The organism is Pseudonocardia sp. 2-7 (genome assembly GCF_056341085.1).
Genome location: NZ_CP094508.1, coordinates 56,954 through 114,624, shown reverse-complemented (window position 1 = coordinate 114,624; position 57,671 = coordinate 56,954). Strand labels below are relative to the sequence as shown.

At 69.4% G+C, this 57,671-nt stretch carries 51 protein-coding genes, 2 pseudogenes and 2 other annotated features (1 of these 55 cut by a window edge); of the genes and pseudogenes, 17 read left to right on the top strand and 36 right to left on the bottom strand.

Annotation, left to right across the window (positions count from 1 at the left end; genetic code table 11):
- Positions 1 to 120: 120 nt before the first annotated feature.
- From MTO91_RS27375 to MTO91_RS27335, 9 genes are read right to left on the bottom strand one after another with little or no spacing between them, the layout of a single operon-like run.
- Entirely contained in the window at positions 121 to 750 is a 630-nt protein-coding gene (locus MTO91_RS27375) for a TlpA family protein disulfide reductase (protein WP_100877246.1), read from the bottom strand.
- The gene (locus MTO91_RS27370) at positions 747 to 1,535 is read right to left on the bottom strand and encodes a tetratricopeptide repeat protein (RefSeq protein ID WP_100877245.1); all 789 of its coding nucleotides are present in this window, start codon (positions 1,533 to 1,535) and stop codon (positions 747 to 749) included. The genes MTO91_RS27375 and MTO91_RS27370 overlap by 4 nt, the downstream gene beginning before the upstream one ends.
- Complete coding sequence (locus tag MTO91_RS27365) at positions 1,532 to 1,996, bottom strand: cytochrome c-type biogenesis protein (RefSeq protein ID WP_100877244.1); 465 nt, start codon at positions 1,994 to 1,996, stop codon at positions 1,532 to 1,534. Before MTO91_RS27365 ends, MTO91_RS27370 begins: the two co-directional genes overlap by 4 nt.
- Positions 1,997 to 2,021: 25 nt before the next feature.
- On the bottom strand, positions 2,022 to 4,010 hold the full coding sequence (locus MTO91_RS27360) for a heme lyase CcmF/NrfE family subunit (RefSeq protein ID WP_100877243.1): 1,989 nt from the start codon (positions 4,008 to 4,010) through the stop codon (positions 2,022 to 2,024).
- Positions 4,007 to 4,453, bottom strand: a complete 447-nt coding sequence (locus tag MTO91_RS27355; RefSeq protein WP_178376921.1) for a cytochrome c maturation protein CcmE — start codon at positions 4,451 to 4,453, stop codon at positions 4,007 to 4,009. The genes MTO91_RS27360 and MTO91_RS27355 overlap by 4 nt, the downstream gene beginning before the upstream one ends.
- Entirely contained in the window at positions 4,450 to 4,572 is a 123-nt protein-coding gene (locus tag MTO91_RS27350; protein WP_264183724.1) for a hypothetical protein, read from the bottom strand. The genes MTO91_RS27355 and MTO91_RS27350 overlap by 4 nt, the downstream gene beginning before the upstream one ends.
- On the bottom strand, positions 4,569 to 5,333 hold the full coding sequence (gene ccsA / locus MTO91_RS27345) for a cytochrome c biogenesis protein CcsA (protein ID WP_100877241.1): 765 nt from the start codon (positions 5,331 to 5,333) through the stop codon (positions 4,569 to 4,571). The genes MTO91_RS27350 and ccsA overlap by 4 nt, the downstream gene beginning before the upstream one ends.
- Positions 5,330 to 6,007, bottom strand: a complete 678-nt coding sequence (locus tag MTO91_RS27340) for a heme exporter protein CcmB (protein ID WP_100877240.1) — start codon at positions 6,005 to 6,007, stop codon at positions 5,330 to 5,332. The genes ccsA and MTO91_RS27340 overlap by 4 nt, the downstream gene beginning before the upstream one ends.
- On the bottom strand, positions 6,004 to 6,621 hold the full coding sequence (locus MTO91_RS27335; protein ID WP_100877239.1) for an ATP-binding cassette domain-containing protein: 618 nt from the start codon (positions 6,619 to 6,621) through the stop codon (positions 6,004 to 6,006). The genes MTO91_RS27340 and MTO91_RS27335 overlap by 4 nt, the downstream gene beginning before the upstream one ends.
- Positions 6,622 to 6,750: 129 nt before the next feature.
- On the opposite strand from MTO91_RS27335, the gene MTO91_RS27330 reads away from it, so the two are divergent.
- Positions 6,751 to 7,461, top strand: coding sequence for a cytochrome c biogenesis CcdA family protein (locus MTO91_RS27330; protein WP_100877238.1), 711 nt, complete (start codon positions 6,751 to 6,753; stop codon positions 7,459 to 7,461).
- A gap of 20 nt (positions 7,462 to 7,481) precedes the next feature.
- Here MTO91_RS27330 and MTO91_RS27325 read toward each other — a convergent pair whose 3' ends face one another.
- Positions 7,482 to 8,261, bottom strand: coding sequence for a M23 family metallopeptidase (locus MTO91_RS27325; RefSeq protein WP_100877237.1), 780 nt, complete (start codon positions 8,259 to 8,261; stop codon positions 7,482 to 7,484).
- A gap of 615 nt (positions 8,262 to 8,876) precedes the next feature.
- On the opposite strand from MTO91_RS27325, the gene MTO91_RS27320 reads away from it, so the two are divergent.
- Positions 8,877 to 9,446, top strand: coding sequence for a L,D-transpeptidase (locus MTO91_RS27320; protein WP_100877375.1), 570 nt, complete (start codon positions 8,877 to 8,879; stop codon positions 9,444 to 9,446).
- 50 nt (positions 9,447 to 9,496) lie between these two features.
- On the opposite strand, the gene MTO91_RS27315 is transcribed toward MTO91_RS27320, so the two are convergent.
- Both MTO91_RS27315 and MTO91_RS27310 read right to left on the bottom strand, forming a co-directional pair.
- Entirely contained in the window at positions 9,497 to 10,909 is a 1,413-nt protein-coding gene (locus tag MTO91_RS27315; protein WP_281010849.1) for an MFS transporter, read from the bottom strand.
- Positions 10,909 to 11,958 carry a PLP-dependent cysteine synthase family protein gene (locus MTO91_RS27310; protein ID WP_226369776.1) on the bottom strand — a complete coding sequence of 350 codons (1,050 nt, stop codon included), beginning with the start codon at positions 11,956 to 11,958 and terminating at the stop codon, positions 10,909 to 10,911. Before MTO91_RS27310 ends, MTO91_RS27315 begins: the two co-directional genes overlap by 1 nt.
- 1,072 nt (positions 11,959 to 13,030) lie before the next feature.
- Here MTO91_RS27310 and MTO91_RS27305 point away from each other — a divergent pair.
- Together MTO91_RS27305 and MTO91_RS27300 are read left to right on the top strand one after the other, a co-directional pair.
- Positions 13,031 to 13,488 (top strand): annotated as a pseudogene (locus MTO91_RS27305) (transposase); the annotation flags it as partial.
- Positions 13,330 to 13,464: a sequence feature (AL1L pseudoknot), on the top strand. It overlaps the preceding pseudogene by 135 nt.
- 82 nt (positions 13,489 to 13,570) lie before the next feature.
- A protein-coding gene (locus MTO91_RS27300; protein WP_281010932.1) for an IS3 family transposase occupies positions 13,571 to 14,838 on the top strand; the annotation gives its coding sequence in 2 pieces (ribosomal slippage) (positions 13,571 to 13,838 and positions 13,838 to 14,838; 1,269 coding nt in all).
- Positions 13,825 to 13,956, top strand: a sequence feature (AL1L pseudoknot). (Overlaps the previous gene by 132 nt.)
- Before the next feature lie 129 nt (positions 14,839 to 14,967).
- Here MTO91_RS27300 and MTO91_RS27295 read toward each other — a convergent pair.
- From MTO91_RS27295 to MTO91_RS27270, 6 genes are all read right to left on the bottom strand, one after another.
- A complete protein-coding gene (locus MTO91_RS27295) occupies positions 14,968 to 15,642 on the bottom strand; it encodes a hypothetical protein (RefSeq protein ID WP_281010808.1) in 675 nt (224 codons plus the stop codon).
- 154 nt (positions 15,643 to 15,796) lie between these two features.
- The gene (locus tag MTO91_RS27290) at positions 15,797 to 17,116 is read right to left on the bottom strand and encodes a lipopolysaccharide biosynthesis protein (protein WP_281010809.1); all 1,320 of its coding nucleotides are present in this window, start codon (positions 17,114 to 17,116) and stop codon (positions 15,797 to 15,799) included.
- A gap of 239 nt (positions 17,117 to 17,355) precedes the next feature.
- The gene (locus MTO91_RS27285) at positions 17,356 to 18,060 is read right to left on the bottom strand and encodes a DUF4352 domain-containing protein (RefSeq protein WP_281010810.1); all 705 of its coding nucleotides are present in this window, start codon (positions 18,058 to 18,060) and stop codon (positions 17,356 to 17,358) included.
- Positions 18,061 to 18,390: 330 nt separating this feature from the next.
- Positions 18,391 to 18,834 (bottom strand): hypothetical protein, encoded by a 444-nt coding sequence (locus MTO91_RS27280; RefSeq protein WP_281010811.1) that lies wholly within the window; start codon positions 18,832 to 18,834, stop codon positions 18,391 to 18,393.
- Between the two features lie 150 nt (positions 18,835 to 18,984).
- Complete coding sequence (locus MTO91_RS27275) at positions 18,985 to 19,500, bottom strand: hypothetical protein (RefSeq protein ID WP_281010812.1); 516 nt, start codon at positions 19,498 to 19,500, stop codon at positions 18,985 to 18,987.
- Between the two features lie 36 nt (positions 19,501 to 19,536).
- Complete coding sequence (locus MTO91_RS27270) at positions 19,537 to 19,932, bottom strand: 2-phosphosulfolactate phosphatase (protein WP_281010813.1); 396 nt, start codon at positions 19,930 to 19,932, stop codon at positions 19,537 to 19,539.
- 63 nt (positions 19,933 to 19,995) lie between these two features.
- On the opposite strand from MTO91_RS27270, the gene MTO91_RS27265 reads away from it, so the two are divergent.
- Positions 19,996 to 20,893 (top strand): IS5 family transposase gene (locus MTO91_RS27265; protein ID WP_476655060.1). Its coding sequence is split into 2 segments (ribosomal slippage): positions 19,996 to 20,391 and positions 20,393 to 20,893, totalling 897 coding nucleotides; the frame shifts between segments, so codons are not numbered across the junction.
- Between the two features lie 682 nt (positions 20,894 to 21,575).
- Here the strand turns inward: MTO91_RS27265 and MTO91_RS27260 are convergent.
- Genes MTO91_RS27260 through MTO91_RS27250 form a run of 3 tightly spaced genes read right to left on the bottom strand, consistent with a single transcriptional unit; the run spans position 21,576 to position 23,081 of the window.
- Positions 21,576 to 22,250: a TlpA family protein disulfide reductase gene (locus tag MTO91_RS27260; protein ID WP_179763268.1), complete on the bottom strand. Its 675-nt coding sequence runs from the start codon at positions 22,248 to 22,250 to the stop codon at positions 21,576 to 21,578.
- Between the two features lies 1 nt (position 22,251).
- Complete coding sequence (locus tag MTO91_RS27255; RefSeq protein ID WP_253066769.1) at positions 22,252 to 22,710, bottom strand: TlpA family protein disulfide reductase; 459 nt, start codon at positions 22,708 to 22,710, stop codon at positions 22,252 to 22,254.
- Complete coding sequence (locus MTO91_RS27250) at positions 22,707 to 23,081, bottom strand: hypothetical protein (protein ID WP_476655058.1); 375 nt, start codon at positions 23,079 to 23,081, stop codon at positions 22,707 to 22,709. The genes MTO91_RS27255 and MTO91_RS27250 overlap by 4 nt, the downstream gene beginning before the upstream one ends.
- 369 nt (positions 23,082 to 23,450) lie before the next feature.
- On the opposite strand from MTO91_RS27250, the gene MTO91_RS27245 reads away from it, so the two are divergent.
- Entirely contained in the window at positions 23,451 to 25,754 is a 2,304-nt protein-coding gene (locus MTO91_RS27245; protein WP_179763292.1) for a penicillin-binding protein, read from the top strand.
- Here the strand turns inward: MTO91_RS27245 and MTO91_RS27240 are convergent, their stop codons facing one another.
- The 6 genes from MTO91_RS27240 to MTO91_RS27215 form a co-directional block, all read right to left on the bottom strand.
- Positions 25,755 to 27,107, bottom strand: a complete 1,353-nt coding sequence (locus MTO91_RS27240; RefSeq protein WP_476655056.1) for a sensor histidine kinase — start codon at positions 27,105 to 27,107, stop codon at positions 25,755 to 25,757.
- Positions 27,071 to 27,817, bottom strand: a complete 747-nt coding sequence (locus MTO91_RS27235; protein WP_179763265.1) for a response regulator transcription factor — start codon at positions 27,815 to 27,817, stop codon at positions 27,071 to 27,073. Before MTO91_RS27235 ends, MTO91_RS27240 begins: the two co-directional genes overlap by 37 nt.
- Positions 27,802 to 29,382: a murein biosynthesis integral membrane protein MurJ gene (gene murJ / locus MTO91_RS27230; RefSeq protein WP_179763264.1), complete on the bottom strand. Its 1,581-nt coding sequence runs from the start codon at positions 29,380 to 29,382 to the stop codon at positions 27,802 to 27,804. Before murJ ends, MTO91_RS27235 begins: the two co-directional genes overlap by 16 nt.
- A 47-nt stretch (positions 29,383 to 29,429) precedes the next feature.
- The gene (locus tag MTO91_RS27225) at positions 29,430 to 30,437 is read right to left on the bottom strand and encodes a hypothetical protein (protein ID WP_179763263.1); all 1,008 of its coding nucleotides are present in this window, start codon (positions 30,435 to 30,437) and stop codon (positions 29,430 to 29,432) included.
- The gene (locus tag MTO91_RS27220) at positions 30,434 to 31,105 is read right to left on the bottom strand and encodes a GNAT family N-acetyltransferase (protein ID WP_179763262.1); all 672 of its coding nucleotides are present in this window, start codon (positions 31,103 to 31,105) and stop codon (positions 30,434 to 30,436) included. Before MTO91_RS27220 ends, MTO91_RS27225 begins: the two co-directional genes overlap by 4 nt.
- 197 nt (positions 31,106 to 31,302) lie before the next feature.
- Positions 31,303 to 31,836 carry a hypothetical protein gene (locus MTO91_RS27215; RefSeq protein WP_179763261.1) on the bottom strand — a complete coding sequence of 178 codons (534 nt, stop codon included), beginning with the start codon at positions 31,834 to 31,836 and terminating at the stop codon, positions 31,303 to 31,305.
- A gap of 736 nt (positions 31,837 to 32,572) precedes the next feature.
- Here MTO91_RS27215 and MTO91_RS27210 point away from each other — a divergent pair.
- From MTO91_RS27210 to MTO91_RS27195, 4 genes are all read left to right on the top strand, one after another.
- Positions 32,573 to 32,902, top strand: a complete 330-nt coding sequence (locus MTO91_RS27210; protein ID WP_253066766.1) for a Rossmann-fold NAD(P)-binding domain-containing protein — start codon at positions 32,573 to 32,575, stop codon at positions 32,900 to 32,902.
- A gap of 1,227 nt (positions 32,903 to 34,129) precedes the next feature.
- Positions 34,130 to 35,233, top strand: coding sequence for a PLP-dependent cysteine synthase family protein (locus MTO91_RS27205; RefSeq protein WP_281010816.1), 1,104 nt, complete (start codon positions 34,130 to 34,132; stop codon positions 35,231 to 35,233).
- The gene (locus tag MTO91_RS27200) at positions 35,233 to 36,696 is read left to right on the top strand and encodes an MDR family MFS transporter (RefSeq protein WP_281010817.1); all 1,464 of its coding nucleotides are present in this window, start codon (positions 35,233 to 35,235) and stop codon (positions 36,694 to 36,696) included. Before MTO91_RS27205 ends, MTO91_RS27200 begins: the two co-directional genes overlap by 1 nt.
- Positions 36,697 to 36,763: 67 nt before the next feature.
- Positions 36,764 to 37,873, top strand: coding sequence for a VldE C-terminal domain-containing protein (locus MTO91_RS27195; RefSeq protein ID WP_281010818.1), 1,110 nt, complete (start codon positions 36,764 to 36,766; stop codon positions 37,871 to 37,873).
- A gap of 12 nt (positions 37,874 to 37,885) precedes the next feature.
- Here MTO91_RS27195 and MTO91_RS27190 read toward each other — a convergent pair whose 3' ends face one another.
- The 4 genes from MTO91_RS27190 to MTO91_RS27175 all read right to left on the bottom strand — a co-directional run bounded on the left by MTO91_RS27190 (position 37,886) and on the right by MTO91_RS27175 (position 42,253).
- Positions 37,886 to 38,815 (bottom strand): F510_1955 family glycosylhydrolase, encoded by a 930-nt coding sequence (locus MTO91_RS27190; RefSeq protein WP_281010819.1) that lies wholly within the window; start codon positions 38,813 to 38,815, stop codon positions 37,886 to 37,888.
- Between the two features lie 11 nt (positions 38,816 to 38,826).
- On the bottom strand, positions 38,827 to 40,302 hold the full coding sequence (lnt, locus tag MTO91_RS27185; protein WP_256493486.1) for an apolipoprotein N-acyltransferase: 1,476 nt from the start codon (positions 40,300 to 40,302) through the stop codon (positions 38,827 to 38,829).
- Positions 40,303 to 40,430: 128 nt separating this feature from the next.
- Positions 40,431 to 40,901 carry a rhodanese-like domain-containing protein gene (locus tag MTO91_RS27180; RefSeq protein ID WP_179763254.1) on the bottom strand — a complete coding sequence of 157 codons (471 nt, stop codon included), beginning with the start codon at positions 40,899 to 40,901 and terminating at the stop codon, positions 40,431 to 40,433.
- Positions 40,902 to 41,668: 767 nt separating this feature from the next.
- Entirely contained in the window at positions 41,669 to 42,253 is a 585-nt protein-coding gene (locus tag MTO91_RS27175; RefSeq protein WP_179763291.1) for a TetR/AcrR family transcriptional regulator, read from the bottom strand.
- A gap of 97 nt (positions 42,254 to 42,350) precedes the next feature.
- On the opposite strand from MTO91_RS27175, the gene MTO91_RS27170 reads away from it, so the two are divergent.
- Positions 42,351 to 43,763: an MFS transporter gene (locus MTO91_RS27170; RefSeq protein WP_281010820.1), complete on the top strand. Its 1,413-nt coding sequence runs from the start codon at positions 42,351 to 42,353 to the stop codon at positions 43,761 to 43,763.
- Positions 43,764 to 43,773: 10 nt separating this feature from the next.
- Here the strand turns inward: MTO91_RS27170 and MTO91_RS27165 are convergent, their stop codons facing one another.
- From MTO91_RS27165 to MTO91_RS27150, 4 genes and pseudogenes are all read right to left on the bottom strand, one after another.
- Positions 43,774 to 45,174 carry a sensor histidine kinase gene (locus MTO91_RS27165; RefSeq protein WP_179763252.1) on the bottom strand — a complete coding sequence of 467 codons (1,401 nt, stop codon included), beginning with the start codon at positions 45,172 to 45,174 and terminating at the stop codon, positions 43,774 to 43,776.
- A 145-nt stretch (positions 45,175 to 45,319) separates the two neighbouring features.
- Entirely contained in the window at positions 45,320 to 46,333 is a 1,014-nt protein-coding gene (locus MTO91_RS27160) for a TauD/TfdA family dioxygenase (protein WP_476655052.1), read from the bottom strand.
- The gene (locus MTO91_RS27155) at positions 46,330 to 50,841 is read right to left on the bottom strand and encodes a Pls/PosA family non-ribosomal peptide synthetase (RefSeq protein ID WP_253066758.1); all 4,512 of its coding nucleotides are present in this window, start codon (positions 50,839 to 50,841) and stop codon (positions 46,330 to 46,332) included. The genes MTO91_RS27160 and MTO91_RS27155 overlap by 4 nt, the downstream gene beginning before the upstream one ends.
- Positions 50,842 to 51,763: 922 nt before the next feature.
- Positions 51,764 to 51,997 (bottom strand): annotated as a pseudogene (locus MTO91_RS27150) (heavy metal translocating P-type ATPase); the annotation flags it as partial.
- A 491-nt stretch (positions 51,998 to 52,488) separates the two neighbouring features.
- Between MTO91_RS27150 and MTO91_RS27145 the strand changes: the two are divergent.
- From MTO91_RS27145 to MTO91_RS27120, 6 genes are all read left to right on the top strand, one after another.
- A complete protein-coding gene (locus MTO91_RS27145; protein WP_179763288.1) occupies positions 52,489 to 53,061 on the top strand; it encodes a TlpA family protein disulfide reductase in 573 nt (190 codons plus the stop codon).
- A 39-nt stretch (positions 53,062 to 53,100) separates the two neighbouring features.
- Positions 53,101 to 54,012, top strand: coding sequence for a cytochrome c biogenesis CcdA family protein (locus MTO91_RS27140; protein ID WP_246354006.1), 912 nt, complete (start codon positions 53,101 to 53,103; stop codon positions 54,010 to 54,012).
- 2 nt (positions 54,013 to 54,014) lie between these two features.
- Positions 54,015 to 55,661, top strand: a complete 1,647-nt coding sequence (gene resB / locus MTO91_RS27135; RefSeq protein WP_179763251.1) for a cytochrome c biogenesis protein ResB — start codon at positions 54,015 to 54,017, stop codon at positions 55,659 to 55,661.
- A gap of 1 nt (position 55,662) precedes the next feature.
- Complete coding sequence (ccsB, locus tag MTO91_RS27130) at positions 55,663 to 56,652, top strand: c-type cytochrome biogenesis protein CcsB (protein WP_179763250.1); 990 nt, start codon at positions 55,663 to 55,665, stop codon at positions 56,650 to 56,652.
- Between the two features lie 369 nt (positions 56,653 to 57,021).
- The gene (locus MTO91_RS27125) at positions 57,022 to 57,264 is read left to right on the top strand and encodes an SHOCT domain-containing protein (protein WP_179763249.1); all 243 of its coding nucleotides are present in this window, start codon (positions 57,022 to 57,024) and stop codon (positions 57,262 to 57,264) included.
- A 24-nt stretch (positions 57,265 to 57,288) separates the two neighbouring features.
- Positions 57,289 to 57,636, top strand: a complete 348-nt coding sequence (locus tag MTO91_RS27120; protein ID WP_357440709.1) for a multicopper oxidase domain-containing protein — start codon at positions 57,289 to 57,291, stop codon at positions 57,634 to 57,636.
- A gap of 16 nt (positions 57,637 to 57,652) precedes the next feature.
- Here MTO91_RS27120 and MTO91_RS27115 read toward each other — a convergent pair whose 3' ends face one another.
- On the bottom strand, positions 57,653 to 57,671 hold the 3' portion of the coding sequence (locus tag MTO91_RS27115) for a transposase family protein (protein ID WP_202417631.1). 758 nt of this gene lie beyond the right edge of the window; only the last 19 of its 777 coding nucleotides appear in the window; its start codon lies beyond the right edge, outside the window; it ends in the stop codon at positions 57,653 to 57,655.

Below are 57,671 nucleotides of genomic sequence, written 5' to 3'. Positions count from 1 at the left end.
CCTCGGAGCCCGGCAGACATCCCATCGCCAGGGGTAGGAGGAGGGCGAGCAGCAGGACGCTCCACGGCAACCGCCTGCGACCGGGACCGTCCGGTACTCGTCCGGTAATGGGTGGCGCCGTCATCCGGGGGACCTGTACGGCGCGCCCGGTGCGGGCTGGACGGACCCGGGTGTCCCGGGTTCGGGGCGTCGACCGGCGAGCACGGCCTCGAGAACCCCGTCCAGCTGCCCTGTCGTCACCGGTCCGGTGATCTTCGCTGCGATCACGCCGTCGGGATCGAGGACGAAGGTCTCCGGGACTCCGAAGAGCCCGAAGTCCAAAGCGGCGCGCGATCCCGGGTCGCTGACGTAGAGATAGTTCGGGCCGCCGCGGCCGAGTTCGTCGAGGAACGCCCGGGCCGAGTCCGGCGAGTCCTGGTAGTCGACGCCGAGGAAGGTCACCCCACGGTCCCGGTAGTCACGGGCCGCTTCCACGAGGACCGGATGCTCGCCACGGCACGCCACGCACCACGAGGCCCAGAAGTTGACGACGACCACGTCACCGCGGAGGTCGGCCAGCGAGACCGTGCCGCCGGCGTCCAGTTGCGGCAGGGCCGCTGCCGGGGCCGGGCGGCCGATCAGCGGGCTGTCGACGACCGTCGATCCTCCGACAAGGCGCCAACCGAACACGGCACCGACCCCGATCGCCACGACGACCACGGCGACCGCCGCTGCGCGGACCCCACTCCATCGACGACTGCGCGTCGTCATCGCCCACCTCCTCCGTCGGTCAGTGCGCGGCGGCGCAGGTCCTCCACCTGGCCCCGGATGTCCGGGGTGAGGTCCGGCCGGGCCAGCAGACCCTCGAGGACGCCGACGCCACCGGCCACGTCGCCGAGACCGTCGATAAGCACGTTCGCCCGGACCCAGGCCGCGTCAGGGGAGCCGGGGCTTAGTGCGAGTGCCCGGTCGGCGTTCTCGAGGGCCGGTCCGGTCTGCCCGATCGTCAGCAGCAGCCAGGCCAGCCGCGTGCGGACCTGCGGGTCGTCGGGCCGGAGGCGGACCGCCTCGACGTAATGGCGCATCGCGGCACCGTGGTCGCCTGCCGCTACGTAGCGGTCCGCCAGGGCCAACCGCATCCCGATCACCCCGGGGTTCTCGGCGACCACCTGCTCCAGCTGTTCGTCGTCGACGGCGGCAGGGTCGACCGCCGGGGCATCACCGGGTGCCTCGGCCATCGGTTCGATCCCGGTGACCGCTCCACCCTCGGGGCGCTCCACGATCGACGCCGGGAGCACAATGATCCCGGCGACCAGCGCCACCGTGGCTGCCAGCACGTAGGCGAGCGTCCACGGGCGGGGTGCTCGACCTGCCGGGCTCCGGGGGCCGGGCGATCCGGTGTCGTCCGGCGAGGCCATCGCCTCGGCGGCGACGGAGACATAATGCCGGCGCATCCGCCGGGCTCGTTCCTCGTCGATCTCGCCTTGGGCGACCTGCGCCTCGAGTTCCAGGATGTCCGCCAGCGCCTGGTCGGCGATCTCGTCACCCCGGCTCACGGCTCGAGCTCCCGCCGGGCCTGCGACTCGCGGCTCCGGTCGAGCGCCTGGTCGACCCGTGCCTGTTCCGCCTCGGACGGTTCCGGCTCGTCGCGGCCGGCGCACCGGGACCGGCGGGTCAGCAGCAGCGCCGCACCTGCGACCGTCGCCGCGGCGGGCAGCAGCCACAGGAGCAGCGTGCTGCCCGACGCCGGCGGGTCGATCACCGCCCAGTCACCGTACCGGGCACGGAAGTAGGCCTCGATCTCGTCGTCCGACCGCCCCGCCGCCACCTGGTCCTCGATCACCTGCCGCATCGCGACAGCGGTGTCCGACGGCGACTCGGCGACCGACACGCTCGTGCAGACCGGGCAGCGCAGCCGCTCGGCCAGTTCCTGCACCCGGTCCTGCCCCGCCGCGGGGGCCATGGCGAGCACCAGTGCGACGGCGACGGTCAGCAGAAGAGTCGCCCCGCCGATCACGACGGAGACCGCCCTCTGGCCCGGGCTAGGCATCGGTGCTCACCGGTTCCCCAGACCGCGACTGGCCGGGATCGACCGCGGCCCGCGCGGTCCGGCGCGGCCGACCCAACGCCCAGAACCCGCCGGCCGCGACCATGCCCCCGCCGACCCACATCCAGACCATCAGCGGGTAGCGGAACAGGTTGAGCGTGACGCGCTCGGGCTCCAGGTCCCCGAGGGCGACGTAGACGTCCTGAGCCGGGGTCGTCCATACATCGGGGTTACCGACCGCCTGTGGCCTGCCGGGGAAGGAGTTCAACAACGGTGTCATCTCCCGGTTGACGCGCTCCCCGTCGGTGACGGTGAGGTGTGCGTCGGTGACCAGCCGGTCGGGCAGCTCGTGCTCGTCGACGTAGTCGAAGGTCAGCGTGTACCCGGCGAACTCGACGAAGTCCCCGCGGTCGACGGTGACGGTGCTCCGCTCGGCCAGACCGGACGAGGTGGCGACCACCACGACGAAGAGAGCGACACCGAGGTGGGCCAGCTGCCCGCCCCAGTACCCGCGCTGCCCGCAGATGAGGCGCCACAGACCGGCGGGAGTCCGTGCGGGGGCGGTCACCAGGGCTTGGCGCACGGTGCTCGACGCGATCCCGGTAGCCAGGGCCACGACGGCCACGACCCCCGGTGAGCTCACCCCGGCAAGGGCCGTCGTCGTCGAGGCACAGGCCGCGAGCAGCAACGGCACGCGCAGGCGTCTCCAGATCACCGCCGGCGACGCATGGCGGTACGGGGTGACCGGTCCGGCCCACATCGCGAGGAGCAGGGCGAAACCGAGCGGGACCGCCATCCGGTCGAAGAACGGCCGTCCGACCGACACCTGCTCGTCGGTGATCGCCTCGAGGACGACCGGGTAGAGGGTTCCGAGCAGCACGACGAACGCGAACAGACTCAGAAGCAAGTTGTTCAGCAGGAACATGCCCTCCCGGCTGGCCAGCGACTCGGGACCGCCCCGGGATGCGATGCGCTCGGCACGCAGTGCGATGAGCACGAACCCGGTCACCACCACGACGACGAAGAACACCAGCAGCGGTGGGCCCACGTCGGACTGGCTGAAGCTGTGTACCGACTGGACGACCGCGCTGCGGGTGAGGAACGTGCCCAGGACGGTGAGGGCGAATGCCGCCAGCACCAGGACGAAGTTCCAGGACTGCAACATCCCCCGCCGGACCTGTACCACGGCCGAGTGCAGGAAGGCGGTGGCGACCAGCCACGGAACCAGTGCGGCGTTCTCCACGGGGTCCCAGGCCCAGTAGCCGCCCCACCCCAGGACCTCGTAGGACCACCAGGCGCCCACCACGAGACCCGCCGTGAGGAAGCTCCAGGCCGTCAGGTTCGCGCGGCGGGTGCGGCGCAGCCACTCCACTCCCGCAACGCTGCCGAGCAGCGCCGACATTGCGAACGCGAACGGCACTGTGAGGCCGACGTAGCCCACGTACAGCAAGGGCGGGTGGACGGCCATGAGCACGTGGTCGGCGAGGATCGGGTTCGGCCCGGGCCCGTCTGCGGGTACCTCGGCAAGAATCTCGAATGGATTGCCCGCCAGCACGACCAGGCCGAAGAAGAAGGCGCCGACTGAACCCAGCACGCCGAGCGCCCCGGTGCCGAGCCGGTCATCGGTGTCGCGTACTCCGTGCATCACCGCTGCGGTGAATCCGGACAGGACGAGCACCCACAGGACGAGGCTGCCCTCGAGCGCTGCCCAGGCCCCGGTGATGCTGAAGAACGTCGAGGTGGCACGGGAGTGGTTCTCGGCGACGTAGGCGACGGCGAAGTTGTCGGTCAGCAGGGCGACCTGGAGCGCCGCCATCGCTAGCACCGAGCCACCGAGCATGAAACCCGCCCCGACCAGCAGCTGCCTGCGACGCACAGCACCGGGCCGGTGCTGGGCGAGGAAGCCGAGGACCGCCAGCACTACCGACCCTGCGAGGCCGAGCATGAGGCCGGTCCACCCGGCGGAGGGCACCGCCGTCGTCATGCCGAACCCTCGTCGTCGGGCGGCTGGTAGTTCTCGTCGTGCTTCACCTTCATCGAGTCCGAGACGAAGGTGTCCCCCCGCCACTGCCCTTCGAGCACGACCCCGACGCCGGCGCCGAACAGCTGGGCCGGGGCGCCACTGAACTCCACGGGCACCCGGACACCGTCTGGCCCGGCCGAGGACGTCACCTCGAACTGCACCCGGCCTGGTTCGCCGACGACAGTGCCATCCACGACGAGGCCGCCGAGCTGGAACCGGGTGCCCTCAGCCTGGCTCGCGCGCTGGGCCACCGCCTCGGCGGGCTCGAGGTAGTAGACGAGGTTGCCGTTGAGATTGCCGAACAGCAGCAGGCCGACGAGAACGGCCAGGATACCGGTCGCAGAAGCGCCGAGCAGGCGATAGCGCCGCACGACACGGCGCTCACGGATGTGTGAGGTCGTCATCGCCTCTCCTCCGTTCTCTCGCCGATCCGGGCAGCGGCCCGTAGGAGCACCCCGAGATAGGTGACGGTCGCCGTCACGGTCACGCCGTAGCCGAGCACCACCCAGGCCCACTGCGTCATCGCTCGGTCTCCCCTCCGGGTGCGGTCACGGCATCGCCGGCGACCGGCCGGTCCCCCGCGCTCTCAGCAGCGTCTGCGGCGTCCTCGGCGGCGATGATCCGCATCCGGGTCCGGACGACCAGCACGTAGAGGGCGGTAAAGGCCAGGACGGATAACAGCAGCGCTGCCAGCATGCCGCCGCCGATCGCCGGTGCGGCGGGACGCAGCAACGAGGGCGGCTGGTGCAGCGTCCTCCACCACAGCACCGAGAAGTGCACGAGCGGGACCATGGCGAAGGCGACGACGCCGAACACCGCCGACCGGCAGGCCCGAGCGACCGGGTCGTCGATCGCGCGCCGCAGGGCGAGGTACCCGAGGTAGACGAAGAACAGCAACGCCGTCGTCACGAGCCGGGCGTCCCACGTCCACCACACGCCCCAGGTAGGTCGACCCCAGATCGAGCCCAGAGCGATGGCGAGACCGGTGAAGAACACCCCGGCCTCGGCGCTCGATGCCGCCAGCCGATCCCAGACGGCGGTGCGCCGCCGCAACCAGACCAGGCCGGCGACGAGGGTCACGCCGTAGGCGAGAAACGCCGTCCACGCCGCAGGGACATGCACGTACATCAGCCGTACGAGCTCACCCTGCAACCGGTCGGCCGGCGAGAACAACGCTGCGGCCGCCGCGATGACGACGGCGGTCGCGACCGCGAGCGGTAACCGACGGCCGAAGACGGTCCACGGTGTTACCGCAGTCGTTCGGGTCAGGTCGGGTTCGATCATGTCTGATCCTCCAGGTGCCGGACGCACCACGCGGCCGACAACGCGATGGCGAGATCGACGGCCAGCACGAGGACGAGCCACGGCCACGCCGGGCGCTCGTAGCGGGTGGCGTCGATGACTCCGACGGCGCCGAGCAGCAACGGAACCGTGATCGGAGTGACGAGCAGGGGACCGAGCGTGGTGCGCCCTGCGAGCCCTTCGGAGACGAGATCGGCGAACGCACCGAGCGTGCCCAGGCCCGCAGCGACGAGGACGACCATCGGCAGCAACCACGGCCACCCGCCCAGATCCGGCGCGTAGAGCACTATCGCCACCGGAGCGATGACCAGCTGGAACGCCAGCAGAAGCGCCGTGTTCCCGAGGGCGCGACCGGCCAGACGGACCCGGGGGGTCACCCCGGACAGAAGCAGGAGCGCTCTGTGGGCGGGGCTGTCGACAGCGCCGCCCCGCATGGTCACGAGAACTCCGAAGAGCAGCACGATCAGCCAGAACAGGGCCGGTCCGACAGCGGTCAGCAGGGCGGTCTCGGCACCCACACCTAACGGCACCAGGAAGAGCGCGACCGCACCGAACGGTGCCACGACCCCGAAGACCTCACCGGTACGACGGTCGACGGACAGATCCTTGCGGGCGAGCACGACCGCCTGCGCCAGCGGAGACACCGACGGAGTCATCGGGCTACCACCGTCTCGACCCGGCCGGAGCGCAGACCGACCGTCCGGTCACAGAGGTCGGAGACCCTTCCGGCCTCGTGCGAGACGAGGACCCCAGCTCCCCACCGGGAACGCACCTCTGCGAGAACCCGGCCCACCAACGGTGCGGCGTCGTAATCGAGCCCGGTGTGCACCTCGTCCAGGAGCAGCAGGTCGGGCTCGGTGAGCATCACCCGGGCGAGCTCCGCGCGCCTGCGCATTCCCTGCGAGCAGGCGATCGCCGGCCGCCCGGCCGCCCGGGCGAGACCAACGTCGGCGAGCACCTCGGGCACCCGGCGACGCGGGCGGCCGGTGAGGCGAGCGACCAGCCGCAGGTTCTCCTCGAGGGTGAGCCGGTCGTAGAGCGCCGCCGAGTGTCCGACGAGCGCGACGCGCAACCTCGCCGTGCGAGCGCTGGTGGCGTCGATCTGCCGGCCGAACAGCTCGACCGTCCCGGCGGTAGGGCGGATGAGGGTGGCGAGCACGGAAAGCAGCGTCGACTTCCCCGAACCGTTGGCGCCCATCAGGCCGATGACCTCGCCAGACTCGAGACACAGGTCCAGATCGCGCAGGACCGGGGCCTGGTGCAGGTCCACCCGTACTCCTGCGAGACGGGCCACCGGCGGCGCATCGTTCACGGCGACTCCCAAACTTCTACTGTCTGTAGAAGATGACATACTTCGCGTAACGGGTCCACAACGGCCCTGGTCGATCTCGGAGGTGTCGTGGAACTCCTGGCCATGACGGCGCTCGCGCTCGTCGCCGGGGCCGTGTCGTTCAGCTCCCCGTGCGTCCTGCCGCTGCTGCCCGGCTACGTCTCCTTCGTCAGCCGCTCCGGCAGTCAGGACAGGGGACGATCGCACTGGGGACCTGCGCTGTTCGTGGCCGGGTTCGGCGCGGTCTTCGTCGCCATGGGTCTCACGGCCTCGGCGGTCGGGCTCCTGCTGCGGCAGAACCTCGACATCCTCACCCGGGGCGCCGGAGTGGTCGTCGTCGTCCTCGGGCTCGGAATGACCGGGGTCCTCCGAATTCCGCTGATCGCCCGCGAGTTCCGGCCCGGCCTGCGCCGGGCGACCTCTGGCGCGATCGGTTCGTTCGGTCTGGGTGCGGCGTTCGCGCTCGGCTGGACCCCGTGCGTCGGTCCGGTGCTCGCGACGATCCTCACCGTTGCCGCGACCTCGGGCCGGCTCATGACCGGTGTCGTGCTTCTCGCCGCGTACGCGCTCGGACTCGGGCTTCCCTTCCTGCTGCTGGCACGGGCTCTCCTGCGCGGCCGCGACCGATTCGCCTGGCTGCGCCGCAACGCCCACCGTCTGGAGGTCGCCGGCGGCGTGATGCTGGTGGTCACCGGCGTGCTGATGCTCAGCGGGGTGTGGTCGGCCGTGATGGCCGATGCTGTCTCCAGCTATGCGCGGTGGGGCTGGCCTCCGATCTGAGGCATTCCCGGCTTGCGTCGTCATCCGGTCAGCTCCAGACCGCGAGCTCTCAGCCATCCGACAGGGTCGACCTTCTCGCCCGACACCGAGCCCTGCCGGATTTCCAGGTGCAGGTGCGGCCCCGTCGACTGACCGCGATTGCCCACCTCGGCGATCCGGTCCCCGGCCGCCACGCGCTCCCCTGCCGCGACGAACGCCTGGTTGATGTGGCCATACACCGATCGGCTGCCGTCGGGGTGGCGGACGACCACCCACAGTCCGAATCCGTTCGCCGGACCGGACTTCTCCACGACACCGTCGGCGACGGCGAAGATCGGGGTCCCGATGCGGTTGGCGATGTCCAGGCCGTAGTGGGTGGAGCCCCAGCGCGGACCGGCCGTCGAGGTGATCCGGCCCCGGACGGGTTGCACGGTGACCTCACCGCTGGCCGCGGTCACGGCGGCCGGGGCGCCCTCGGCCCGGGCGGCCGAGAGCTGGTCGGCTCGACGGGCGGACTCCTCTCCGATCCGGGTGCCCTTCGCCAGGGCGGCGAGGTCGTCCGGGTCGGCGGCGTCCGGGAGCTCGGACGCCGCGACAGGCGCGACGACCGCGGGACGGTCGGGAGCTGGGATCGAGGCCGGTTCGAGCGACAGCGCCGCGACCGGACGGACCTCGTCGTCGACCAGTTGGAGATCGAGTTCGTCGTAGGTGGCCTGAGCACCGGTGACTAGGGCTCCGGCTGCGAGTGCGGCGACGGCCCCGGCACCGGCGGGCGGCGGAGCAGGGAGGCAGGAGGACAGGGACGTACTGGACGTCGACATACGGGTATCCCAAATCTGACAAGGGGCTGCGGGCGTGGGAGCGCGCAACGGTGTCTAGATCCGGAAGACCTGGAGATCAGCTGTCGAGACGCGTGCGGGAGCCGGCGGGGTGTCGTCCGGCACCGCCGGGCGGACCACTGCTGCGGGAACGGTTCGGACGCAGAGAACAGTGAGGTCGACGGTCGACGCACTCGTCCCGTCGTCGGCGAGGCGGACCGGGCTCGCGGCGGCGTGCTCGATGTCCTGCAGCGGAGCACCGTGGCATCCGTGCGAGCGTTCCTGACCGACAGGGGCCGGGGGCTCCCCCGCCGTCGCGCCTCCCGCACATAGGACACCGACCGTGAGCACGGTGAGTACGGCGACCGCGATGGCGCTTGTCCATCGAGCAATCCGCCGCACGTGCACTCCCTCCGTCATCGACGAGGCTAGCGGTGCAGGGTCGGCCACTCTCCACCACCCAGCCACGGGCCTCCGAGACTCCCCGGGGTCACCCACCGGCAGATCCGACTCCGAAGCGTGACAACCTCGGTCACTCTTGAACGTCTCTCGTTACGGATGATGCCGAGTCTCGTTACCCCGAGCGCGGTGACGGCGACCCACGAACAGGAGCACCAGATGGGGAATCCGACGACCCGACGACCACGCCGCAAGCGGATCGTCGTCGCCGCGATCGTCGCCGCAACCGGGATCGGCCTCGGTGGAACCGCGCTCGCCGACGTCGAGCAGGGCGACATCGCAACCCAGGCCCACGCGGAGGCCGTCGCCCCGGGCACCCCTTGCTCGGTCTCGGCACGGGCGTGTGTCGATCTCGACACGCAACGCGCCTGGCTCCTGCGCGACGGCAAGGTGACCCGTGGTCCGGTTCCGATCGCGTCCGGCGGAGCCGGCCAGGAGACACCTCTGGGACACTCGTTTCGGGTCTACCGCAAGAATAAGGACCACGTCAGCGGTGAGTTCACCGGCCCTGACGGCAACCCTGCGCCGATGCCGTGGTCGGTCTTCTTCGCCGACGGCGGCGTCGCCTTCCACGGCGGTGACCGGGCGAGTGCGTCGGCGGGATGCGTCAAGCTCGACACCGGGCAGGCCGAGGCGTTCTTCAACGATCTCGTCGAGGGCGACAAGGTTCAGGTCGTACGCGCTTCGGACGAGCAGACAGCGCGCGGAGGCGGTGCAGCAGCGAGCTGAGGACCGCGTCCGCTGGTGTGGCGCTGCAGCGGGCGCCACACCAGCGGAGGTCAGCGGGTTCGGCTTCTCGATGCCGATGCCGATGCCGATGCCGATGCCATGGGCAACGGTTGCGTCGGAGCGGTGTCGGCTGCGGCGAACCGATTGATCGCCTCAAAGCTCACCGTGGGCGCGTCTGTCTCCGTCGGGCGTGGCGTCTTCTCTGGTGTCACGGTCAGAAGACCGCGCCGGTGAAGAGCCATAAGTGCTACCGCACAGACGACTCCGGTCGCGACGAGCACCGCCCACGGGACTGCAGCTGCTCCAGCCGAACGGGCCAAGTCCATAGCCCACCCGGTCCCGGCATTGCCCAGCAGGATCCCGATCCCGCACACGGTGTTGTAGAACCCGTAGTGAGTGGCAACGAGACGGTTGCCCGACAGCCCGACGATCGTATCCATCTCAAAGGGCAGAACGATGGCTGTGCCGACCGCGAGCATCGCAGCTGTGGATAGCAGCGCGATGATCCCCACGACGACTGTCGTACCGTCGTCAAGTGCTGGTAGGCAGTCGGCGACGAGCATCGGCACGAACGCTGCTCCGAGCACGAACAGGCCTCTGCTCAGCGACGCGGCTGCCCCCCAGCGGTCCCGGCACCACGCGGTGACCCGCATCTGTGCCGCGATCGTGACCCCGCCTGATACGACGTAGACGGCAGTTACCAGCATCGTCGCGGAGTCACCGCCGCCAAGCAACGACCGCGTATAGAGCGGGAGAGCGAGGTAGATCTGGTACGACAGCACGTAGGTACCGATCATCGCGACGGCGAACGGCACGAAACCCCTGGTGGTAGCCACGTCACGCCACTGGGCCAGTACCGAACGCCCATCCTCACGGGAGTTCCCGCCGCTACCCTGACGACCAGGCAATGCCCGAATCTGCAGCACTGTCAGCACGGCGAAGACAGCTGCGGCGACCAGGCAGGTCGCTGTGAAGTTGATCCCGGTCAACAGCATTCCAGCCACCGGCCCGATAAGGATCCCCGCCTGGTAAAAGACGCTGAATAAGGCGAACGCCTCGACCCGTCGCTCTCCGGCGTCGTGGGCGATGTAGGCGCGGACTGCCGGGTTGAACAGAGCACCGGCGAACCCGGTCATCGCCGAGGCGATCACCAACGCGGGCACGGCGTCGACGAGCCCGATCAGTACGAATCCGACGGTCCTCAAGGCGCACCCGGCGACGATCATCGGCTTGTATCCGAACCGGTCGGCCAGGCTACCTCCTACCAGGAACATCCCTTGTTGAGAGAAGTTCCGGACTCCGAGGACGACGCCGACCATCAGTACTGACAGCCCGAGCCCGGCCGACAGGTGGTCGGCCAGGTACGGGATGAGCATGTAGAAGCCGAGGTTGATGGTGAGTTGGTTGAGAAGTAGCAGCCGCGTCGGACGCTCGAACGAACGGTATCGGGCCCATACCCGCATCAGCTCGCCTCAGGTGCGATGACGTCGACACAACGCGTCCAGCGCCGGACCTCCGAGCGGTCAGTGCGGTCGATCTGGTCCGGATCGCCTAGTGGCGGCGGTCCGACCTCGATGTTGTGGTTCCGACAGAAGTCGTCGTTGTACACCGTGTCGAAGTACCGCTGCGGGCCGTCGGGGAAGACCGCAGTGATCCGCGTACCAGGTGGGCGGGTACGGGCCAACCAGCCAGCGACGACGCCGACGGCACCGACACTCCAGCCGCCACTGGCGTAGCTCGCGCTCGCCATCGCTCTGCACGCAGATACCGCTTCGTCCGGTGCTACCCAGTGCACTTCGGAGAAGGTGCTGTGATCGACGTTGCGCGGGTGGATACTCGAGCCGAGCCCACGCATCAGACGAGGCCGAGCCGGCTGTCCGAAGATGGTCGACCCGATCGTGTCGACGCCGACTACCTCTAGGTCGGGCTGGTGACGTCGCAGCGCGCGCGAGATCCCGGCCGAGTGGCCGCCGGTGCCTACGGAACAGACCAATACGTCGATGCGGCCGAGCTGATGCCACAGCTCAGCGGCGAGTGGCGCGTAGGCGGCGACATTGTCCGGGTTGTTGTACTGATCAGGGCACCACGAGCCGGGGTGCTCGGCGAGCACCTGGGCGACCCGGTCCCGGCGGGCCTGCTGCCACCCACCAATCAACGCGGGGGCGTCGACAGTCTCGATTTCTGCGCCGTAGGCGCGCAGCAACCGATACATCAAAGGTTCCATACCGGGATCTGAGACCAGGGTGACTGGGTGCCCGAAGGCGATCCCAGCCAGCGCGAGACCGAGCCCGAGGGTTCCGCTGGTCGATTCGACGATGCGTCCGCCCGGGAGCAGGTCGCCGCGTTCGCGGGCGCGGCGAACCATATGTACCGCTGGACGGTCTTTGATCCCACCGGGGTTGGCTCCTTCGAGCTTGGCCCAGAAACCCCGCCCGCCCTCGGCGAATGGTGAGTCGATCCAGACGACAGGAGTGTTCCCGACGACGTGGATGAGCCGGGTCTCCTCAGACATGGGCAGGCCAGCATAGGCAAGCGTGGACATACGAATTCAGACCTCGTTCAGGCAGCGCGGCACTATGCCGTGCGGGAACGTACAGACGGGCGTGAACGACAACGGGAGCTGTGTCCCGCCAGCATCTACGTGCGACATATCTGTGCGAGAGCGAGATGCGATCGACCACTGCGGGGGCGTGCTGGTCGAGTATCGACTGGCACAACTTTCGGTACCTGCCGCACAGCGGCGGCTTCGAAAGTAAATAGAATAGTTGGAAGGCCATCGCCCAAGTCGCCCCAGCGGTCCGGGCGCGTCGCGGTGCTCGCGGCGTCGTGGTCGCCGGCTTCGTGGCACGACGGTCCGTGACTGTGGGGCGGAGCCACCACCGCAACCGAGGAGGCCACAGGCCCGCCATCGACATGCGAAGCACCAGCGGCGGCAAGGACGACGATGACCAAACCCAGTAACAGACCGGAGCACACAGCAATACGGCGGGGCCACACCAGGCCGGGATGCTCTAGACGGTCGCTCACAGCGATCGAACGGTATCAGCCTGTTACACATCGAGAACGAGCGCCTGCGATGGTCCACGGACTCGACGGGCGGCGGCCAGAACGGCCGCTGACGGCGCCGATCGCGGGCGCTACACGATCGAGGCCCACAGCCGTGTTGCAGTGCCCGGTTGAGTCGCTCCGGGTCGGATTGAGACCCCGCGACGGGATTCCGACCAGCTGTTGGTTGTCCTGGTGGGCAATGTGGAACGCCTGTTCGCACTCGTGCGGTCGCGGTGAAGCGCCTCGGGCGCGGTGGAGGCTGTGGGGTGCACCGGGTCCCGCGGAGTTGCGTGGCTGGAGTCTCTAAGCCACGACGATCTTGGTCTGAGCCTCGAACTCTTCCGGCGAGCGCCAGCCCAGAGCGCTGTGTCGGCGGCGCCGGTTGTGCAGATCTCGAGGTACTCGAAGATCTGTCGGCCAGTTTGATGCGGGTTTTCCACCGCGGCTCATGCAGACCGCCGATCCCCGTGCTCCATAAGTAGTGAGCCGCCCTGGGTGCTGTAGAGACTCTTGACCTTGGAAACGAGGATGGAGTCATGCCGTCAGAACGCACTGCGGGCAAGCCCACGACGCGGCGGTACTCGCAGGAGGAGAAGGCCGCGGCGGTGCGGATGGTCCGCACCCTGCGCACCGAGCTGGGCCACGATCACGGTGTGGTGAAGCGGGTGGCCGATCAGCTCGGCTACGGCGCAGAGTCGGTGCGGTTGTGGGTGCGCCAAGCCGACGTCGACGACGGCCACCAGCCCGGTGTCACCACCGACGAGGCAGCCCGGGTACGCGAGCTCGAGCAAGAGGTCCGCGAACTGCGCCGGGCCAATGAGGTGCTCAAGCGGGCTGCGAGTTTCTTCGGGGCGGAGCTCGACCGCCAGTACCGCAGGTAGTGGCATTCGTCGACGCCCACCGCGACGACGTCGTGGAGGGGCGCCGGCTCGGGGTCGAGCTCATCTGCCGTGTGCTGCAGGTGGCCCCGAGCAGCTACTACGCCGCCAAGACCTGAAGCGCCCCGGATGTGGTGGAGGCTCTGATCCCACGGGAAGGTGGAGATCGTGCCGGCACCGAGGAAGTTCAGCGACGAGATGCGCGAGCGCGCCCAGCGCATGGTCCGTGAAGCACGCCGGCAAGAGCCGGGGCTCTCGGTCAACGCGGCGTGCAAGCGGATCGGCCCGCAGTTGGGGATCCTCCCCGACACGTTGCGCGGCTGGTGCAAACAGGCCGACATCGACGACGGTCTGGCCGCGGGTGTGACCACTGCAGAGTCCGAGGAGCTCAAGCGGCTGCGGCGGGAGAACGCCGAGCTGCGGCGGGCGAACGAGATCCTCAAGACCGCGTCGGCGTTTTTCGCGGCGGCGGAGCTCGACCGCCATATCCGCTGATCGTGGCCTACATCGATCAGCACAAGCGCCGCTTCGGGGTCGAGCCGATCTGTGCTGCCCTGCGCGCGCAGGGCATCGCGGTCGCCCCGAGCGGCTACTACGCGCACAAGAAGCGGGGTCCGTCGCGGCGGGCGCTGCACGACGCGGCGCTGGCCGAGACGATCGAGGCCACCTTCTTCGACCGGGACAAGGGCCGCGGGCTCTACGGGGCCCGCAAGATGTGGCACCAGTTGCGCCGCGACGGCGTCACCGGCCAAGGCGGCGAGCCGGTCGCGCGCTGCACCGTGGAACGACTGATGCGCGAGCTCGGGCTGCGCGGCGTGCGCCGCGGTCAGCCCACGATCACCACCCGGCCCGACCAGCACGCCGGGCGGGCCCCGGACCTGGTCGACAGGGACTTCACCGCGGCGCGGCCCAACCAGCTCTGGGTCGTGGACCTGACCTACGTGCCGACATGGTCGGGGACGGTGTTCACCGCGTTCGTCTCCGACGTGTACTCCCGGCGGATCGTCGGGTGGCGCTGCGCCGCGCGGATGCCCACCGAGCTCCCGCTCGACGCCCTGGAGATGGCGCTGTGGACCCGTGAGCATGCAGGTCAGACCGCTGATGGTCGACTTGAGGGGTTGATCCACCACTCCGACGCCGGAAGTCAGTACACCGCGATCCGCTACGGCGACCGGCTCGCCGAGGCCGGCGCGGTGGCCTCGATCGGCTCGATCGGTGACTCGTATGACAACGCGATGGCCGAGTCGCTGATCGGGCTCTACAAGTCCGAGTGCGTGCGCCGCGACGGGCCGCTGCGCACCGTCGAGGACCTCGAGCTTGTCACCGCCTCCTGGGTGCACTGGTTCAACACCAACCGGCTGCACTCCATGATCGGCAACATCCCGCCGGTCGAGTACGAACAGAACTACTACGCTCACGACACCGCCCGAGAAGATCCAATCTCGGGAGAACCCAGCCTCCACTGAAGCCGGGGCGCTTCACGGCGACCATGCGCACCGCCCGCTCACGCAACTCCGGCGGATACGGCGGCTGGGAACGACGTGTCATGACTCCATCTCCTCAGAAGATCAAGTCTCCCGACACGCCGGGGCGGTTCAGTCAGGTTGGCAAAGGCTCAATGCCAGGCTCCACGTCAGCACATGTGCATCGCAGGAAAGAACGTTCCACGACTGCCTCAGGCCGGCCTGGCGGAACTCATCGCCAGGAAAGATGACTGGCGCAGCTGACTCGATGAATGTCGCAACTTGCAGGTCTGTGTTCGAGCTTCGGGCCGCCCGCACGGCCTCCTCGCGGGATTTGACCCACTTGATCTGCTCGCGCGATCGCTCCTGATCTTCTGGCGACAGCTGAAGCTGCCTGGCTTGCCGAAGGGTCAGCTCGTGGTATTTTCGCAGTTGAACGTAGGTTTCGGTGATCACGATGAGCCCGCGTTCGCGCCTAGTCGCCGGATCTTCGGGGGCTAGGACCCAGACGGCCTGGGTTGCACCGACGATGGCGGCGCGCGCCGCGCTGTACTGGCTCATAGCGTAAATGTTCTTGCACTTCAAGCCGTCGCAGATTAAGCGTAGATGTTCTCCCGCAGAGATTAAGCTGATGCGCACGGTTTCGCTGATCGGTTGATGCGGGAAAGCCGCATCGTCTACGGCGAGCTCGCTGTCGGGTTGAGGCCGCTCTACCTTCTGGGCCCGCAGCCGCCAACGATCGAGGTCAGTTGAAGCCTCGTCGAAGGTCTCGAGATTCGCTTGGAAAGCCTTGAGTTCGTCCTCCACACGTGCTGTTTTACTGCATCGGCAGGTCGCTTAGGTATCGGGCGTCGAAGCGCACCGCATGCGGCGCGCCACCGCACATGCACCGCCGGTGTCTGAGCTGCTGGCGCATGGTTACTCCGCAGTTCATTGATTACTTACGTGTATCTCTGCGCAGTCACTCCGGCGCCGGGCCTAAGGAACGGTTCGAGGTGCGGCACCGTGCTCGCCTGTCGGTGACGGTCAGGACGGCTGCGAAGGCGGTCTGGACGACGAGGTAGCCAAGGACGAAGGGCAGCATGACCAGCGCGGGGTGTGTCGTTGCCGGGTCCGGCAGCGGCGCGAGTGAGGCGATGGCCACGACCAGCCCGCAGTTGAGCAGCGACAGGCGGGCGTAGCCGGTGCCGTCGCCGTCGGCCTGGCGTCGAGCCAGCTCGAAGACCACGACGAGCCGGAACAGCACACCGACCATGAGCGCGGCGATGATCGGCGCACCGACGGTGTAGCCGGGTCCCAGGACCCGCAGGACCGGCCAGCCCAGGGCCGCTCCCAGGGCGAGGAGCGGGACGAACAGCACCAGCATGCGGCGTCGTGTCCGGCTGGCGAGCTCGACGGCGCGGTGGGGCTCGCGCGCGGTCTGCACGGCGAGGGAGTTGGTGAAGAACACCGCGGCGGTGTCGATGACGACGGTGGCCTGCCAGGCGATGAAGAACACCGCGCCGATCGCGTTGCCCATCCGGAAGTTCGCCAGCAGCGGGATCTGGTTGTAGAGCAGCACCGCCCCGAGCTGGGCCACCGCGGTCGGGGCGAGGAACCCGGCCATGGTGGCCCGGCTGGGCAGGACACCGGGCCCGCCCGCGGCGGCGAATCTGCGGACCAGGAACCACAGCACGATGGTGCCGACCCCGATCCACACCACGACTGGAATTACCCAGGACAGCACCATGCCCTGCGATGCCAGGCCTGCCCCGAGCACGGCGAGCAGGCCGATCCGGGCCACGGCGAAGGTCCCGCTGCGCCAGACCGCCAGCCAGGGCCGGCCCGCGGCGACCATGACGAAGTCGTGCACGACGAACACGCCCCACCCGGCACAGCCCAGCACCAGCAGTAACAGGCCGAACCCGAAGGGGCCCTCGCCGGCGGCGACCAACGCCACCCGCGGGACGAGCAGCCCGTAGACCAGCCCGGCCAGCCCGGACAACGGCATGATCAGCAACAGGCTGCCGAACACCAGCCGCACGGACTTGCGGCCTGCCCCGGGAAGCCACCTCATGATGCCGATACCGAGATTGAGCTGAGCCGCGCCGCCGATCAGCTGCATGGCCGAGACGAACTCCGTCGCCCGACCGACCTCCTCCTGGGGCATCACCCACGCCGCGATCAGAAACCCCAGCAGGCCGGCGACGGAGTTGAAGACCGAGGTGAGCGTCAGGGCCAGCGAGTCTCCCAGCTCACGGCGCCCCCTACTGGTCGAGGAGACGGAGGTGGAAGGAGGCATCGCCGCGACGCTACGGCAGCCCCACGCGAGCCCCTCGGGATCCGCCTGCGCCTGGAGATCTGGTCTCGCGGCGGTGTCGAGACCGTCGTCGACAGCGCAGCTGGCTCGATGGCGGCGGGGCCTGCCGCGGAGATGATGAGGCCCCCGCCGCAGGGGTGCTGTGGCGGGGGCCTCGGTTGCGCGCCGTGTCGTTGTGCGTGACTACCCCGGCTTTCGGCGCGCAGCTCGGGGGATGGAGGTCAGTTCGTCCAGGTGATCGGGTCGGAGAAGCTGAACGAGGGCGCGTACTTGACCGCGTTGACGTCGGTGGTCTGCTGGTCGCCGCAGATCATCCCCGAGGTGGTGCCGCCCGGGGCGAGCTGACCGGAGTTCAGCGCCTTCGCCCCGGCGTTGAACGGGATCGACGCGGACGCCTCGACCCCGGCCGGGGTGGTGAACTTCCAGTCGAACGGGTTGAACGACGCCGGGCTGGACCCGTTGTTCTTGTAGGTGACCGTCGAGCACGCCTGCGTCATGCCGAACTCGGTGACCTGCTCGGGTGCGGACGCCGAGATGGCCAGGTCTCCGGAGGTGGCCTCCTGACCGAACTTCACCGACTGGTCCCCGCTCGCGGCGGCACCGGCGGCCGCAGGGGCGGCGTTCGCGTCTCCTGAGGCGGCGGCCGGGGCCTGCTCGTCGCCGCCACCGCCGGTGGCGATCGCGATGACGACGATCGCGACCAGGATCCCGAGGGTCACCTTGAGCCCGGTGCGCTTCTTCTTCGGCGCGGGCGGCGGGATCTGCGGGGCCTGGTTGTACTGCGGGGGCGGGCCCCACTGCTGAGGCTGTCCCTGCGGGGGCGGGTAGCCCTGCGGCGGGTACTGGCCGCCCTGCTGGGGCGGGTACTGACCGTAGTAGGGCTGCTGCTGAGGGTGGCCCTGGTAGGGGCTCTGCGGCGTAGTCACGTACCGCTTATCGGCCGCGTCACCCCCTCATTAGCGCTCGGACCTGCGGATCATCAAGGTTGTTGAACTACTCTTTACCCAGGCAATCCGCGGGCTCCACCCCACTCGCCGGGAGGGTTGTGGAGACGGACGCCAACCTCCTCGCACAACATCTCGCGTAGCCAGTCGCTGGTCCCAGTCGACCGAGCCGCACTGCGACGGTCGCACGCAATCCGTTGCCTGCCGGGTTCACCGCCCTAGCGAGGCGACGCGGGCGCCAAGGGGTCGTTGGCGGCTGCAGGGGCGGCGAGTCGCCTCCGTCGGATCACGGGAAGACCCGCGACCGTCAACTCACGCTCCTACCGCTGCGCGCAGCGACGACAGGTCGGCGGGTTGGACGTAGAACGCCTCTGCCGCGACCCCGCTGCCGTAGTCGACGTAGAGAGGCCCCGGCGTCACCGCGGGAAAATCTCCCTCGACCACGAGCGCGGCCACAGCACGGTCGATCGGCTTGCGGAACCCGTTGAGTCGGCCATCGGCGGAACGCCCGAGGAAGGCGAACACCTGGTCCCGAGTCACCCGACCGTCATCCTTCTCCGCTGCGGCGCGCAGGACCTGTGCCTGGGCGCAGTCACCGAGTTGGGCCAGCAGTCGCTCGAACTGCTCGGGCCGCAGCGAACTCTCGCCGAGCTCGTCACGTCCCTGCAGCTCGACGGTTAGGGCGTCCCGGAGCTTGTGCAGTTCGGGCGTAGCGAGCCGGCGCAGGTCGAGCATCGCGGTGATGGGCAGGAACATGACAACTCCAAGATTCAGTCGACCAACTGAACAAAGAGTCTCACGAGACAGTTCAAGAGTCAAACTGAACATTGAAGTCGGTCAGTCGGACGGCCCCGCGCAGGATCGGTCCGCGCTGCGCCCGGGTCCTGGGCTTGGTGATCGTCCTGTTCACCAGTAGACGTAGTCGGCGATCCATCGCCGGGTTCGGACGACGGGACCGGAGTCGGGACCGGTCCAGGGTTGAACGGCGAGATCGGTGGCGTCCACGAGGAACTCCCGCTCATCGTGGAGGTATCCCAGGACTCGACTCGGTTCCACGACCGCGACCCACACCCGTCCTAAGCCGACCTCGGCGGGCACCTGCCGATGCTCAGCGAACCATCGGGCGATGGCCGGATTCGTGGTCCACGACATGCCCTGCCGCCGCTGAGGGACCGCCCCCCGGAACAGTCGGTGGCGCCGCCTCGGGCGCCGACCGGGCCGGCCCCCCTCTGGCCCCCAACAGAAGTACCCAGCATGCTCGACCATGGCCTGCCAGGCCACAGGGCCGTGCAGAGGATCGCGATCAGAACGGAACCGCCAGATCGGCGGCAGCTCGACCGCCATCTCCGCCGGGGTGACGTCACCGGCGCAGAAGCGTCGGTAGAGGCTGATGGCGGCCGCGTCCCACTGGCTGACGGTCATGTTCGCCTCCTACCGGCGTCGGCCAGGATCCCCGAACTAGACGTTGGCAACGAACATGTCGCCCCGCAAGATCGGGACGAGTGAGCTGGAGTCCAGTTCACTCGCGGTTTGGACGTCGTCCTCATATCCGCTGTCGATCAGTTCCCGTCCGCTGGCGCATTCACGGAGTAGCTGAGTGATCTGAGCCGAGGCGGTCTCAAACGACGTTGCTGCGACAAAAGCCTCCGGCGAAAGGCCAGTCCAGCCGAAGCTGTGCAATGCAGAGATCAGTGCGCCTGCTCCCCATAGATCTTCCACGGCAGGGCGGAGGCTCCGGTCTGGCCACTTCTCGCCGGCCGGGATGATTGCGACGCGAATGTCTGGGGCGGCGGCGCGGCGGGCCTGGATCCAACTTGCCACGGCGGCGCGGTTGCGCAGGCTGCAACCGAGCACGTCTGCCTGCGACCTAGGGCGTGTCTCCGAAATAGGTGGGTCGGGGTGCGCGATGCTGTAGCGGTGTCGCGCACTGCGGTCCTGACCGACGTTCAGTGGGCCCGGCTGGCCCCGCTCCTGCCCTCGTCGGAGGGTCGTCGCGGGCGCCCGTTTCGAGACAACCGTCGAGTACTCGAGGGCATCATCTACCGATACCGGTGCGGCCTGGCCTGGCGGGATGTCCCGTCCGAGTTCGGGCCGTGGCAGACGTTGTGGAAGCGGCACCGCCGCTACTCCGGCGATGGCACCTGGGACCACGTTCTCGCGGCTCTGCTGACCGACGCCGACACCGCCGGGATCGTGGACTGGGCGGTCAGTGTGGACTCCACGATCCTCCGCGCCCACCAACACGCCGCGACCCTGGCCCGCGACACAGGGGGCAGGATCGAATTACACGAATCTGCTCGCCGAGCCCGGCGATCACGCCTTGGGTCGGTCTCGCGGCGGGCTGTCGACGAAGATCCACCAGCTCGTCGATGGTCACGGCCGGCCGCTGGTGGTCCTGCTCGGACCGGGCCAAGGCGGGGACTCGCCGATGTTCCCGCACCTGATGGCGCATCTGAGCATCGCGCGAGCGGGCCCGGGACGTCCCCGAACACGGCCGGAACGACTGCGCGCTGACAAGGCCTACTCCTCGCGCGCGATCCGCCGCCATCTACGCGAGCGGCGGATCGTCGCCGTCATTCCCGAGCCCGCCGACCAGCAAGGACACCGCAAACGGCGAGGGGCACGCGGCGGCCGCCCGCCCGCGTTCGACCGCGCCGATTACCGCAATCGCAACGTCGTCGAACGCGGGTTCTGCCACGTCAAGCAGTGGCGCGGGCTGGCCACCCGTTACGACAAGCTCGCGCTGACCTTCCGCGGCGGCGCCGTCCTGAAGGCGATCGTCACCTGGCTCCGCGCTTTAGGAGACACGCCCTAGGTTGAATTCGGTCAGGCCCGCCACCAGCAGGAATGCTGAAACGAACGCCGAGACTTCTCCCACGGTGGTCGGCGAGACGAACCGGGCTGCGAGTACCCAGCTCAACATCCCCGCGCCAGCGCTAAGCGCCGCGCTGATCGACAGTGCCAGCCCATCGGACCAGGAACGGTCTGGTCTGGAGGCGCCATCGGCATCCGACACTAGTCGTGGCATCGGTGCACTCCGCCACACCTCGCCGGTCGACGGTGTCGCCGCTCGGCGAACCGATGCTCTCGGCCAACATGTGCGGCTCGGTCCGGCGCCCGGCTATCGGCCACGTACCTTCTGCGGAGGGGATGAGGGAGCCTGCTTGTGGCTCTTCGTCGGAGCTGGACGGAAGTCACGTGTCGGCGTCGCTCACGTGCGAGAAGGCCTGCTGACGCCGGCCGTAGGCATGGGCCCAAAGCCGACCGCGATGATGAGCGCGGATATGACTGCGGCGTGCCGCCGCAGGGCCGTCATCACGCGGCTCGTACCGGGCCGCGTCCGCGGGGTTGGTTGTGTACAAGATCCCTCCGCGTGATGAGAAGCCAATCGGCGATTGTGCGCGGGGTAGAACCGTGGTCCATTCGCCACGGTTGCTGCTGTCCGGTCGATGAATCACTCCGGCGTGTCTGGTGACGATCCGTAACGAAGCGGCCGCTTACGGCTCTGCCAGGTACCGCTGTACTGTCCGGGCCACTTCGCCGGGTTCGGTGAAGACCACCGGCGAGGCCACTCGGCGTACTGATCCGTCGGGTCGCAGGACGTAACTGGTTGGGATGGCATTGGGCACCTGGAGGGCGGCCCACAGCGTGCCGCGCGTGTCGACGACCGAGGGGTAGCGGGCGTCGAGATCGGCGAGCAGGCCCAGGGCCGAGGTGGCGTCGTCGCGTACATCGATGCCTACCACGGGCACCGCGCCGGGTAGCTCGGCGTAGGCGTTGAGCACCGGGATCTCCTCGCGGCAGGGTGTGCACCAGGACGCCCACACGTTGAGGAGCGCCGGTCGCCCTGCCAGCGCAGCGGCCAGGTCGACCGTGCCGGGAGTACCGAGACACGGGACCGTGATGTCGGCCAGCGGCCCCCCGGGCGGCGGCCCGACGTCCCCTGGCGTCGGACATGGTGCCAGGTCCGCCCGGGAGCGTAGTGGAGCCAGCTCGGCGTCGGGCGGCATCGCGATGAACGGCTTTTCGCCCGTCACCCGCCACTGTGACGTCTGCGGGTCGCCGGATGCGGGGTCGCTGTCCTGCGGCCACAACGCCACGATCCCGACGATCGCCAGCACGACGACGACAATCGTCCACAGCAGCTCCGAGCGCACGCCGGTCCGCAGCATCTCAACTCCCGAAACCCAGCGGCGCCCCGGAAGAAGGCTGCACCGGCACCGCTGTCCGCGGCTGTGGGCGCTGGCCGGCGAGCACCGCACGGGCCGGCAGCGGGTAGGTCGTCGGTCCGACAGCTTTCGCGACGATGGTGGCGGCCGGATCGATCACGAAGGTCTCCGGCACGCCGAAGATCCCGCTGTCGCGGGTGGCGCGCGGGCCGGGGTCAGTCACATAGCGGTAGTCGTCCCCGCCGCGCCCCCTCGCATCCAGGAACGCCACCGCCGAGTCCGGGCCGTCCTGGTAGTCGATTCCGACGAGCGTGACCCCGGCGTCGCGGTCCTGTTCGGCCACGCTGACCGACGCGGAGTGCTCCTCTTCCCACCACGAGGCCCAGAAGTTGCAAAGGACGACGCGACTGCGCAGCTCGCTGAGAGAAGGTGTGCCGTCTCTCTCGATGTACAGCAGCGTCACCGTTGGTGCCGGCCGGCCAGCGCGGGCATGGATCCGGTCTCGCGCGGCGCAACGCGTGCGAGCACGTGGAACTTGCTGGACGGGCGTCCCCCCGACCGGCGGACACGCATGATCGGTCGTCCCGCGCGCAGTGCGGCCAGCGCTCGTTCGACCCGGTCGAGTACGGCCGTCCTGGTCCGATCATCGGTGCCGACAGGTTCGATCGTCACCGTTCCGAGGAGGTCGGACGCCGAGCCGTACCACTCGTCCGCCCAGCTCACGATGAGCCGCGGGTTGCGTCCGGTCCGCTCCTCACCGATTGTCCGGTGGTCGAACCCGAGCATCGCCAGGATGGGGTCGTCGATGAGCGTGTCGATGATCTGCTGGTGCACGGTCTGGGGAGAAGTGGTCACTCCGCGTCTCCGGGTAGTTCCTCTGCAGCGGCTGCTCCGCCATCCTCGGTACCGGAGGCTAGGAGGCGTCGTGCAGCGGAAGTGCAACCGAAGTTAAAGCGACGGTAAAAATTATCGGGTGGTCGCGAGAGAGTGCGCCGTACCCGGTTCTTCTCAGTAACATCACAGTTCGATGGGCGATAGTTGTGCCATGAACCCGTCGCCGACTCCCTCCCCAGACCGGGTGACGGCGGGTCCGGCTCCCTTCGAGGTCTAGGATCTGGCGTGCGCATCCTCAGTGGCCCGGTCGGCCGGTCGATCGCATTGCTGGCGGGGCTGAGCGTGTTGCTGGGGGTGGTGGTCGCTGGGATGGCCTTCCCGGTGGTCGGCGGCCTCGGGATCCTGTCGAACGAGGCAGGTGACAGCGTCACGTCCAGCTCGGCCGACCTGGTGAACAACCCGGCGCCGCTGACGACCACGGTCACCGACTCCGACGGGCGCCCGCTGGCCTATCTGTTCGACCAGAACCGCACCGAGGTGGCCAACGACCAGATCTCGCCGACGATGAAGGCGGCGATCCTGGCGATCGAGGACCGCCGGTTCTACGAGCACCAGGGCGTCGACTGGCAGGGCACGCTGCGTGCGGTCGTCGCGAACTCGACGTCCGGGGATGTCGTGCAGGGCGCGTCGACGCTGACCCAGCAGTACGTCAAGAACTACATGCTCTACGTCGACGCCCAGACCGAGGCCGAGCGGCTCAAGGCGACCGAGCAGACCCCCGCCCGGAAGCTGAAGGAGGCGCGGATCGCGCTGCAGCTGGAGCGCCAGCTGTCCAAGGACGAGATCCTCAACCGCTACCTCAACATCGTCTTCCTGGGCAACGGCAGCTACGGCATCGCGGCGGGCGCCCGGACCTACTTCAACACCACGCCGGACAAGCTGACAGTGCCGCAGGCCGCGTTGCTGGCCGGCATGGTCCGCTCGACGACCCAGTTCGACCCGGTGCAGAACCCGGAGACCGCGACCGAGCGGCGCAACCTGGTGATCGAGCAGATGCGCCAGCAGGGCATGATCGACGACGCCCAGGCCCGCCAGGCGACGGCCGCGCCGCTCGGCATCGCGGACCCGCTGGTCCGGATCCCGAACGGCTGCATCGGTGCCGGTGACACCGGCTTCTTCTGCAAATACGTCGTCCAGTACCTCACCGAGGCGGGCTTCTCCGAGGAACAGATCAACCGGGGCGGCTACACGATCCGGACGACGCTGGACCGGCGGGCGATGGGCGAGGTCAAACGGGCACTCGACGCGGAGGTCCCGCCGCGGACCCCGAACGTCGCGAACGTGATGTCGCTGGTGCAGCCCGGTCAGGACGCGCACCGGGTGCTGGCGATGGGGTCGAGCCGGACGTTCGGCCTCGACGCCGACGCCGAGGAGACCAGCTTCGGCCTGCCGTATCAGCCGGTGAACCTGGGTGCCGGCTCCACGTACAAGATCTTCACCGCAGCCACCGCGCTGGAGAAGGGGCTCGGCATCAACTACTCGATGCAGGTGCCTCCCTCCGGCTACGCCTCGCCGATCTACGTCGACGGCAGCGGACGCCCGATCCCGGTCGCCAACGCCAGCGAGGGCCTGCCGCCACGCATGAGCATGACCGACGCGCTCGCGCAGTCGCCGAACACCGCGTTCATCAAGCTCGAGGAGTCCACCGGGGTCCCGGACGTCGTCGACATGGCGGTCCGCCTCGGGCTGAAGTCGCTGGCCACGACGCCGTTCGTGGACCCGGGAACGGGTGAGCGCACCGACCGCTCGATCGCCGAGGTGATCAAGCAGCAGCGGCTGGCGTCGTTCACGCTCGGTGTCACCCCGACGTCGGTGCTGGAGCTGGCGAACGTCGGCGCGACGCTGTTCTCGCAGGGCAAGTGGTGCCCGCCCACGCCGATCGACTCGATCACCGACGCGAACGGGAAGGACGTCCCGATCACCGAGGAACCGTGCCAACAGGCGGTCGACCCCGGCCTGGCGAACACCCTGGTGACCGGGATGAGCCAGGACGACATCTCCGGGACCTCGGCGGCCGCGGCCCGGGCGGCCGGCTGGACCCGTCCGATGGCGGGCAAGACCGGCACGACCCAGCAGAACAAGTCGGCGGCGTTCGTCGGGGCGATCCCGGAGATGTCCGGTGCGGTGATCACCTTCGACAACTCGAACTCCCCGCGCCCGCTGTGCGACGGCGGCAACGGTCCCTTCGCCTGCGGCGAGGGCAACATCTTCGGTGGCAAGACGCCCGCCCGGACCTGGTACGGAGCGGTGACGCCGCTGGTCGCGGGCACGCCGCCGACCCCGTTGCCGCCGACCGACCCCCGCTACCTCGACGGTGGTGCGGAGTCCCGGATCCTGGACGTCGTCGGCCGCTCGGCCGCCGACGCCCGCGGCGAGCTCGAGGGAGCCGGCTGGCAGGTGACGACCCGGACGGTGGACAACCGGGCCACCGAGGGAACCGTCATCGGTCAGGAGCCACGGGGTGCGGCGCTGCCGGGCGAGCCGGTGACGCTGCAGGTCAGCAGCGGCACGGTGCCCGCCCCTCCGCCGCCTCCCGGCTCGCCACCCGCGGTCGGACCCCCCGCCGGGCCACCGCCACCGGAGGAAGGCGCGGACGGCGGCGACGGTGGCTGATCAGCCGGTCGTCTTCGCGGTGGAGGCCGGGTCTTCCGAGCCCTCGGCAGAACCGGCCCTGGACCGGCTCGGTAGCAGCAGGGTCACGGGCGCCGAGGTTGTGCCGACGGTGAGCCGCCCGCCCTCGCTCTCGGCGAGGCGGCGTGCCAGTGGCAGACCCATGCCGCGTCCGCCGTCCCGATTCGTGAGGGCGGAGCTCGGGACCCCGGGGCCCTGATCGCCGACGTCGATCGCGATCGCGTTCTCGCCGACCTCACGGGCGGAGATCGACACGTCCCCGGCTCCGTGCAGGAGCGCGTTGTCGAGCAAGACACCGAGGATCTGCCGGACGGCGGCAGACGAGGCGTCCGGCTCGGGAAGGGAGCCCGGGAGCAGGGAGGAGAACGAGCGGCCGTCCCGCGTCAGGCGCGGGCGCCACTCGTCGTCGAACTCGGAGAACAGGCGTGGGAGGTCGGCCGGCGCCGAGGTCGTCTGCCGTTCACGCGCCAGGGCGAGGAGCTCGTCGATCGTCCGCTCGAGCCGGTCGATCGACCCCAGCCCGTACTCGATCTGCGGTCTCGTCATGGGCTCCGCCGCGTCGAGTGCGGACTCCAGTCGCAGCCGCAGACCCGCGAGCGGGGTTCGGAGTTGATGGGAGGCCTCCGCTGAGAACGCGCGTTCGCGGGCGAGGAGGTCGTCGAGCCGGCATGCGGTACGGCTCAGGGCTCCGCTCACCCGGTCGGTCTCCGCGATGCCGCTGCGCTTCGGGCTGATGCCGAAGTCCCCGTCGCCCAGCCGGTCCGCGTCGTCGACCAGTCGGTCGAGAGGTCGGGACAGGCGCAGCGCCAGGCGGCGAGCGAGCAGCCATGTCGACACCAGCACGACCGCGGCCAGAGCCGCCATCCCCAGCCAGATCGGCATCACGGACGCGTAGACCTGTGACGAGGGCGCGGTGGCGCGGACAACACCGACGATGTCGTGTAGGCCGCTGACCGGGACGGCCACGACAAGGTCGTCGGCAGGCGGCAGCCCGGTGCGCCCACCGAGGACGTAGTCCACCGCGGCGTCACCCTCCGAGGGGCCTGCTCCGAGGAGCAGTGCGCCGTCGGCGTCGTAGAGCGCCACGGCAGCGTCACTGGGGCCGTCCGGAAGCGCGCGCGGCACGCGGTCATGGGCCATGTCGCTCTGCACGCTGCGCGCCGCGAACCCGGCCAGCCGCTGCAGGGACGAGTGTTCCTCGGAAACAGCGAACTCGGCCAGGCCGATGGCCAGCGGTATCCCGAACAGCGCGACGGCGAACGTCGCGGTGATAAGGGCCAGTCCCACGACCCGCGACCTCATCGATCCGTCCCTTCGCCGCCGTTCGGTGGCCACTCCAGGCGGTAGCCATGTCCCCGCAGGGTCGTGATGCGGGGTGCCCGGTGCGCGGAGAAGGACGCCAGGAGCCTGCGCAGATTGCCGACGTGGACGTCGAGTGTCTTGGTCGGGCCGGTCCAGTGCTCGTCCCACACGTCCGACAGGAGTTGGTGACGGCTCAGCGCCGTGCCGGGTTCCCTCGCCATGCGAGCGAGCAGGTCGAACTCCTTGTTCCGCAGCTCGACACCTGTGTGCCCGATCGACACGCGCCGACCGCTGAGGTCGATCCGCAGGTCACCGAGTTCGATGACCTGGGTCGTGCCCTTCGGTTCCGACCGGCGAAGGTGCGCGCGGACCCGGGCCAGGAGTTCTGCGAGACGGACGGGTTTGGTCAGGTAGTCGTCGGCGCCGGCTTCCAGGCCGACGATCACGTCCATCTCCGCGGTTCGGGCGGTGAGGATGACGATGATCGCCTCGGGGAGGACCGTCCGCATCCGGCGGCACACCTCGGTCCCGTCGATATCGGGCAGGCTAAGGTCGACCAGAATCAGGTCGAAGGGGACCTCGGCCACCGCGCTCAGCGCCGTCGCGCCGTCGGTGCGCCATACGGTGTCGAAGCCGTGGCTCCGCAGGTTGGTCTGCAGGAGGTCTCCGATCGTATGGTCGTCCTCCACTACGAGTACCCGTACCGACACGGCAGTGGCTCGCACGTTCACGGCGTTGTCCATCGACGGCCCTTCGATAGGTGACCTGCCGCGATGATGAAGACGGTGACGTAGACTCCGATGGCCCCGACGAGGACGAGCGCGGTATGCCACAGGTCGGTGGCCGGGCCGACGCCACTGACCGCGACGACGGCGCCTGCCCCGAGCGCCGCGGTCGCCGCAGCGAGAGCCGGTCGGAGCAGCGCTCCGGCGGCTCCTCGGAGCGGTCGCCGTCCCGTGGTCCGCACGATGAGCCGGGCGGTGCAGACCAGTCCGACCGTGTAGGCGAGTGAGAAGGCCGCGCCCAGCCCCACGACGACGTCCCCGGCGGGCAGCAGAAGCGATGCCAGGACGGCCAGCAGCGACTGGATCAGGGCGATCACGATCTGCACCATCGCCGGGCCCCGGGTGTTCTCCCACGCGTGCAGGGTCCGGACCAGCACGAACTGGAACGAGTAGATCACGACGGCCGGCGCGAACGTCGCCAGCACCAGGCCCATGAACCACGTGTCGGCCCCCGGGTTGCCGGGGAACAGCAGCCGAGTGATCAGCGGCGCGGTGATCAGCAGTGCGAACGCCACGGGCAGGAGCAGCCGACCCGACCGCACCAGGGCCTCCGTTGCCGCACGGGCAACGCTGTCGACGTCGTGCTCGACGGCTGCGCGGGCCATGCGCGGGAAGGCTGCCGTGACGACGGAGACCGCGATGATCGCGTGCGGGACCAACATGATCATGTTGGCGTTGGTGTACTGCGCCAGGCCGGCCGCGTGGTCGGCGGCGCCTGCCGCTGCCGCGCCGGCCGCATTCGCGACGATCGCGGTGATCGAGTACGCGATCTGGTTGGCGGCGACGAAAAGGACGGTCCAGCCGGCGAGCCGCAGGGAACGGCCGATTCCCGCTGCCGCGACGTCTCTGCGGGGCCGGACGCGAACACCTGCCGCGCGCAGCGCCGGCAGCAGGACCAGGACCTGGACCAGCACGCCGGCGGTGGCGCCGCCGGCGATGGCGAGGACCTCGCCGGGCGATACCGTCTCCGCCGCGTTCGCGTCCGGCCCAGTGGCGATCCCACCCAGGAACAGGAACGGGACCGCGGCGGCGATCCCGACGACGTTGTTCGCGACCGGGGCCCACATCATCGGACCGGGCCGGTCCCGGGCCAGGAGCACCTGACTGAGCACCGCGAAGATCCCATAAAGCGGAATCTGCGGCAGGCACCACGCCAGGAACGCGGCGAGGAGAGCGGTGTCCCGCGGCGGCCAGGCGCCGCCCGTGTAGAGACGGGCGATCCACGGGGCCAGCAGCACCCCGATGACCGTCGCAGGAAGCAGGACGAGCAGGGCAACGCTGAGAAGGCGGCCGGCGAACGCGTCACCCTCCTGCCGCCCGTTCGCGGCGGCCCGGATCAGCTGCGGGACGAACACGCTGCTGATCGCACCGCCGGCCAGCAGGGTGTAGACGATCGAGGGGAGCGTGTTGGCCAGGGTCAGCGCGTTGCCCACCACGTGGAGCCCGAAGGCCGCGGCCCAGACGGACGCGCGGACGAAACCCAGGACCCGGGACAGGGCGGTGGCGACGGCGAGCCCCGACACCCGCTCTCCGTGGGTGAGAGTCCCACCTGTCCTCGCGACGGAAGCCCTCACCGGGGCACCGCCCGGGCAGCCGGCTTGCCCGGAGTGATCCCGACGTGCACGTGGTCGCGGTGGACCGCGTCGGTGAAGAACCCGGTCCCGTCGACACGGATCGGCCCGCCGACCTCGGTCGCCCCGGCCTCGCCGGCGGCCGTCATCACGGCCTCGAGGCGGCGGTCGTCGCGGAGCTCCTCGACCGCCACGCCGTCGATCGCCCTGATGTCGAACGCCCGACCGACCGCATGGTTGGACAACCGGGTGGTCGGATAGACCGTGCCCGGGTGACCGGTGGCCGCGACCTGCACGTCGATCCTGGCACGGGCTCCGAGCCGCTGCAGGACACCCAGGATCGGGTCGCCGACACGACGCTCGACGATGTCGGCCCGCACCGGCTCGGGCAGGACGAGGGCGGGGTCCCCGAGCACGGCGCGTCCGAGAGCGGTCGGCCCACCGGCGCGGGCCGGTGCGAGAGGCGGGCGAGGGGGAGCGACCGATGCCGTGACCTCCCACCGGCCCTCGAGCAGGACGAGCCGGACGTCGAGCACCAGCTGTCGCACACCGTCGTGCCCGGTGTCGCCCCAACTCTGCTCGGCGAGCACGATCACGCTCGCCGTGGTCGCGGTGAGGCCACCCTGTTGCGCGAACACGACCTGTGTCCGTGCGCGGGGGGTGGGGAGATCGACCAGTTGCGGTGCGACGGCGCCAAGGGCTGCGGGGTAGCCGGCCGCGACGACGCGATCGCTGGCGGCGGTGGGCTGGGTCTCGTCCCAGCTGCCGATCGCCTCGATGAAGGCGACGGCGGTCTCCTTCGACAGGTCCCCGCGACTGGTGCGCGGAGTCACCACGTCGTCGGGGACAGGTGCGCTGGTGACCGGTGCCGGCGGCGGTGCCCCGGTATCGAGGCGTGGTGAGGCCGGCGCGGCGCCGGCACATCCGGCGGTGACGAGGACAAGCAGCACGAGCGCCGCGGCCGGGAGCAGCCGGTCGCGCGTCGTGCTCCGTGCAGCGGAAGTCACGCGCGATCCGTCGTGGCTAGACAACGCCCGAAGTGCGCGACCGGCACGCCGTCGCGGGTCTGGCTCCGGTAGAGCCAGGTCCAGCCGGTGTGTTCGTAGAACCGCACGGCGGAGTCCGGTTCCGTCGCGGTCACCAGTTCGACCCAGGGAATCCCGAGGCTCGTGCAACGGTCGAGGTAGATCTCGATCAGCCGCCGTCCGACGCCGGCTCCACGGGTCCCCGGATCGACGGCGACGGCGGTCAACTCACCGGTCGATTCCTCGCGCTCGTGTGGTCGCGCGGTGGGCGTGCCCGAGCGTCCCCGCCAGAGGCGAGCGGCGTAGGTCGTCGCTCGACCGCGCAGGAACGTGGCAAGAAGCCGCGGGCGGACCACGAGAGCGAAGACGCCGTGTCGGATGAGCGCTCCCCGGTGGCGCCGCAGCAACTCGCGCCGGAACGCGCGGCGATCCGTGGTACCGACCAGGAACCCGACGACCGTTTCGGCGCTGGCGTCGTCGCTACGCTCGATCGCAACGAGGCCGATGGCGTGGGGGCTGTCGAGGAAAGCGGCCTGCCAGCGCGCGACGAAACCCGTGCCGAGGCGCGGGAAGAAGCCGATCGGCAGGTGTGCGACATGCAGGCCGGCCATGGCGGACAGGTCGTAGGTCGTCGCGGTACGGACGAACACACTCGGACGGCGTCCGGCGGGGCGGGGAGGGCCGTTCGGTGCGGTGGGAACGGGAAGTGTCGCTGCGGATGCTCGATGCCGACACGTTGAGATGACGCCCATGACAGAACTCCAGGCGGGAAGCTCCGGAACACCGGAGACGGGGGTGATCGGGCCATGGGCCGCCCAAACACCCGTGCGAGATGTTCTCGGCGGGGTCAGGCGGCGAGCGCTGACACCGGGGGGCCTCGTCGGGCGACGTCGCGGACGATCGACCACTGGGGCACGGGCAGTGCCGGCTCGTAGCCGACCAGGCGCGGCGAACGAACCGGCCGCTTGGGCGTCGAGACGATGCGCCGGATCAGCGCGACCAGCAGGGGTCGTAGGGCAGCAACGAGGCTGCCGAGCTGCTGAACCTGGGTGATGGCAACGACGATCAGTACCGCCACGATGATGTGCACGACCGAAAGCGACACGTCCCCGGAGTGGTCCGTGGTCGGCGGGACCAGCTTGGTCGAGGCGTGCAACGCCGGCTGCGCCACGACAGCGCCGTTGACCATGGCCAGCAGTCCCTTGTACCGACGTGCGGTGACCAGGCGCGCGAGCGCAGCCGATGCCGCGACCCCGCCGACCGTCGCAGCGTGCACGGGGTGCTCACCGGCCGCGAGGTCCATCCCGATCGCGAGGACGGCGGTCGCGAGGGCGGCCACGAGCAGCGCCCGCGGCGAGGAAGGACGTGCGTCGGCCAGCACGACACTCCTCCCCTCAACCGGACCGAGTGGCATCACTCGGACGTTTTCACGGTAGCGCAGGGCAGCAATTGATCCGGCGCAGGCACAGATCGGCGATCGACTGTGCCGCTGGACGTACGACCTACCTCTTGTGGACGCGACCCTCTTGTGGACGCGACCTGGCGATCCTGTGTCAGTCAAATGGGTGGCTATGGGTGGGTGGCTATGGCTTCTTCGTTCGGCACACGTAGCGTGCCGCCATCCGCTCATAGTGTGACGGTCCGCAACCAACTGATCACTACAACATCAAGTAGGACGATGAACTAACGAATTGAGCCCGACGCGCAGGCCTGGTTCCAGGAGCTGCAGATCGACGACAAGGTCCAGGCCACCACCGCCTCGGTCGAAACGGGGAACGGGACGGTCGTTCCATGCTGACTGAGGCCGCCGACTCGTGCGCTGTGTCGGGCCGGCGGGGCGCGGTCTTCAGACGGGGACGGGGCACCGCGCCGTACCGGACGACTTCACGCCGAGCCACTGGCGAGCTCAATCGGCGGGCGCGGCCGCCTGCACGATCGTGCGGAGAACGGGGTGCACGCGTCGACCTCACACGTCGCGACGCCGCCGTGGTCGGCCACGATGTGCTCGACCAGCACGGGGTGGTCATTCATGCCGCCGAGAACCCGGTGACGGGTCACTGGTCGCGGCTTTCCCACCGGCCCGGCCAGCGACATCGCCGCGTGACACCGCCGACTGCGTGCGGCTCGCCGTCGAGAACCCCGCCGAGCGCGGCGAGTTCCGGGTGTTCAACCAGCTCACCGAGTCGTTCTCGGTCGGCGAGCTGGCCAAACTCGTCGCCGATACACACACCTGCACCGAGATCACGCACCTGGACAACCCACGGGTGGAAGCCGACCAGCACCACTACCACGTCGTCTCCACCGGCCTCGCCGAGCTGGGCCTGCGCCCGCACCTGCTCGCCGCCACCCTGATCACCTCGATGTTCGAGCTGCTCGAGCGGCACGCCGGCCGGGTGAACCGCGCCGCGCTGCTGCCGGCCACGCAGTGGCGCCTGCCCGGACGGTGACGTCGGGGCGACAGTGGCCCGGGCCACAGAACAAGCCGGTGGGGCTGTCGGCGGTGCACGCACCCGTCGCCGGACCCGCCGTGATCGGGTCCGCCACCGCTTCTCACCGACGCCACTGCACTGCAGCGACGAGAAATGAACGACAGGCGGTACCCATCCTGGAGCGGACGTCCCGCGTTGAGCACTCGCAGTCGAGGCGATCGCCGTGCTGGTAGTTGCATCGGCCCGCCCGTGCTGCGGCGCGGTGGCGGTGGCGCCCGCCCCCAGTGGGCCGCGGATCTCGCCAGACCAGGCCATCCAGCGGGTGCAGCGTGCACCATCAGGACGAAGCGATAGCCATCGGCAGGTATACGCTAAGTGACGATCTTTCGTCGAAACGGGTACCGAATTCACGAATGGGGGGTCTTCGTCACGAAGCGGCCGAGGTCAGCCATTCACCGTGGTCGTCGACCTGCCGGCGCCTACGCCTGAGACGCCATACTCTCTAACCGCTCTGACCTGCAGTGTTGGTGGAGGCATCGATGGTCGTGTCCATAGCCGCGCCCCGATAGGACGTCGTGCACGAGTTGTGTGATGACGCACCAACGCTGGGATGCGCGGACGGGCCTGCCGATGACGCTGGTACGGTTCGGCTACTGTGAGCAACCTCGTCGGCGTGCTGGGGACACGGGTGCCAAGATCCGGTGCCCGCCGCGCCGTGGTACTCCTCGCCCTGTCGATGGTCATGCTGATCTGTGGGCTGCACCTGCTCATGCCGGTCCACGGCCCTGAGCTCGTCGCCGGTGGATCCTCGACGCAGCTGACAGGGTCGCAGGCGTCCGCGGGCGTCGCGGCTGACCAGTCGGCCGACCACCGAGACCAGATCGGTGCCGAGCGCCCCGCCGCTCCGCATTCGCATCCTGATGCTCCTGTGTGCCATCAGGACGGAGCCCACGACGAGTCGACTCTCACTGCTCGCGCTGACCGTCCCGTCCCACCGGACGTCTGCGCCGGAGCGGGCGTCGAGATCCGCGTAGCGGCCGCGATGCGGGCACCGCCGCAGATACACCGCGCAGTCAAGACCACGCCCGCTCGAGCAGAGGGTGGGCGTCACCACTTAGTCCTGGCACAGATCTCGCGGACGTAGAGGCCTCGGCGACCACGGACCAGATCCCGGTCGTCGTTTCTCGCGCCCCTACATCGCTCCCTGGCGGTGCGGCACATGTCCGCGCCCGAATGAGGTCTGTCATGTCCACTTCTTTCACGACTCTTCCCGCCGATGCCCCCGGCGTCGCTGCGCGACGTTGCTTCCAGTTGACCGACGTCGTCGGCTCCACACCGACGGTGTGGATCGACGCACCCTTCAGCGCTGCCGGACGGGGGTTCTGGGCCAAGCTGGAAGGCACCAATCCCGGCGGGATCAAGGACCGCCCTGCCCTGCATATGGTCGAGCAGGCCCGTCAACGCGGTGATCTCGAGCCGGGCGGGCGGATCGTCGAGTCCACCAGCGGCACCCTCGGTCTCGGCCTCGCCCTGGCCGGGATCGCGTTCGGGCACCCCGTCACGCTGGTGTCCGACCCGGGTATGGAACCGCTGATGTATCGGCTCCTGTGTGCCTACGGTGCCGAGGTGGTGACCGTGCAGAGCCCGGCGGCGTGCGGTGGGTGGCAGCAGGCCCGCCGCGACCGCGTCGCCGAGGTGCTCGACCAGCATCCCGGCTCGTGGTGCCCTGACCAGTACAACAATCCCGACAACGTGAGCGCTTACGCGCCGCTCGCCGACGAACTGCACGCTCAGCTCGGAAACATCGATGTGCTCGTCTGCTCGGTCGGCACCGGAGGCCACTCGGCAGGTATCTCCCGCGCGCTCCACCAGCACCTGCCCGACCTGGAGGTCGTCGGGGTCGACACGGTCGGGTCGACGATCTTCGGTCAGCCCGCACGACCGCGCCTGATGCGGGGGCTCGGCTCGAGCATCCATCCCCGCAACGTCGACCACAGCATCTTTAGCGAGGTGCACTGGGTCGGCGCGGACGAGGCAGTCTCGGCGTGCCGTGCGATGGCCAGCGCCAGCTACTCCAGCGGAGGCTGGAGCGTCGGCGCCGTCGGCATGGTGGCCGGTTGGCTGGCCCGGACCCGGCCGGAGGGCACCCGGATCGCTGCGGTCTTCCCCGACGGCCCGCAGCGCTACTTCGACACCGTCTACAACGACGAGTTCTGCGCGGCGAAGGGGATCACCGTCGGTGCCCCTCCGCTGCACGACCCGGACGAGATCGACCGGCCCGACGCGGTCGAGGTCCACCGCTGGACCCGCTGTGCCACCGTGCTCCGGCCTGCAGGACGCGAGAGCTGATGCGGGTACTCGACAGATACCGGTCGTTCGACCGGCCGGTCCAGCTGCTGCTGCTCAACCAGCTGACCATCAACCTCGGCTTCTACATGCTCATCCCGTACCTGGCCGACCACCTGTCCCAGGGGCTCGGGCTCTCGGTGCTGATGGTCGGCTTGATCCTCGGGGTACGGAACTTCTCCCAGCAGGGCATGTTCCTGGTCGGGGGCAGCCTGGCCGACCGGTTCGGCTACAAGCCGATGATCGTGGCCGGCTGCGCCTTGCGCACCGGCGGATTCGTGCTGATCGGCCTGGTCGACAACGTCCCGGCCCTGGTCGTGGCCTCGGCCGCGACCGGATTCGCCGGGGCGCTGTTCAACCCGGCCGTGCGCGCCTACATCGCCCATGACACCGGTGAGCGGCGCGTCGAGGCGTTCGCGCTGTTCAGCATCTTCTACCAGGCGGGCATCCTGATCGGCCCGATCGTCGGACTGGCACTGACCGGCATCGGCTTCGCCGTCACCTGCCTGGTCGCCGCCGCCGTGTTCGCCGTGCTCACGGTGCTGCAGATCCGGGCCCTGCCGGCCCGCCGCGGTGACGGCGGCGGCGACGCCGATCGGCGCCCGGTCCTCGCGCAGTGGCGCGACGTCGCCACGACCCGGGGCTTCCTGCCCTTCTCGGTCGCGATGATCGGCACCTACGTCTTGTCGTATCAGGTGTATCTGGCGCTGCCGTTGCACGCCCGGACCCTGGCCGGCGACGGGAACCTGGGCACGGCGTTGGTGACGGCGTTGTATGTCGTGTCCGGCGGGGTCACCATCGCGGCCCAGATGAAGGTCACCGCCTGGTGTCGTGCGCGGTGGGGGCCGGCGGGCTCGCTGAGCCGGGGCCTGGTCGTGCTCGGCGTGGCCTTCGTGCCGCTGCTCGCCGCCGACGGGTTGCTGGTCGCGCTGCCCGACGTCAGCGCGATGATCGCGACGGTGCTGGGTGTGGCGGCGTTGCTGTCGACCGCGGCGCTGCTCGCGATCGGGACCGCCGTGGTGCTGCCGTTCGAGATGGACACCATCGTCGGGCTCGCTCGCAACCGGCTCGTCGCGACCCACTACGGCTTCTACAACACCGTGTGCGGGGTCGGGATCCTGCTCGGCAACGCGGGGACGGGCTGGGCGATCGACCTGGCCCGCTCGCTCGGCGCCCCCTACGCTCCGTGGTTGGTGTTGCTGGTCATCGGGCTGCTGTGCGGGTTCGCCCTCGCGGTGCTGTATCGGCGCGGACTGCTCACCGCACCCGCCGAGGACACCCGAGCAGCGCAGAGCGAACCGGATGGCGACCCCCCGACCACCCAACTGTGGGCGGTCGGCCAGCACGACGACAGCCCGACCCGCCCGCTACCGGCCATCCGTGCTGCCCAGCAGCAGCCGGATCCCACGCCGGTGGAGACGACGCGGCCGCTGGCCGACCTGCCTGGGGCCGCCCGACGATGGTGACCCCCGCACGAGCGGACAAGCCCAGCCGTCCGCGACGACCACCGAGCGGCGCGTCCGTCATGGGGCGGTGAACGGCGTCGGACACGCCGCCGTGGCGTTGCGGCGGCTGGGTGTTCGGCTGCTCGCGGTCGGTGTTGTCGTGGGGGTCCTCGCCGCGGGGCTGGTGTTGGTCCGGATCGCGATGGGGCACTTCCTCACCCCGGTAGCGATCAGGCCGGGGTGCCTGCCCCCTGCCGCGGCCGTGCCCATCTCCGCGACCGGCCCCAGCGGACTCGGCGCCGAGCAACTGGCCAACGCCGCAACCATCGTCGCGGTGGGCCGGGACCGCGCGGTCCCGGAGCGGGCTGTGTGGATCGCCGTGGCCACCGCGATGCAGGAGTCCGGCCTGCGCAACCTCGACTACGGCGACCGTGACTCGCTCGGGCTGTTCCAGCAACGCCCGTCGATGGGCTGGGGCTCGGCCGAGCAGGTCACCGATCCCCGGTACTCGGCCGCGATCTTCTACGACCGCCTGCTGCAGATCCCCGGATGGGCCGACATGGAGCTGTGGGAGGCCGCCCAGGCGGTCCAACGCTCGGCGTTCCCGACCGCCTACGCCAAATGGGAGGACACCGCCGCGAACGTGCTCACCGAGGTCGGTGACGGGGCGGCGCGAACCACCGGGGCACGCACGATCGCGGACGGCGGCAGCTGCGCCGACCCCTCGAGTGCGGTGATCGGCGACGACCCGCGGCCGCGCCCAGCCGGCTGCACCGAGGACGACCCCACCACCCGGGGCTGTGTGACCCCCACGACGCGGTTCGCACTGGAGCAGGTGCGGACCGCCTTCGGCGCGCTCAGCGAGACCACGTATCTGACCTCGACACGCTGCTTCGCCGACCGCCCGGCGAACCCGACCAGCGATCACCCCCTCGGGAAGGGGTGCGACCTGTTCCCCGGACCCGCCGGCAGCTTCGCCTCCGGCCGCGACGTCGACGACGGCTGGGTGATCGCCGAGTGGTTCCGGCGCAACGCCGTCGCCCTCGACGTCTCCTACGTCATCTGGCAGGGTCAGATCTGGCTACGGCCCCAGGCAGGTTCCGGTCGGTGGAGCGACTACACCGGGGGCGGGGTGTACGACCCCGCCGACCCGGTGGGCGGGCACTACGATCACATTCACGTGTCGTTCCGCCGCTAGCCGACCCACTGCTCAGGCGATGCGCGCCAGCGTGGCGCCGCCGTCGGTCGACCGGTGGATGCCGTCGTTGGTCACGATCGTCAACCGGCCCCCGGGCTCGGCGGTGATGGCCTGCGGCGGGCTCTCGGTACCGGCACGCCGCTGCCAGGTCGCGCCCCGGTCGGTGCTGGCGTGCACCGTTCCGTCCGGCCCGATCCCGTACACCGCGCCGTCGCCCGCCCACGACACGAAAGCCAACAGCGGGCTACCGGTGACGCTGCGGAAGGTGGAGCCACCGTCCTGGCTGGCGGCCACCCCGTTCTCGGTCGTGGCCAGTACCCGGGTCCCGTCGGAGGGGTCCACGGCGATGTCGAGGGCATCCAGCGCGGCGCGCTCCTGCCAGGTGCGACCGCCGTCGCTGCTGACCATCAGCAGGCCGCGGGTGGCGTCGAGCCCGACAACCGAGGTGCCGGCGGCGTCGAGAGAGTGGAAGTCGACCTGGCCCTGCAGGCTCACGGGCTCCCACGTCGTGCCCGCATCAGTGCTGCGGACGAGCCCGACCGGGTTCGGGGTGCCGGCGTCGTCGGGGGCGGGGTGTCCGCTGGCGAGGAAGGTGCGGGGCCCGGCGACGGTGAACCCCATCAGGTCCGGCCCTGCGGTCTCCGGTGGGTCCTGGCGAGGAACCAGTGTCCCGTCGGGGGCGAGGGCGAACAGCCCGTAGTGGCCGGCAACGACCACGCTGCCGCCCGCAGGGTCGACGCCCACTCCGTGTACGTGTCCGACCGGGGCGAAAAGATCTGCGGTGGTGGTGTTGGCGGCGGTGTCCGAGGTGTCGGACGCACTCCCTGCGCCACAGCCGGCCAGCACGAGGACGGTGCCGGCGGCAAGGAAGGCGTGGGCCCGGCGCGGTCGGACTCTGCGCTGGGGGAGACCTGTGCGGTGTGCGGGCGATCTGTTGACCATGGGACGGAGGATTACCTTTCTGCGGGGCGCGGGGATCCGACGATGCGTCCGCGACGTCGGGCTGCGGGGAGCCAAGCGACGGCGACGGCGGCGGCCGCAAGGATGATGTAGGGGCCGTCGCCGAGACGGGTGTACGGGGTGAGGCCGGTGCGCAACGTGACGGGCTCGCGCAGCAGCGCCGGATCACCGAGGGGCGACAGTGCGCGGACTGTCCCGTCGGGGTCGACAACGGCCGAGTAGCCAGTGGGTGCGGCTTGGATGACGCTGCGTGCGCTTTCCAGCGCGCGCAGGCGTGCCGCGGCGACTTCGATCGAGGGGACGTCGTCGGTGACATACGACGAGGCATTGGTCGGGACCAGGACGAGTTCGCCACCGGCACGGACCGCTTCCCGCACCCGGTCGGCGAACAGCACCTCGTAGGAGATGACGACTCCGAGCCTGCGGCCGGCGACGTCGAGAGCCGCCGTGCCGTCGCCCACGATGGCGTCGCGGGGGACCAACGCCGTCAGATCGGTGACCTTCTCCAGCAAGGCCCGACCGGGGATGTACTCGCCGAACGGCACACGATGTTCCTTCTCGTAGCGCCCGGTCTGCTGGCCGCGGGCGTCCCACAGCAGCGCGGCATTGCGGAACCCGCTGCCCTGCGTCTCGGTCACACCGGCGATGACCGGGGCGGCGAGCCGCCGAGCCAGTTCGGCGACGGCTCGGTCGTTCGGTCCGCCGATCACCGGCCCGCGGGAGGTGATCACGTTCTCCGGGAACAACACGAGGTCGGGAGATGCGGTGATGTCGCGGGCAACAGCCAGGTGCCGGTCGGTGGTGTCCTGCGGATCGGTGAAGACCGCCCGCAGCCCCCGCGGGCCCCCGCCCTGCACGATCGCGGTGTCCAGCCGGCCTGTGGCGGTGGTCGTGGCGGCGGCGACGGCGGCCCCGACCGGTGGGATGGCGACACTTCCGGCGAGGGTCGCGGCGAGAACGACGACCCGCTGTCGACCGGTGGCCGTGATTGTGGCCGCGAGCCCGGCCCCTGCAGCGGCGGCGAGCCCGGTGACCAGTAGTGACCCACCCACGGGGGCCGCATCGGCAAAGGGGCCGTCGAGCTGGCTGAGCACCAGCGCGGGGAGCGGGAATCCGCTGAAGGGGAACGCAGTCTGAGCGGCGTCGAGCAACATCAGCAACGCCGGCACCGCCCACCACCCGTGCCATGGGCGTCCCGGCGTCGATCCCGGCACGGCGCAGGCCACCGCGACGAGCAACGCCGTCTCGACAACCGTGACGGCCAGATAGCCGGCCACGGCGAAGTCGGACAACCAGTACAGCGACGAACTGAACCACACCAGACCGGTCGCCGCGCCGATGCCGGCGCGCTGGCGAAGCGTGCGACCTCGAAGCGCCAGAACCCACATCGCGACACCGAGTGGTACCAGTGGCCACCAGCCTCGAGGTGGAGCTGCTGCCGCGAAGGCGGCGCCTGCCGCGACCGCCAAGACGAAGCTTGCCCGGAGACCGAGCCGGCCCCGCCCGCGCCGTGACGTCGTTTCTGTGCCTGATGCCCTCTCGTGTCCTGACGCCGGAGAGTGCGGCGCACGCTGTCGTGGAAACCGGTCTCGGTTCGTCACGAGCCGGCTGCCAGGAGTGGGTGGCCTGCGTCCTGCCAGGCTTGCATCCCGCCGGCCAGGTCGGTGAGATTGCGGTAGCCGAGCTTGGCCAGTGTCGTCGCAGCGGCCGCGCTCATCGTTCCGGTCCGGCAGTACACGGCCAGCGCAGCGGCTCGATCTGCCGGCAGCTCCGCGACCCGCTCGCCGATCTGGTCGAACGGGATCGAGGCGTCGGTGCCGGCGATGGAGCCGTCGTCGGGCGTGTGCACGTTGACGACCACGACGCCGTCTCTGTCCACCAGTTCGGCGAACTGCGCGGCATCGACGAGCCGCACCGGGGACGCCGCAGCGCCGGTGGAGACGGTGGCAGCGCTCGGTGCTGCGGCCTCACGGGCTGTCGGGGTGCTGGCGCAGGCGGCAAGCAGGACAAGCGCGGCGAGAGCGATCGTTGCGGGACGCACGAGGCCGAGGCCGGGTCGACAGGTCATCGCGGTGCTGGCTCCAGTGGGCGCGGCGGCTCGGTCGAGGGAAACGAGACCCTCTTGTGGTCCTATGTATCGTAGGAGATGCCGTGATGGCGATGCCGCGCACTGCACCCCCCTCCGCGGTAGCGCACATCGGCACCGCCCGGTGCGGCGGGCGGACCGGTGGGCATCGGCCCACTGGTCCGTTCCCGCTGGCCCGCGCTGTCTCACCGGTTGCGGACGTGGTCGCACGGCGAACCGTGCCGTACGAGGCACCAGTGGCACCCGCTGCGCTGCTGGCGCGGTTCGACGCGCTCGCGGCGTCGTTGCCACCGGGGGAGACGAGGCAACCCGGCTTGTTCACTGGTACGTCGCGTTGGAGCAGGTGGCGGCGCTTGCGATCTCACTCGGCAGCCAGACGTGCAGGTGGAAGGGGGCCAGGGTCTGATCGTCCACCCCTCGACGGCGTCGAGATCGACGAGCTGACCGTCGCCGTCGAGCATCGAAGTTCTGTCCGTCGATCGTGAAGGCCATCCCCATCGGGCCAGAACCCGTTGTTCCCATTCTCTGGTGCCCAACACACGACAACGCCTGCCTGCTCCGGGACCACCCTTCGATGAGGCAGGACAGCGGGCGGCGTCTCTCTCAACGAAGCGGCCCCACACCTGGGCTCGATGCTCTTCCAGTCACGGCGAGGGTCTCGTCGCGGACGGGGTCGATACCGATGATCCGGTGGCCGGCCGTCCGACCTCGCTTGCCCACGCGACACACGATGACCCAGTCAGTCGCGATCACCCCTCGACGTGCCCCGGCGCGAAGGCCCGGAGCACAGTCGTCACAATCAGCTCAGCAGCATCGGAAGGGTGGATGTTCGCCCTTCCGACCTCGTCGGCAGCACCGTGGATGAGCCGATGCAGAACCGCGACCATCCAGGAGATGGGGAGGTCATCGCTGAACACACCGTCAGCTTGTCCTCGTTCGAGCACGCGTACAGGACGCTCGGCCAACCTCTCATGGAGCTGGTGGATCCGCTCTGAGGCCAGTTCCTTCTCTGCGGCGGCGACAAGACTGAGGGAGCGACCGGTGTGCTCCCAACTGGCGCGGATGTAGCGCGCCAGTGCTTCCCGCGGTGGACCTTGCAGATCGACCGACTTCAGGGCGACATCCACCTGCTCGAGTACGTGCACGACAGCGGCATCGACGAGTTCCGCCCGCGAAGGGAAGTGCCCGTAGACGGTCACCCGGCCGACCCCGGCCTCCTTCGCGACGTCGGCCACGCTCGCCTCCGGGCGTCGCCCTAGGCAGTCCGCCGCTGCCTCGACGATCGCATCGATGTTGCGGCGAGCGTCCGCTCGCCGGGGTCCACCCGAGGCCATCTGCTCTGAGCCAGCTCCCATGAGCTCGAACATACCTGTTTGACTTAGAACGGCAATTAGGTAACTCTGACAGCACTGTACGAGTTAAGGAGTTGCCATGCCCGACTCGACCGGCACGCCGCCGGATTCCAGAGTGGTCGCACACACCGGACGCTGGCGGACGCTGGCGTTGCTCGGCGTTGCTCAGTTCATGCTGATCGTCGATGTCACCGTCGTGGCGATCGCGCTACCCCACATGGGTGCCGACCTGGGCCTGTCCCGCGACGCGCTGACATGGGTGACGAGCGCCTACACGCTTACGTTCGGCGGTCTGATGGTGCTCGGAGGACGCGTTGCGGACCTCATCGGACCACGCCGGCTCGTCCTCGCCGGTCTTGCGGTGTTCACGATCGCGTCGCTGACCGCCGGTATCGCCGATGGGTCGGCGATGTTGATTGTCAGTCGGATCGCGCAGGGCGTCGGCGCAGCCATGCTTTCGCCGGCGGCGCTGTCGTCGGTCGTGCGACTGTTCGACGGCGAGGAGCGGAACAAGGCCCTCGGTATCTGGTCTGCCATGGGCGGCGCCGGCGGCGCGGTCGGAGTGCTGCTCGGCGGAGTCCTGACCGGCGGGCCGGGATGGCCGTGGATCTTCTTTGTGAACATCCCCGTCGGCGCGGTGATCCTCGTCCTTCTGATCCGCATGCTCCCGGCGTTGCCCGGGGTCCCGGTGCAGGAGCGCCAGGGAGTCGACGTTCTGGGTGCCGTGCTGATCACCGGTGGGACCGGCCTGGTCATCTACGCTCTGATCGGGGCCGGTGATCGGGGCTGGCTCGCCCCCGTCACGGTCGGCCTCGTCGTCGCGGGCGCAGCACTGTATGCGGCCTTCGTCGTCTGGCAACGACGGGTTCGATCCCCGCTCATGGATGTCGAGCTGATGACCCGCCGCTCGGTGGGGTCGGGGACCTTCGTGATCCTGATGGCCACGGCCCTCATGGTCGCCATCTTCTTCCTCGGCTCCTTCTACCTGCAGGACGCGATGGGCCACAGCGCGCTCACGACCGGCCTCCTGTTCCTGCCGGTCGCCGGTGCGACGATGCTCGGCGCCAACCTCGCAGGATGGGTCATGGCGCGCGTCGGCGGCCGGGCACTGGCGCTCGGCGGGTTACTTCTCGCCGCACTCGGGCTGGCCGTCCCCGCGCTGTGGGCGGGGACGCTCAGCATGGTGCTCGGGCTGAGCGCAGCCGCTGCGGGGATCGGCTCGCTGTTCCTCGTCGCCTCGGCGACGGCACTGGGGCAGGTCGAGCCGGAGAAGTCGGGCGTCGCGTCCGGCATCGTCAGCACCTTTCACGAGTTCGGAGCGTCTATCGGCACCGCCGTGGTCTCGAGCATCGCGGCAGCAAGTCTCATGACCGGCTCGGGCGAGGGGTTCGGCAGAGCCTTCGGCGTAGCGGCCGTGATCGCACTGGGCGCCGGCGTCGTCGCGACATGCTGGATCCCGGCACGCGTTCGCACGAGCAGGACGACCGATTGAGGCGGCCGGATCAACCCTGGTGCCGCGACGGCACCGCGGGCTCCGTGGCTGGCTCGCCCCGGCCGGAATCAGGATGATGCTGAGGTTCCGCCGCTTCCCCGGGAACCTGGGGGAAGCTCAGTCGATCCACCGGCTCGTTCTCGCGGTGCGCCGGAGAGCGGGTCTTGGTCGCGACCGGGAGCAGCAGCGTCATCGTCGACGGGACGGTACCGACGGTGAGTCGTCCGCCTTCGCTTTCGGCGAGTCGACGGGCCAGCGGCAAGCCCATACCGTTCCCGACGTGTCCGTCCGTGAGAGCGGCCGTCGGGACACCGGACCCTTCGTCGCTGATCTCGACCGCGATCGCGCTCTCTCCCAGCTCGTGGACGGAGACCGACACCGCCCCTGCACCGTGGAAGTAGGCGTTGTCGAGAAGAACACCGACGATCTGGCGGACGGCGGCCGACGACGCGTCCGGCCGCGGAAGAGAATCCGGCAGCCGGATCGAGAACCTTCGGCTCTCCCGGGCGAGGCGAGAACGCCACTCCTCGTCGAACTCGGCGAGCAGCGCGGAGAGATCGGCCGGTGCTGAGGTCGTCTGACGTTCGCGTGCCAGTACCAGGAGCTCGTCGATCGTGCGCTCGAGCCGGTCGATCGAACCCAGACCGTCCGCGATCTCTGCGATCGTCATGCGCTCGGGCCGGTCGAGTGCGGACTCCAATCGGAGCCGCAGGCCTGCCAGGGGCGTGCGTAGTTGATGAGAGGCTTCCGCTGAGAACGCTCTCTCGCGCGCGACGAGGTCGTCGAGCCGCCGCGCGGTTCGGCTGAGGGCGGCGCTCGCCCGGTCGGTCTCCGCGATACCGGTCGAATCCGGGGTGATACCGAAATCCCCGTCTCCCAGCCGGTCCGCGTCGTCGACCAGGCGCTCGAGCGGACGGGACAGACGGATCGCCAGCCGTCGCGCGAGTAGCCACGCTGACACCAGCACGACAGCGGCGAGGCCCGCCATTCCCAGCCAGATGGGGACCAGGGCGCCGTAGACTTGAGACGGCGGTGTGGACGTACGAACCACGCCGATGATGTCGCCCGTGTCGCTGACCGGGACCGCGACGGTCAGGTCCTCGACCGGCGGTGGACCGGTGCGGCTGCCGAGGACGTACTCGACCGGCGGGTCGCCGTGCGCGGGGCCGTCTCCGAGCAGCCGCGTCCCCTCGTCGTCGTAGAGGGCGATCGCGGCTTCGCCGGGGCCGTCCGGCAGGCGTCTCGGCACGAGATCGTCGGTCATGTCCTCCTGCACCGTGCGAGCGGCGAACCCCGCGAGACGCTGCAGTGAGGAGCGTTCCTCCGCCACCGAAAACTCGGCCAGTCCGATGACAAGCGGTATCCCGAACAGCGCCACCGCGAAGGCCGCAGCGGTGACAGCGAGTGCCACGATCCGCGACCTCATCGATCGGACCCTCCGCTGTCGGGCAGCGGCATCGCCAGGCGATTGCCGTGCCCGCGCGGTCCTGTGATGGCGGAGCCCGATAGGGCGGGAAGGCGCGAAGCCTGCGCAGGATCCCGACCTGACTGTTGAATTACTCGGCTAGTGTGCACTGGTCAGCCATCGCAGCGAGCACCTCCCGCGGTCCCGTGTAGGGATCACGGCCGTGGGCAGTGCGGATGTTGTCGACGACCAGGAGGTCACCGCTCTGCCAGGGCTCGCGGACGGCGTTGGCGGAGTATGCCTGCATGATGTGGGATATGAGGTCCCAGCCGATGGGGGTGCCGTCCCCGAAGCAGGTGGTGGCCGGTAGCCCGTCGGGCCCGAGCAGGTCGCGCAACTCGTGGGCTGTTTCGGGGCCGAAGACCCACTCGCTGTAGTAGGCGATCTCGTTGAACCAGCAGCGCACTCCCGTGATCGGGTGCCGGACGACGGCCGGGCGGCGTTGCCGGGTGCGGAGCTGTCCGCCGCGGCGCCACTCGAAGTCGATGGAGTGTGCTCGGCAGTAGTCCTCGACGCCGTGTCGGTCACCGATGCCGAAGGCCTGAGACCAGGACGGACCGACGTCGCCGTTGTAGGTGCGCACCAGCATCCATCCCTCACGCTCACAACGCTTCACCAGACTCGCGGGCAAGGCTGCGAGCACGGTGGAGGAGTCGACGAGGACTGTGGCCCCGCCGAGGACGGGCGGGGACAGGCAGACGAACATCATCGAAGCGGGGAACCAGTCGCGGTACGACAGCTCGTGGTGCGGGCACATCGGGATCCCGTGTGGCCATCGCGTCGTCGAGTAGACGCGGTCGGTGTAGGGCACCCGCGGTGCGAAGGCCTCACGCTCGGCCATCAGGTCGTCGGCGAGCATCCGTACCACGTCGCCGGCCAGGATCGGGTCATACAGGCCCAGACCGCGGACCAGCACTGCGCCGTGGTCGACCACGGCCGCACGGAGCGCTCGCCTCGTTTCGAATGCCCACTGCAACGGGTCGTCCGGGTCGACCTGCAGGAGAGCAGGCGTGCCGGGGCGGCATTCGACCTGGAGCTCCACGTTCTGGGGAGGCCGGGACGAGAAGGACATGTCGACTCCCCATGGTGCGCGGTCGGCGCTCATGCCGACGTCGGAATGGATCTGGTGGGCAGCTCGCGGGCCGGGTTGGCGCCCCAGGTCTCGCCCGCGGGGACTTCCTCGCCCTTCATGAGGAACGAATCGGCCTCGATCACGGCGTCATCGCCGATGGTGATGCCGTAGTGCACGAAGGCGCCGATCCCGAGCGTGACCCGCGACCCGATGACGGTGTAGTCGGACTTGAACGCACCGTCTTCCTGCGAGTGGTTCTGGACGATGCTGCGCTCATTGAGCGTGCAGTCGTCACCGAACCTGATGAATGGTCGCTCGACGAACGCGGCGCCGTCGTCGAACAGGCGCGCGCCGACCCGCATGCCGAGCATGCGCAACAGCAGCCCCTTGAACGGGGTGCCGTTGAACAACAGCAGGTAGCTCGGAGCGGGTACCTTCCAGAACCGTTCGTGCCCCCAGAAGATCGGCTCGTAGATCGAGCACCCCTTCGGCGCCCGCAGGAGCAGTCGCCGCACCGACCGGTCGACCGCGGTGAACCACCCGACGGTGAGCACGGTGATCAGCACCTGCGCGACCAGGATTTCGGCAGCGCCGAGCGTGACCTCCCAGATCGCGATCCCGGGGACCAGCAGTGCGATCCCGAAGAAGTAGAGCCAGCGCACGATCAGGTGCAGCGCGATCGTGACGGCGTTGTGCCGATTCTTGCCACGGAGCGCGCGCCGCAGTCCCTGCTCGCCGAGCTCGAGTTGTGCGTCCCGGGCGACCGTGCGCGGAATCTCGAAGCTCGGAGAACCGAGCAGGCCGACGTCCTCTCGGACCGGGCCGTCGACGGGGATCATGACCTTGGTGCCGAGCAGGCAGTTGTTCCCGACCCTGCCCTGCGACGGGTAGACGATCCGGTTGCCGAAGAAGCTGTTCGTACCGATCGTGGTCTGCGACAGGCGGAAGGACGTGTGCGAGTACTCCGCGTTGACGATCGAGAGGTCGTCGGCGACGACGGTGCCGGTGCCGATCCTGGTCAGATAGGGCGACTCGTGCTTGATCAGCATCCCGAAGTTGTTGCCGGTCTGCACCAGTGGCCGGAGCTTGTAGCCCACGGCCCGGAGGTAGTGCGGGATCGCGGAGCTGTCCCCGAGCAGCATCGTGAACGTGACGCTGTTGGTCAGCAACGCAACGGTCTGGTGCAGGAAGTAGTGCACTCCGTAGAGCGGGTAGACACGGTCCGGCCGCACCGCGCGAGCCAGCAGGCGTGGAACGGTGATCATCACCAGGAACGCCACGAGCAGGACGCCGAAGAACAGCACGAAGCTCAGAGCGAGGATCTCGAGGTAGAAGTACCAGTGGACGAACGCCTCCGGCCCGGGGAACAGCAGCGCCGTCAGCTGCGGAACCTCGCGCAGCAGTAGCGCGATGCCGCCGAGGGCGAGCGGGAGGGCCAGGCCCAGGATGATGGTCAACTGCACCAGCGAATAGACGATCTTGCGGGTCAGCCCGGACCTGGCGGGCGGGACGGTGCAGTAGTTCACGCCGGCCGGGCGGGCCGGTGATCCGTGCCAACGCTCGCCGGCGGGGACCAGCTGACCGCTCAGCAATGCGGAGGTGTGTCCGAGCTGGCCGCCGTCGTCGATGCGTGAGCCGAGCTCGAGGACCGTGGCTTCGCCGACGAACGCATCGGCGCCCAGGGTGACCGACCCGATCTCGATCAGACCATCGCGGGCGCGGTAGCCAGAGAACATCGCGTCCTTGCGGATCACCGTGCGGTCACCGATGGACAGCAGGTCGGTGCACACCGGCATGGATTGGGCGAACAGTGCCACGTCGCGGCCGATCCGGGCGCCGAGCGAGCGGAGATACAGCGCGTAGAGCGGTGAGCCGCGGAACAGAACCAGCGGGTTCATGCGCACCAGCGTCTTGACGATCCAGAATCGGACGTAGCCTAGGCTCCAGATTCGGATCGAGCGGGGCTTCCACCGACCGATCAGTACCCACTTGACCACGATCGGGAACAGGCACAGGAACGCGAAGCTCGCTGCGCCGACGACGACCGCCCGCGTGTAGAGATCGAGCAGGGTCGGCGACACGACAAACCACTCGTAACCCAGGAACAACACCAACGCCATGAGATAGGACCAGCCCACGGCGAACGCGACCTGGAGCGCGCCGCACAGGACATATCCCGCGGTGCCGACCCGGCGGACCGAGGCCCACCGGTCGAGCACGACGGCCGGCTCCTCCGGCGGAGTCGACGCGGTGAGATCACCTCGTGCGGCCGGGGCGAGCGAGGCGGCCAGGCCGACGAGCGTCGGAGTGGCGTAGACGTTCTCCATCGACAGCGTCGGCAGCCGGGGGTCCTTGCGGACGCGGGCGCAGAACTTCGCCATCATCAGGGAGTCGGCGCCCAGGTCGTCGAAGAAGTTCGCCTCGTCCGGCACCTCCCGTTCCACCACCGCGGCGAGGACCTCGCCGAGCTGCACCGCCAGTTCCTGCGCCGCTTGTGCGGTCCCGTCGGCGGCGGGGGCCACGGCCGCCGCCAGGTCGGTCAGGGTCGGATGGCTGTAGACGTCCTGTATCGACAGCGTCGGCAACTCGGGGTCCTTGCGGACGCGGGCGCAGAACTTGGCCATGTCCAACGAGTCCGCGCCGAGCTCGAAGAAGTTCGCCTGCGGAGGAACCTCGTCACGGTCGAGTACCTCCGCCAGGATCTCGGCCAACTGTTCCTCCACCACGACCGGCGACGGCGGCGCCGGTGCCTCAGCCGGTGCGAGAGCGGTGGCCGGTAGTGCGAGAGCGGTGGCGAGGCGTCGCAGTGTCGGGTGCTCGTAGATGTACTGGATCGACACCGACGGTAGGTCCGGGTGTGTGCGTACCCGGGCGCAGAACTTTGTCATCAGCAACGAGTCGGCCCCCAGGTCGTCGAAGAAGTTCGCGTCGACGGGGACCCGTTCGCGGTCCAGCACCCCGGCAAGCACCTCGCCCAGAAGCGCCTCAGCGCCGGTGGGGGCGGTGGGGGCGGTGCCGGCACCCGGTGCGGGGACGGGGGGCATCGGTGCGGCGTGTTCTACCGCCATTGACTGCGTCGTGGGTGCCTCCGGGGCGAGGGCCTCCAGGTTCGGGGGTGCCGGCTCGAAGCGACGGCCACGTGCGGATGGCCCTTCCTCGAGTCGGGCTCGGTACTCGATACGACCGTCGGCGGTGATGCGGCCCAGGTCGCCGGTGCGAAAGATCCGCTGCGACGGATTGCCGGGCACATCCAGCGAGTCGGCAACGAACGCTGCCTGTGCCAGGTCGTCACGGTTGACGTAGCCGCGGGCCAGCCCGACCCCGGCGATCCCGATCTCACCGATCGCACCGCGCGGTAGCGCCGAGCGCGGATCCTCGACGTCCAGCACGACAACGCTGTAGGTCGGCAACGGAACGCCGAGCGAAGGGGGCCGGCCCGGCTCCAGCTCGGTCCAGGTGGTGGTCACGGTTGCTTCGGGCGGACCGTAGGTGCCGATCAGCCGACGTCCGGGACGGCGCCAGCGCCTGATCACCTCCGGTGGGCACGACGCGCTCGACAGCACCAGCCGCAGAGCGAGCAGACGCTCGTCGAGTGCAGCCAGTGTCGCGGCGTCGCTGCGCAGCACCGTCACACATCGCTCACCGAGGAAGCGCCACAACGGCTCTCCCTGCAGGTTCGACCCGGCCGGCGGAGCGACCACCGTGGCTCCGGCGACCCACGGCACCCAGGTTTCCTCCACCACCAGGTCCGACGCCGGTGACTGCCCCTGGAACACCCGGTCACCGGGCACGATGCCATACACCTCGGCTGCCACACGCACGAAGTTGCATACGCTGCTGTGGTCGATCGCCACTCCGTGCGGACGTCCGTCGGTGTCGAAGCTGTAGACGATGTAGGCGACCGGCCCGCCCGGCACGCCGCGTTCAACGTCGAGCAAGCGTCGTGAACTCTGTTCGGCGATGAAGCGCCCGGCGAGGTCGAGCTCGACCACGGTCGTCGCCGTCCGCGCATCGAGTTCAGGGATCCCGGCCGCGACTGTCGAGGTCGTGAGCACCAACTGCGCGCCTGCATCAGCGATGATGGCGACCACGTGGTCGCCATCGAGTCGCACGTCCAGTGGAACGTAGGCGGCACCGACCTTGGCCACGGCGAGCATCGCGACACAGAAATCAGCTGAGCCGCCGAGTAGCAGCGCGACTCTGTCCCCCCGGCCGATGTGGTGCAGTCGCAGGTAGCGGGCCAAGCGGTTTGCCTCGTCGTCCAGCTCCAGATACGAGAGGACACCCTCCGGGGCATCCACGGCCGAGCGGTCGGCGCAACCGAATCGGACCAACCACTCGCACTGCGCCTCAAACAGAGCCTCAAGTCGCTCGGTCGGGTGCGCACGCCTGCCCTGTGGCTCGTCCTGGTCGATCAGGATCCGTCCGGGTTCAGGGCTGCCCGCTTCCAGCCCGGTGGATCCCGACGTGCCGGGACCGCTGCGCAAGCCCGTCCGAACATCATCGTCGGGTGTCCGAATGAGTTGGTCCCAGCGGGTCATTGCGTTTCTCCGGTGCTGTCCCGCGGCACCGCGCCATCAGATTGAGCGACCGGACGTCGGATGCACGGCCCGATCCGTACGCTTTGCACGCCGCTGGGCATTCCGATCCTCGTGTCCGATTCCACTACGATTCTCGGGCGGCCGGTGATCGGATCGATGGCTCTCACTCGCTGCCGCAAGATCCCTCCGCTCGGACCGGCGAGCCTGGAAGAGCCGAAACGATCTATGACCGGAGCAGCGCAACCGCTACCTCCAACCACCTGCGCCGGGTCCGCCGTGCCGATTCCCCGCGCCTCGATGAACGAGCACACTGCGTTAACACCGCTCGCGCGTCCTCGCGAGTCGCATCGATGACGGCCCGGCCGGCCACTAAGGCGCGTGCGGTACCCCGCAAGGGTCGCCAGCGGCTGGGTGATCTCCGGTTGTCTCCCTGTGCGCACGACGAGAACTCCCCCAACAGGCCGGTGGCGTTTCCGTGCAGCTTCACGAAAAGTGGCGCCGGACTTGCTCGCGCTTCCCGCTGCATCGCGAAGGTCACCATTCTACTGTTGGCCGAGCAAGAGGAAGGTAAAATGATCGCCTGGAAAAGCAAGAGGAGGGTTAACGAAAGGCGATCACATTCGGCCAATTGGTCCTGTCTCGTCCAGGCGTGCCCGGCAGACTGCTCGGCGGAGGCGGCAGATGGCTGTCCGACGTGCCGTCCGACGGACACGCCGCTGCGGCCTCGTCGCCACCCGAGGCCCCGCCTCTTCCGATCGCCGACCCGCGTCGTGGGGTGGGGCTGACTGTCGTGTTGCCGACACACCGCCATAGTGCGAGCTGCGTCGACCGGCTTGGTCCCGGGAGCCGCATCCTGGGCAGGTGCGATGCGCGCGAGGTGGTGCAGCCACTCGGCTGCACCACCTCGTCGTGATGGACCCGATTAGTCCGCGTGTCCTCGGAAGCGGCGCAGTCGCAGGCTGTTGCCGACGACGAAGACGGAGCCGGACGCCATGGCCGCGCCGGCGATCATCGGGTTGAGCAGGCCGACCGCGGCCAGCGGGATGGCGGCCGTGTTGTAGGCGAAGGCCCAGAACAGGTTGGTCTTGATCGTGGTCAGGGTCCTGCGGGAGAGCCGGACCGCGTCGGCGGTGGCGCGGAGGTCGCCGCGGGCCAGGTGTCCGAGGGATACCGCTGCCTCCGGCGAGCCGTCCGCCTACCGTGGACCAGGCCGACCTCCGGCCCTCACGCAAACATTCCGACGCTTCTCAACCACGCTGTCCAGCATCAGGACTGCTGGGTGCAGAGTTCGAAATAGCCGCAAGTGCCTGACCGGCTTCGGTGCCGGCGAACAGCCCACCTGGTCCCCTGTGTCGACGTCGAGGAATGGGGCGCGTGGATCGGTAGGTCGAGTCGGCGTCGCTGGGAGGTCGAGTCGGCGTCGTTGGGCGCGAGCGTCTGCGGCCCTCGGCAGACCTGGGTCGTCGCAGACCCGGGTCCCGATCCCCGGCGTGTTGACCGATGAGCTAGCTTCTACGGAGCGTAGGAGTTCGGACTGCGGAGGGGAAGGAGGCCGGGGTGGCGGCGTACCGCAGGTTTTCCCACCAGCGCGGTGTTGTGAGCGCGCACAGGCGCCAGGTGCGCCCCGCTCTTGCAGCGATTGCGGTCATGGTGGTTCTGCTGTCGACCGGTTGTGGAGTTGGCCGGGACGCGGCCGGGTCGGGGCCGGGACAGGAGTTTCAGTTCGTGGCACCCGGCGGACAGACGCGGATCGCCTACGACCCGCCAGAGAGCCGTCAGCGGATCACCGACCTACGCGGCGAGAGCCTGATGAACCCGGGGACCGAAGTCGGTATCGGGGACTTCCCCGGCAAGGTCCGCGTGATCAATATTTGGGGTTCGTGGTGTGGCCCGTGCCGGGTGGAGGCGCCCGAGCTGCAGGCGGTGCAGGACGCCACGCGTGGCGATGCCGTTGTGCTCGGCATCGATGTTCGCGACGACCGGCAGGCTGCGCTGGACTTCAAAACCGACCGTGGGCTGACCTACGACTCGATCTATGACTTCTCGGGCCGCAGCCTGGCACGGCTCGACGGGTATCCGCGCAACGTGGTGCCCTCGACGATCGTGCTGGACCGCGAGGCTCGGGTGGCGGCGGTGTTCCTGACCCCGGTGTCGAGCTCGGACTTGCTGCCGCTGATCGCCAAGCTGACCGACGAAGCGGGGACAGGCCGTGAACGCTGAATCTCGACCGCTCCCGCGCACTTGTGGAGCGCGTGACTGATGGGTGCGACCACAACTCTCGCGATGTCGGGGCCGTTGGTACTCGCGGTCCTGGTCTCGGTGGCGGCGGGGCTGGTGAGCTTCGCGTCGCCGTGCGTCGTGCCGCTGGTTCCCGGCTATCTCGCCTATCTGGCCGGGTTGGTGGGCGCGCAATCACCGCCGGTGACCTCGGCCGAGGCTCGTGCCCGCGCAGCCGCCCGGCGCACAGGTACCGACGCCGATACCGTACTGGCGCTCGCCGACCCGGGCGCTCCCCGCGCCGCTGCCGGCGACCCGCCCTGGCCGGCGGCGGAGGACACGGCGGGCTCGCCTAGAACACGACCGGTCGACGGCCGCTGGCGTGTTGTCGGCGCGGTCGCACTGTTCATCGCGGGCTTCACCACCGTGTTCACCATCGTCATGGTCGGTGTGGTCTGGCTGTCCGATGTACTGATCGACAACGAGGCCGTGCTGCAGCGCATCGGCGGTGTCGTGATGATCGTGATGGGGCTGGCGTTCGCCGGGCTGATCCCGGCACTGCAGCGCGAGTACCGCGCGCACTGGGCGCCACGGGCCGGGCTGGCCGGTGCGCCGCTGCTCGGTGCGGTGTTCGGACTCGGCTGGGTGCCCTGCATCGGCCCGACCCTGGCCGGGGTCGTTGCCGTCGCCGCCGGGACCGGGGGCGGCTCGTTGCGCGGGATCGTCCTGATCCTCGCCTACTGTGCCGGGCTGGGGATCCCGTTCGTGCTCATCGCGCTCGGTGCCACCCGCGCCGTTGGCGCGCTGGGTTGGCTGCGCCGGCACACCCGAGCGGTCCAGGTCGCCGGGGGTGTGCTGCTGGTCACGGTCGGTGTGCTGCTGGTGTCCGGGTTGTGGGCACAGTGGCTGGTGAAGCTGCAGGTCTCGATCGCCGGGTTCACCCCGCCCATCTAGAGATGAGCTCACCACCTACCGCGCCCCCGACGCCGCCGCAGACCAGCTCCGGCGGCGAGCCCCCGTCGCGCCCCGGGCCCTTCCGGGCCGGGGCGGCCCTGCTGCGCAACACCTGGCGCGGCCTGACGAGCATGCGCACCGCGCTGGTGCTGCTGTTCCTGCTCGCCGTCGCCGCGCTGCCGGGCGCTCTGTTCCCGCAGCGCTCACTCAACGCGTTCCTCGTCGACGACTTCTACGCCGACTACCCCGCCGCGGCGCCGATCGTCGAAGCACTGGGCGGATTCGAGGTGTTCGCCAGCCCGTGGTTCGCCGCGATCTACCTGCTGCTGATGATCTCGCTGGTGGGGTGCGTGCTGCCCCGCTCGCGGGAGTACTGGCGCGGGATGCGCCAGCCACCCGTAGCGATACCGCGGAACCTGTCTCGGCTGCCGCACCACGTTTCGGGCGCCTCTGTCGAGGCTCCCGAAACGGTGCTCGGGCGCGCCCGCACACTCCTGCGTGGCTGGCGAACAGTCGAACGCAGCGAGGTCGACGGTAGCCGGACGGTGTCCGCCGAGAAGGGCTACCTGCGTGAGACCGGCAACCTGGTCTTCCACCTCAGCCTGATCGGGATCCTGCTCGGTCTGGCCGGGGGCAAGATGTACGGCTACGAGGGTGACGTCATCATCCGCGCGGACGGCACCGAGTTCTGCAACTCCTCCGTCCTCGGCTACGACACGTTCCGGGCCGGGCTGCGCGTCGACGGCACTGACCTCAACCAGTTCTGCGTGCGGGTCGACCGCTTCAACGGCAGCTGGCTGCCGAACGGCCAACCGGCCACCTTCGGCGCAGACGTCGCGTACCAGACCGGAGAAGACCTCCGCAACGGCAGAACCAGCTGGCGCCCGACCGACATCTCGATCAACCAGCCGCTGCGCACCGACGGCGACCGCATCTACCTCACCGGCTACGGCTACGCGCCGGAATTCACCGTCACCTGGCCGGACGGGCAGAGCCGAACCGGGGAGATCCAGTGGCGCCCGGTCGACCTGAGCGGCACCCAGCTCTCCGAGGGCGCGACCAAGTTCGAGCGCCCCGGCGTCACCGACCCGGAAGCCCGGCGCACCACCCAGCTCGCGGTGACCGGCACCTTCGCCCCGACCGGGGCGATCGACCAGCAGGGCCGCCTGGCCTCGGTGCACCCCGACCTGCGCGCACCGACCGCCGACGTCAACGTGCTGCTCGGTGATCTCGGCATCGACGACGGTCGCGGCCAGTCGATCTTCGCCGTGGACCAGCAGCAGATCGACGACGGTGAGCTGCGATCGGTCGCGCAGGACCGGCTCGGTATCGGGGACACCGTGCGGCTGCCGGATGGCACCGTCGTCCGGTTCGATGGCGTCACCCCGTGGGTGAACCTGCAGGTCGGCTACGACCCGGGGCAGGTCTGGGTGCTCATGTTCTCGATGTTGATGGTGGGCGGTCTGTCTCTGTCGCTGTTGATCAAGCGGCGCCGCTTCTGGGTGCGCGTGCAGGCCACCGACGGTGACCCCACGGGCAGCCGGGTCGAGCTCGGCGGCCTGGCTCGCACCGACCGAGCGGGCTACGGCGAGGAGTTCGACCGGCTCTCGACCGAGCTGCTCGCACCGACGCAGAACAAGGACGGTTGACATGCTCGTGGACCCGATCACCGCGATGTGGAGTGACCGCCTGTTCCAGGCGACGCTCGTCGTGCTGCTACTGGCGATGGTATTCACATCGCTGGAGTACGCGTCGCGCCGGATCGCCCGCAGCAGGCGCACGTCGGAAGCACCTGTGGCGGTCGGCGCCCCTGCGGCGGAGGCCGACGGGGAGACTGAGGTCGCGGTCGCCGAGCCGTCCCCAGCGGGCCTCACGCCCGACGGCGGCAAACCGGGTCGGGCCCGCGTCGACCGCTACGGCCGCATCGGCGTTTCGTTGATGATCCTCGCGGCGCTGCTGCACCTCGGGTCGATCGCACTTCGCGGCCTCGCGGCCTACCGCTGGCCGCTCGGCAACATGTACGAGTTCGTCTCGGCACTGTGCATGTTGGCCGTCGCCGCGTGGCTGGTGCTGGTCTACCGGCATCCCGCGATCCGTCCGGCCGGGGTGTTCGTGCTGACGCCGGTCGTTCTGCTGATGTTCCTCGCGGGGACGGTGCTCTATCTCGACGCTGCGCCCGTGGTGCCGGCGTTGCAGTCGTACTGGATCATCATCCACGTCACCACGATCACGCTGGCCTCCGGCATGCTGCTGGTATCCGGCGTCGCGAGCCTGCTGTTCCTGATGAAGCGCAGCGGGAAGCCCGCCGTGCTGGCCGCGAAGCTGCCGTCGGCCGAGACGCTCGACCGGCTCGCCTACCGGGTGACGGTACTCGCCTTCCCGCTCTACACCTTCGCCATCATCGCCGGCGCCGCGTGGGCCGAGGCCGCCTGGGGCCGGTTCTGGGGCTGGGACCCCAAGGAAGTCGTGTCCTTCGTCGCCTGGGTGCTCTACGCCGCCTATCTGCACGCCCGCGCCACGGCCGGGTGGCGGACCACGCGCGCGGCCTGGATCAACACCGCGGGCTTCGCCACAATCGTGTTCAACCTGTTCTTCATCAACATGGTGGTCGCCGGGCTGCACTCCTATGCGGGAGTGTGAGCGACTATCGGGCGAAGATTCACACCTCAAGCTGCACCGCAAGCCACGTCCTCGTCCGGTGCTGGATGGGCTCTCCTCGAGGCGGGCCAATCCCGCCGCCTGGTCGGCCAGGGCCGGAGTGACGACCGCGAACTCACTCGGTCAAGGATTCGAGGGCTGCGCGCAGGCGTGCGCCAGCGTCTGTGGCGGGGCCTCCTCGCCGAAGCGCTCGAGCGTGCCAGGGGTCGCGCCAACCACAGCAACGTACCCCCGCGGGGTATACCAACGTGCGTGCGGTGGAGTATCGCCGTTATGCGCTGAGCCCCGCCGTCGGCGCGGCGGTGCTCACAACTGCCAGCGATGTGAGGTCAACACGAGGAGGCCACGACTGTGATGGGTGAATCAATGATGGGCTGGGGCTGGATCTGGCCGATCCTCCTGCTGCTCGGGGTGTCACTGCTGGTTTATGGAACGGCACAGCTGGCTCGCGGGCGCGGCTCCTCCGGATCCGTGGTCGGTCCCGGTGCTTCCCTCGAGGCTGGGGTCACGGCCCGGCAGATCCTCGACGAGCGCTACGCGCGCGGCGAGATCGATGACGAGGAGTATCGGCGTCGCCGGGATGAGCTGACATGAACGCAGGCAGGGCGCAACCCGGGTGTGGTCGCCAGCCGCAACGGCAGGCTGGCCGTGGAGTTGACTACCGCGGCTGGCCGCGACCCTGGGTGGACAACCCACCGCAGCGCTGGGCTACAACGGCTCGTCGCCGGCCCGACTCTGCGGTTACGGCCGGGCGACGAGCTCGCCGTACGGCCCATTAACCATCTCGATCAGCTCACCGATCTGCACACGCACGGGCTGCGTGTGTCTCCGCAGGCCAACTGGGGTAATCCCTTCGTGCGGGTCGAGCCCGTTCCTCGTTCGCCTACCCTCTATCGGATTCCTGCCGATCTGAATCGTCCTGGGGAGTGGAGAGGCTCTGATCTGGCAAGGAGACTGGACCAGTGAGCCTTTGCCAACCTGATCAAGTGTTGGCGATCATG

Bases quoted from the DNA above. Each gene is read 5' to 3' on its own strand.
- MTO91_RS27310 (WP_226369776.1), bottom strand. From the start codon at position 11,958: ATGTCTGAGGAGACCCGGCTCATCCACGTCGTCGGGAACACTCCTGTC.
- MTO91_RS27205 (WP_281010816.1), top strand. From the start codon at position 34,130: ATGTCCACTTCTTTCACGACTCTTCCCGCCGATGCCCCCGGCGTCGCT.
- MTO91_RS27280 (WP_281010811.1), bottom strand. From the start codon at position 18,834: ATGTTCCTGCCCATCACCGCGATGCTCGACCTGCGCCGGCTCGCTACG.
- MTO91_RS27375 (WP_100877246.1), bottom strand. From the start codon at position 750: ATGACGACGCGCAGTCGTCGATGGAGTGGGGTCCGCGCAGCGGCGGTC.
- MTO91_RS27260 (WP_179763268.1), bottom strand. From the start codon at position 22,250: ATGCTGCGGACCGGCGTGCGCTCGGAGCTGCTGTGGACGATTGTCGTC.
- MTO91_RS27325 (WP_100877237.1), bottom strand. From the start codon at position 8,261: ATGTCGACGTCCAGTACGTCCCTGTCCTCCTGCCTCCCTGCTCCGCCG.
- MTO91_RS27245 (WP_179763292.1), top strand. From the start codon at position 23,451: ATGGCCTTCCCGGTGGTCGGCGGCCTCGGGATCCTGTCGAACGAGGCA.
- MTO91_RS27290 (WP_281010809.1), bottom strand. From the start codon at position 17,116: ATGCCTCCTTCCACCTCCGTCTCCTCGACCAGTAGGGGGCGCCGTGAG.
- MTO91_RS27350 (WP_264183724.1), bottom strand. From the start codon at position 4,572: ATGACGCAGTGGGCCTGGGTGGTGCTCGGCTACGGCGTGACCGTGACG.
- MTO91_RS27315 (WP_281010849.1), bottom strand. From the start codon at position 10,909: ATGCGGGTATGGGCCCGATACCGTTCGTTCGAGCGTCCGACGCGGCTG.
- ccsA (WP_100877241.1), bottom strand. From the start codon at position 5,333: ATGATCGAACCCGACCTGACCCGAACGACTGCGGTAACACCGTGGACC.
- MTO91_RS27275 (WP_281010812.1), bottom strand. From the start codon at position 19,500: ATGACCGTCAGCCAGTGGGACGCGGCCGCCATCAGCCTCTACCGACGC.
- MTO91_RS27170 (WP_281010820.1), top strand. From the start codon at position 42,351: ATGCCCGACTCGACCGGCACGCCGCCGGATTCCAGAGTGGTCGCACAC.
- MTO91_RS27145 (WP_179763288.1), top strand. From the start codon at position 52,489: ATGGTGGTTCTGCTGTCGACCGGTTGTGGAGTTGGCCGGGACGCGGCC.
- MTO91_RS27155 (WP_253066758.1), bottom strand. From the start codon at position 50,841: ATGACCCGCTGGGACCAACTCATTCGGACACCCGACGATGATGTTCGG.
- MTO91_RS27175 (WP_179763291.1), bottom strand. From the start codon at position 42,253: ATGGCCTCGGGTGGACCCCGGCGAGCGGACGCTCGCCGCAACATCGAT.
- MTO91_RS27190 (WP_281010819.1), bottom strand. From the start codon at position 38,815: ATGGTCAACAGATCGCCCGCACACCGCACAGGTCTCCCCCAGCGCAGA.
- MTO91_RS27180 (WP_179763254.1), bottom strand. From the start codon at position 40,901: ATGACCTGTCGACCCGGCCTCGGCCTCGTGCGTCCCGCAACGATCGCT.
- MTO91_RS27140 (WP_246354006.1), top strand. From the start codon at position 53,101: ATGGGTGCGACCACAACTCTCGCGATGTCGGGGCCGTTGGTACTCGCG.
- ccsB (WP_179763250.1), top strand. From the start codon at position 55,663: ATGCTCGTGGACCCGATCACCGCGATGTGGAGTGACCGCCTGTTCCAG.
- MTO91_RS27200 (WP_281010817.1), top strand. From the start codon at position 35,233: ATGCGGGTACTCGACAGATACCGGTCGTTCGACCGGCCGGTCCAGCTG.
- MTO91_RS27340 (WP_100877240.1), bottom strand. From the start codon at position 6,007: ATGACTCCGTCGGTGTCTCCGCTGGCGCAGGCGGTCGTGCTCGCCCGC.
- MTO91_RS27235 (WP_179763265.1), bottom strand. From the start codon at position 27,817: ATGGACAACGCCGTGAACGTGCGAGCCACTGCCGTGTCGGTACGGGTA.
- MTO91_RS27355 (WP_178376921.1), bottom strand. From the start codon at position 4,453: ATGACGACCTCACACATCCGTGAGCGCCGTGTCGTGCGGCGCTATCGC.
- resB (WP_179763251.1), top strand. From the start codon at position 54,015: ATGAGCTCACCACCTACCGCGCCCCCGACGCCGCCGCAGACCAGCTCC.
- MTO91_RS27160 (WP_476655052.1), bottom strand. From the start codon at position 46,333: ATGAGCGCCGACCGCGCACCATGGGGAGTCGACATGTCCTTCTCGTCC.
- MTO91_RS27360 (WP_100877243.1), bottom strand. From the start codon at position 4,010: ATGACGACGGCGGTGCCCTCCGCCGGGTGGACCGGCCTCATGCTCGGC.
- MTO91_RS27320 (WP_100877375.1), top strand. From the start codon at position 8,877: ATGGGGAATCCGACGACCCGACGACCACGCCGCAAGCGGATCGTCGTC.